This window comes from Pseudomonas fluorescens, from assembly GCF_018614655.1.
GTDB classification, from domain to species: Bacteria; Pseudomonadota; Gammaproteobacteria; order Pseudomonadales; family Pseudomonadaceae; genus Aquipseudomonas; species Aquipseudomonas fluorescens_BX.
This window is the reverse complement of the sequence record NZ_JAGGOG010000016.1, coordinates 363,785-419,622: the sequence shown is the minus strand read 5'-3', so window position 1 is coordinate 419,622 and position 55,838 is coordinate 363,785. Positions and strand designations below refer to the sequence as shown.

At 59.2% G+C, this 55,838-nt stretch carries 56 protein-coding genes (1 of these 56 cut by a window edge); 32 read left to right on the top strand and 24 right to left on the bottom strand.

Features of this window, described 5'->3' with window-relative positions; translation table 11 throughout:
* Positions 1-2,423 carry the 3' portion of an RNA polymerase-associated protein RapA gene (gene rapA / locus J7E41_RS17905; RefSeq protein ID WP_214994752.1) on the top strand. The gene continues 424 nt to the left of window position 1, outside the view, so only the last 2,423 of its 2,847 coding nucleotides appear in the window; the start codon falls outside the window, past its left edge; its stop codon occupies positions 2,421-2,423.
* Positions 2,424-2,653: 230 nt separating this feature from the next.
* Here rapA and J7E41_RS17900 read toward each other — a convergent pair whose 3' ends face one another.
* Positions 2,654-4,000, bottom strand: coding sequence for a spinster family MFS transporter (locus tag J7E41_RS17900; protein ID WP_251029544.1), 1,347 nt, complete (start codon positions 3,998-4,000; stop codon positions 2,654-2,656).
* 250 nt (positions 4,001-4,250) lie between these two features.
* Here J7E41_RS17900 and J7E41_RS17895 point away from each other — a divergent pair, with 250 nt between their 5' ends.
* A complete protein-coding gene (locus tag J7E41_RS17895) occupies positions 4,251-4,619 on the top strand; it encodes a YkgJ family cysteine cluster protein (protein ID WP_179449293.1) in 369 nt (122 codons plus the stop codon).
* A gap of 143 nt (positions 4,620-4,762) precedes the next feature.
* Entirely contained in the window at positions 4,763-7,027 is a 2,265-nt protein-coding gene (locus J7E41_RS17890) for a putative bifunctional diguanylate cyclase/phosphodiesterase (protein ID WP_214994748.1), read from the top strand.
* Between the two features lie 269 nt (positions 7,028-7,296).
* On the opposite strand, the gene J7E41_RS17885 is transcribed toward J7E41_RS17890, so the two are convergent.
* A complete protein-coding gene (locus tag J7E41_RS17885) occupies positions 7,297-7,620 on the bottom strand; it encodes a DUF2288 domain-containing protein (protein WP_214994746.1) in 324 nt (107 codons plus the stop codon).
* 340 nt (positions 7,621-7,960) lie between these two features.
* Here J7E41_RS17885 and J7E41_RS17880 point away from each other — a divergent pair, with 340 nt between their 5' ends.
* The 9 genes from J7E41_RS17880 to J7E41_RS17840 all read left to right on the top strand — a co-directional run bounded on the left by J7E41_RS17880 (position 7,961) and on the right by J7E41_RS17840 (position 15,612).
* On the top strand, positions 7,961-9,088 hold the full coding sequence (locus J7E41_RS17880) for a branched-chain amino acid ABC transporter substrate-binding protein (protein WP_214994744.1): 1,128 nt from the start codon (positions 7,961-7,963) through the stop codon (positions 9,086-9,088).
* Between the two features lie 227 nt (positions 9,089-9,315).
* Positions 9,316-10,239, top strand: a complete 924-nt coding sequence (gene livH, locus J7E41_RS17875) for a high-affinity branched-chain amino acid ABC transporter permease LivH (protein ID WP_214994742.1) — start codon at positions 9,316-9,318, stop codon at positions 10,237-10,239.
* Positions 10,236-11,489, top strand: a complete 1,254-nt coding sequence (locus tag J7E41_RS17870) for a high-affinity branched-chain amino acid ABC transporter permease LivM (protein WP_214994741.1) — start codon at positions 10,236-10,238, stop codon at positions 11,487-11,489. The genes livH and J7E41_RS17870 overlap by 4 nt, the downstream gene beginning before the upstream one ends.
* A complete protein-coding gene (gene livG / locus J7E41_RS17865; RefSeq protein ID WP_214994740.1) occupies positions 11,486-12,253 on the top strand; it encodes a high-affinity branched-chain amino acid ABC transporter ATP-binding protein LivG in 768 nt (255 codons plus the stop codon). Before J7E41_RS17870 ends, livG begins: the two co-directional genes overlap by 4 nt.
* Positions 12,254-12,955, top strand: a complete 702-nt coding sequence (locus tag J7E41_RS17860; protein WP_155581561.1) for an ABC transporter ATP-binding protein — start codon at positions 12,254-12,256, stop codon at positions 12,953-12,955.
* Between the two features lie 194 nt (positions 12,956-13,149).
* On the top strand, positions 13,150-13,455 hold the full coding sequence (locus tag J7E41_RS17855) for a BufA1 family periplasmic bufferin-type metallophore (RefSeq protein ID WP_214994739.1): 306 nt from the start codon (positions 13,150-13,152) through the stop codon (positions 13,453-13,455).
* A gap of 23 nt (positions 13,456-13,478) precedes the next feature.
* Complete coding sequence (gene bufB / locus J7E41_RS17850) at positions 13,479-14,357, top strand: MNIO family bufferin maturase (protein ID WP_214994738.1); 879 nt, start codon at positions 13,479-13,481, stop codon at positions 14,355-14,357.
* A complete protein-coding gene (locus tag J7E41_RS17845) occupies positions 14,354-15,130 on the top strand; it encodes an HvfC/BufC N-terminal domain-containing protein (protein ID WP_214994737.1) in 777 nt (258 codons plus the stop codon). The genes bufB and J7E41_RS17845 overlap by 4 nt, the downstream gene beginning before the upstream one ends.
* Positions 15,127-15,612, top strand: coding sequence for a DoxX family protein (locus tag J7E41_RS17840; protein WP_214994736.1), 486 nt, complete (start codon positions 15,127-15,129; stop codon positions 15,610-15,612). Before J7E41_RS17845 ends, J7E41_RS17840 begins: the two co-directional genes overlap by 4 nt.
* On the opposite strand, the gene J7E41_RS17835 is transcribed toward J7E41_RS17840, so the two are convergent.
* Positions 15,609-16,517 carry a LysR family transcriptional regulator gene (locus tag J7E41_RS17835; RefSeq protein ID WP_214994734.1) on the bottom strand — a complete coding sequence of 303 codons (909 nt, stop codon included), beginning with the start codon at positions 16,515-16,517 and terminating at the stop codon, positions 15,609-15,611. The genes J7E41_RS17840 and J7E41_RS17835 overlap by 4 nt on opposite strands.
* A 105-nt stretch (positions 16,518-16,622) precedes the next feature.
* Here J7E41_RS17835 and J7E41_RS17830 point away from each other — a divergent pair, with 105 nt between their 5' ends.
* The 3 genes from J7E41_RS17830 to J7E41_RS17820 all read left to right on the top strand — a co-directional run bounded on the left by J7E41_RS17830 (position 16,623) and on the right by J7E41_RS17820 (position 19,674).
* Positions 16,623-17,222 carry a short chain dehydrogenase gene (locus tag J7E41_RS17830; RefSeq protein ID WP_214994732.1) on the top strand — a complete coding sequence of 200 codons (600 nt, stop codon included), beginning with the start codon at positions 16,623-16,625 and terminating at the stop codon, positions 17,220-17,222.
* A gap of 60 nt (positions 17,223-17,282) precedes the next feature.
* On the top strand, positions 17,283-17,954 hold the full coding sequence (locus J7E41_RS17825; RefSeq protein ID WP_214994730.1) for a COG3650 family protein: 672 nt from the start codon (positions 17,283-17,285) through the stop codon (positions 17,952-17,954).
* A gap of 106 nt (positions 17,955-18,060) precedes the next feature.
* A complete protein-coding gene (locus J7E41_RS17820) occupies positions 18,061-19,674 on the top strand; it encodes an NAD(P)/FAD-dependent oxidoreductase (RefSeq protein ID WP_214994728.1) in 1,614 nt (537 codons plus the stop codon).
* A gap of 42 nt (positions 19,675-19,716) precedes the next feature.
* Here the strand turns inward: J7E41_RS17820 and J7E41_RS17815 are convergent, their stop codons facing one another.
* Positions 19,717-20,811 (bottom strand): PLP-dependent cysteine synthase family protein, encoded by a 1,095-nt coding sequence (locus J7E41_RS17815; RefSeq protein WP_214994726.1) that lies wholly within the window; start codon positions 20,809-20,811, stop codon positions 19,717-19,719.
* 216 nt (positions 20,812-21,027) lie between these two features.
* Here J7E41_RS17815 and nhaA point away from each other — a divergent pair, with 216 nt between their 5' ends.
* The 3 genes from nhaA (at position 21,028) to J7E41_RS17800 (ending at position 23,853) form a co-directional block, all read left to right on the top strand.
* Entirely contained in the window at positions 21,028-22,215 is a 1,188-nt protein-coding gene (gene nhaA / locus J7E41_RS17810) for a Na+/H+ antiporter NhaA (RefSeq protein WP_155581571.1), read from the top strand.
* 172 nt (positions 22,216-22,387) lie between these two features.
* Complete coding sequence (locus tag J7E41_RS17805; protein WP_214994725.1) at positions 22,388-23,587, top strand: S-type pyocin domain-containing protein; 1,200 nt, start codon at positions 22,388-22,390, stop codon at positions 23,585-23,587.
* Positions 23,588-23,601: 14 nt separating this feature from the next.
* Positions 23,602-23,853, top strand: coding sequence for a pyocin S6 family toxin immunity protein (locus tag J7E41_RS17800; protein WP_214994723.1), 252 nt, complete (start codon positions 23,602-23,604; stop codon positions 23,851-23,853).
* Between the two features lie 69 nt (positions 23,854-23,922).
* Here J7E41_RS17800 and J7E41_RS17795 read toward each other — a convergent pair whose 3' ends face one another.
* The 6 genes from J7E41_RS17795 to dinG all read right to left on the bottom strand — a co-directional run bounded on the left by J7E41_RS17795 (position 23,923) and on the right by dinG (position 32,457).
* Entirely contained in the window at positions 23,923-24,387 is a 465-nt protein-coding gene (locus J7E41_RS17795) for a glycine zipper 2TM domain-containing protein (RefSeq protein ID WP_133099368.1), read from the bottom strand.
* 253 nt (positions 24,388-24,640) lie between these two features.
* Positions 24,641-25,288, bottom strand: a complete 648-nt coding sequence (pdxH, locus tag J7E41_RS17790; protein WP_214994721.1) for a pyridoxamine 5'-phosphate oxidase — start codon at positions 25,286-25,288, stop codon at positions 24,641-24,643.
* Between the two features lie 27 nt (positions 25,289-25,315).
* The gene (locus J7E41_RS17785) at positions 25,316-26,467 is read right to left on the bottom strand and encodes an OmpA family protein (protein WP_214994720.1); all 1,152 of its coding nucleotides are present in this window, start codon (positions 26,465-26,467) and stop codon (positions 25,316-25,318) included.
* A gap of 154 nt (positions 26,468-26,621) precedes the next feature.
* Positions 26,622-27,767 (bottom strand): serine hydrolase domain-containing protein, encoded by a 1,146-nt coding sequence (locus J7E41_RS17780; RefSeq protein ID WP_214994778.1) that lies wholly within the window; start codon positions 27,765-27,767, stop codon positions 26,622-26,624.
* 83 nt (positions 27,768-27,850) lie between these two features.
* Positions 27,851-30,214, bottom strand: a complete 2,364-nt coding sequence (locus J7E41_RS17775; protein WP_214994719.1) for a beta-galactosidase — start codon at positions 30,212-30,214, stop codon at positions 27,851-27,853.
* A gap of 98 nt (positions 30,215-30,312) precedes the next feature.
* The gene (gene dinG, locus J7E41_RS17770) at positions 30,313-32,457 is read right to left on the bottom strand and encodes an ATP-dependent DNA helicase DinG (RefSeq protein WP_155581579.1); all 2,145 of its coding nucleotides are present in this window, start codon (positions 32,455-32,457) and stop codon (positions 30,313-30,315) included.
* A 99-nt stretch (positions 32,458-32,556) separates the two neighbouring features.
* On the opposite strand from dinG, the gene J7E41_RS17765 reads away from it, so the two are divergent.
* On the top strand, positions 32,557-33,021 hold the full coding sequence (locus J7E41_RS17765; protein ID WP_214994718.1) for a CopD family protein: 465 nt from the start codon (positions 32,557-32,559) through the stop codon (positions 33,019-33,021).
* Between the two features lie 120 nt (positions 33,022-33,141).
* Here J7E41_RS17765 and J7E41_RS17760 read toward each other — a convergent pair whose 3' ends face one another.
* From J7E41_RS17760 to J7E41_RS17750, 3 genes are all read right to left on the bottom strand, one after another.
* Positions 33,142-33,900 carry a collagen-like protein gene (locus J7E41_RS17760; RefSeq protein WP_214994717.1) on the bottom strand — a complete coding sequence of 253 codons (759 nt, stop codon included), beginning with the start codon at positions 33,898-33,900 and terminating at the stop codon, positions 33,142-33,144.
* Positions 33,893-34,186 (bottom strand): DUF1145 domain-containing protein, encoded by a 294-nt coding sequence (locus J7E41_RS17755; protein WP_214994716.1) that lies wholly within the window; start codon positions 34,184-34,186, stop codon positions 33,893-33,895. Before J7E41_RS17755 ends, J7E41_RS17760 begins: the two co-directional genes overlap by 8 nt.
* 139 nt (positions 34,187-34,325) lie before the next feature.
* Complete coding sequence (locus J7E41_RS17750; RefSeq protein WP_214994715.1) at positions 34,326-35,018, bottom strand: OmpA family protein; 693 nt, start codon at positions 35,016-35,018, stop codon at positions 34,326-34,328.
* A 191-nt stretch (positions 35,019-35,209) separates the two neighbouring features.
* Here J7E41_RS17750 and J7E41_RS17745 point away from each other — a divergent pair, with 191 nt between their 5' ends.
* The 4 genes from J7E41_RS17745 to J7E41_RS17730 all read left to right on the top strand — a co-directional run bounded on the left by J7E41_RS17745 (position 35,210) and on the right by J7E41_RS17730 (position 37,015).
* Entirely contained in the window at positions 35,210-35,707 is a 498-nt protein-coding gene (locus J7E41_RS17745) for a DUF6231 family protein (protein ID WP_214994713.1), read from the top strand.
* Positions 35,708-35,711: 4 nt separating this feature from the next.
* Positions 35,712-36,182 carry a YchJ family protein gene (locus tag J7E41_RS17740; protein WP_214994712.1) on the top strand — a complete coding sequence of 157 codons (471 nt, stop codon included), beginning with the start codon at positions 35,712-35,714 and terminating at the stop codon, positions 36,180-36,182.
* 129 nt (positions 36,183-36,311) lie between these two features.
* The gene (locus J7E41_RS17735; RefSeq protein WP_214994710.1) at positions 36,312-36,812 is read left to right on the top strand and encodes an LEA type 2 family protein; all 501 of its coding nucleotides are present in this window, start codon (positions 36,312-36,314) and stop codon (positions 36,810-36,812) included.
* On the top strand, positions 36,809-37,015 hold the full coding sequence (locus J7E41_RS17730; RefSeq protein ID WP_214994708.1) for an SEC-C metal-binding domain-containing protein: 207 nt from the start codon (positions 36,809-36,811) through the stop codon (positions 37,013-37,015). Before J7E41_RS17735 ends, J7E41_RS17730 begins: the two co-directional genes overlap by 4 nt.
* 72 nt (positions 37,016-37,087) lie before the next feature.
* Here J7E41_RS17730 and J7E41_RS17725 read toward each other — a convergent pair whose 3' ends face one another.
* Entirely contained in the window at positions 37,088-37,639 is a 552-nt protein-coding gene (locus tag J7E41_RS17725; protein WP_214994706.1) for a cysteine hydrolase family protein, read from the bottom strand.
* 135 nt (positions 37,640-37,774) lie between these two features.
* Between J7E41_RS17725 and J7E41_RS17720 the strand changes: the two genes are divergently transcribed.
* The 7 genes from J7E41_RS17720 (at position 37,775) to J7E41_RS17690 (ending at position 45,939) form a co-directional block, all read left to right on the top strand.
* A complete protein-coding gene (locus J7E41_RS17720; protein WP_214994704.1) occupies positions 37,775-38,419 on the top strand; it encodes a glutathione binding-like protein in 645 nt (214 codons plus the stop codon).
* Positions 38,420-38,626: 207 nt separating this feature from the next.
* Positions 38,627-41,068: a penicillin acylase family protein gene (locus tag J7E41_RS17715; RefSeq protein WP_214994702.1), complete on the top strand. Its 2,442-nt coding sequence runs from the start codon at positions 38,627-38,629 to the stop codon at positions 41,066-41,068.
* Between the two features lie 693 nt (positions 41,069-41,761).
* Positions 41,762-42,541, top strand: coding sequence for a transporter substrate-binding domain-containing protein (locus J7E41_RS17710; protein ID WP_214994700.1), 780 nt, complete (start codon positions 41,762-41,764; stop codon positions 42,539-42,541).
* Between the two features lie 56 nt (positions 42,542-42,597).
* Positions 42,598-43,326 (top strand): ABC transporter permease, encoded by a 729-nt coding sequence (locus J7E41_RS17705; RefSeq protein WP_214994698.1) that lies wholly within the window; start codon positions 42,598-42,600, stop codon positions 43,324-43,326.
* Positions 43,323-44,033 carry an ABC transporter permease gene (locus J7E41_RS17700; RefSeq protein WP_155581592.1) on the top strand — a complete coding sequence of 237 codons (711 nt, stop codon included), beginning with the start codon at positions 43,323-43,325 and terminating at the stop codon, positions 44,031-44,033. The genes J7E41_RS17705 and J7E41_RS17700 overlap by 4 nt, the downstream gene beginning before the upstream one ends.
* A gap of 9 nt (positions 44,034-44,042) precedes the next feature.
* Positions 44,043-45,161, top strand: a complete 1,119-nt coding sequence (locus J7E41_RS17695) for a succinylglutamate desuccinylase/aspartoacylase family protein (RefSeq protein ID WP_214994696.1) — start codon at positions 44,043-44,045, stop codon at positions 45,159-45,161.
* 13 nt (positions 45,162-45,174) lie between these two features.
* Positions 45,175-45,939 carry an ABC transporter ATP-binding protein gene (locus J7E41_RS17690; RefSeq protein WP_214994694.1) on the top strand — a complete coding sequence of 255 codons (765 nt, stop codon included), beginning with the start codon at positions 45,175-45,177 and terminating at the stop codon, positions 45,937-45,939.
* A 56-nt stretch (positions 45,940-45,995) separates the two neighbouring features.
* Here J7E41_RS17690 and J7E41_RS17685 read toward each other — a convergent pair whose 3' ends face one another.
* Both J7E41_RS17685 and dcd read right to left on the bottom strand, forming a co-directional pair.
* Positions 45,996-46,196: a hypothetical protein gene (locus J7E41_RS17685; protein WP_214994692.1), complete on the bottom strand. Its 201-nt coding sequence runs from the start codon at positions 46,194-46,196 to the stop codon at positions 45,996-45,998.
* Positions 46,197-46,304: 108 nt separating this feature from the next.
* Positions 46,305-46,871, bottom strand: a complete 567-nt coding sequence (gene dcd / locus J7E41_RS17680; RefSeq protein WP_093412595.1) for a dCTP deaminase — start codon at positions 46,869-46,871, stop codon at positions 46,305-46,307.
* A 375-nt stretch (positions 46,872-47,246) separates the two neighbouring features.
* Here dcd and J7E41_RS17675 point away from each other — a divergent pair, with 375 nt between their 5' ends.
* A complete protein-coding gene (locus J7E41_RS17675; RefSeq protein WP_002554837.1) occupies positions 47,247-47,456 on the top strand; it encodes a cold-shock protein in 210 nt (69 codons plus the stop codon).
* Positions 47,457-47,683: 227 nt separating this feature from the next.
* Here J7E41_RS17675 and rpoS read toward each other — a convergent pair whose 3' ends face one another.
* The 8 genes from rpoS to J7E41_RS17635 form a co-directional block, all read right to left on the bottom strand.
* Complete coding sequence (gene rpoS / locus J7E41_RS17670; RefSeq protein WP_214994690.1) at positions 47,684-48,691, bottom strand: RNA polymerase sigma factor RpoS; 1,008 nt, start codon at positions 48,689-48,691, stop codon at positions 47,684-47,686.
* 105 nt (positions 48,692-48,796) lie between these two features.
* Positions 48,797-49,633 carry a peptidoglycan DD-metalloendopeptidase family protein gene (locus tag J7E41_RS17665; protein WP_214994688.1) on the bottom strand — a complete coding sequence of 279 codons (837 nt, stop codon included), beginning with the start codon at positions 49,631-49,633 and terminating at the stop codon, positions 48,797-48,799.
* A 211-nt stretch (positions 49,634-49,844) separates the two neighbouring features.
* A complete protein-coding gene (locus tag J7E41_RS17660) occupies positions 49,845-50,480 on the bottom strand; it encodes a protein-L-isoaspartate(D-aspartate) O-methyltransferase (RefSeq protein ID WP_010176736.1) in 636 nt (211 codons plus the stop codon).
* Positions 50,481-50,521: 41 nt separating this feature from the next.
* Positions 50,522-51,271 (bottom strand): 5'/3'-nucleotidase SurE, encoded by a 750-nt coding sequence (gene surE, locus J7E41_RS17655; protein WP_214994687.1) that lies wholly within the window; start codon positions 51,269-51,271, stop codon positions 50,522-50,524.
* The gene (gene truD / locus J7E41_RS17650) at positions 51,259-52,317 is read right to left on the bottom strand and encodes a tRNA pseudouridine(13) synthase TruD (protein ID WP_214994685.1); all 1,059 of its coding nucleotides are present in this window, start codon (positions 52,315-52,317) and stop codon (positions 51,259-51,261) included. The genes surE and truD overlap by 13 nt, the downstream gene beginning before the upstream one ends.
* A complete protein-coding gene (ispF, locus tag J7E41_RS17645) occupies positions 52,314-52,787 on the bottom strand; it encodes a 2-C-methyl-D-erythritol 2,4-cyclodiphosphate synthase (protein ID WP_214994683.1) in 474 nt (157 codons plus the stop codon). The genes truD and ispF overlap by 4 nt, the downstream gene beginning before the upstream one ends.
* A 54-nt stretch (positions 52,788-52,841) precedes the next feature.
* Entirely contained in the window at positions 52,842-53,687 is an 846-nt protein-coding gene (fghA, locus tag J7E41_RS17640) for an S-formylglutathione hydrolase (protein WP_214994681.1), read from the bottom strand.
* Positions 53,688-53,695: 8 nt separating this feature from the next.
* Entirely contained in the window at positions 53,696-54,808 is a 1,113-nt protein-coding gene (locus J7E41_RS17635) for an S-(hydroxymethyl)glutathione dehydrogenase/class III alcohol dehydrogenase (RefSeq protein ID WP_214994680.1), read from the bottom strand.
* A gap of 108 nt (positions 54,809-54,916) precedes the next feature.
* On the opposite strand from J7E41_RS17635, the gene J7E41_RS17630 reads away from it, so the two are divergent.
* Positions 54,917-55,813 (top strand): LysR substrate-binding domain-containing protein, encoded by an 897-nt coding sequence (locus tag J7E41_RS17630; protein ID WP_214994678.1) that lies wholly within the window; start codon positions 54,917-54,919, stop codon positions 55,811-55,813.
* The last annotated feature ends 25 nt before the right edge of the window (positions 55,814-55,838 follow it).

Below are 55,838 nucleotides of genomic sequence, written 5' to 3'. Positions count from 1 at the left end.
CCTCGCTCTGGGGCCTGGGCGGCGTGCGTGCGCAACCTATCGCGCACCAACTGCACATTGCCCGTGAAGTCGCCGACCGTATCGCACCACGGGTTTTGCTCGCAGATGAGGTGGGCCTGGGCAAGACCATCGAAGCCGGCCTGGTAATCCATCGCCAGTTGCTGTCGGGTCGTGCCAGCCGCGTGCTGATCCTGGTCCCGGAAAACCTGCAACACCAATGGCTGGTGGAAATGCGCCGCCGCTTCAACCTGCAGGTTGCGCTGTTCGACGAAGAACGCTTTATCGAAAGCGATGCCGCCAACCCCTTCGAAGACACTCAGCTCGCGCTGGTGGCCCTGGAATGGCTGGTGGACGACGAGAAAGCCCAGGACGCGCTGTTCGCAGCCGGCTGGGACTTGCTGGTGGTCGACGAAGCCCACCATCTGGTGTGGCATGAAGAGAAAGCCAGCCCTGAATACTCGCTGGTCGAACAACTGGCCGAAGTGATTCCAGGCGTACTGCTGCTCACCGCGACCCCGGAGCAACTGGGCCAGGACAGTCACTTTGCGCGTCTGCGCCTGCTGGACCCGAACCGTTTCCACGACCTGCACGCCTTCCGTGCCGAGAGCGAAAACTATCGCCCGGTGGCCGAGGCCGTCCAGGAGTTGCTGGACAAGGGCCGTCTGTCCCCGGCCGCCCACAAGACCATTCAGGGTTTCCTCGGCAACGAAGGCGAAGCCCTGCTGGCCGCCGTCAACGATGGCGATGCGCAAGCCAGTGCCCGCCTGGTCCGCGAACTGCTGGACCGCCATGGCACTGGCCGCGTGCTGTTCCGCAACACCCGCGCCGCCGTGCAAGGTTTCCCGGAGCGCAAGCTGCACGCCTACCCGCTGCCGTGCCCGGACGAGTACCTCGAACTGCCGCTGGGTGAACACGCCGAGCTGTACCCGGAAGTCAGCTTCCAGTCGCAGCCCGACGTCGACGAAGAACAACGCTGGTGGCGCTTCGACCCTCGGGTCGAGTGGCTGATCGACCAGCTGAAAATGCTCAAGCGCACCAAGGTCCTGGTGATCTGCGCCCACGCCGAAACCGCGATGGACCTGGAAGACGCCCTGCGCGTGCGCTCCGGTATCCCGGCCACAGTGTTCCACGAAGGCATGAACATCCTCGAGCGGGACCGCGCTGCTGCGTACTTCGCCGATGAAGAGTTCGGCGCCCAAGTGCTGATCTGCTCTGAAATCGGCAGTGAAGGTCGCAACTTCCAGTTCTCCCATCACCTGGTGCTGTTCGACCTGCCGTCCCACCCGGACCTGCTGGAACAGCGGATCGGCCGTCTGGACCGGATCGGCCAGAAACATGTGATCGAACTGCACGTGCCCTACCTGGAAACCAGCCCTCAAGAGCGGCTGTTCCAGTGGTACCACGAAGCGCTGAACGCCTTCCTCAACACCTGCCCGACCGGCAACGCCCTGCAGCATCAGTTCGGTCCACGCCTGCTGCCGCTGCTGGAAAACGCCGATGACGGCGAGTGGCAAGCGCTGATCGATGAAGCCCGCGCCGAGCGCGAGCGTCTGGAAGCCGAACTGCACACCGGTCGCGATCGTCTGCTGGAGCTCAACTCCGGCGGCGCTGGCGAAGGTGACGCGCTGGTCGAGGACATCCTTGAGCAAGACGATCAGTTCGCCCTGCCGATCTACATGGAAACCCTGTTCGACGCCTTCGGCATCGACAGCGAAGACCATTCGGAAAACGCGCTGATCCTCAAGCCCAGCGAAAAAATGCTCGATGCCAGCTTCCCGCTCGGCGACGACGAAGGCGTGACCATCACCTACGACCGCAACCAGGCGCTGTCTCGCGAAGACATGCAGTTCATCACCTGGGAACACCCGATGGTTCAGGGCGGCATGGATTTGGTGCTGTCCGGCTCCATGGGCAACACCGCCGTGGCGCTGATCAAGAACAAGGCGCTCAAGCCCGGTACCGTGTTGCTGGAACTGCTCTACGTCAGCGAAGTGGTTGCCCCGCGCTCGCTGCAACTGGGCCGCTACTTGCCACCGGCCGCGCTGCGCTGCCTGCTGGATGCCAACGGTAATGACTTGTCCGGTCGAGTGTCGTTCGAAACTTTGAACGACCAACTGGAAAGCGTGCCACGGGCCAGCGCCAACAAGTTTGTCCAGGCACAGCGCGACCAGCTGACGCCACGGATCAACGCCGGTGAAGAGAAAATCTTCCCGCGCCACGCTGAACGTGTGGCCGAGGCACAGCGTCGTTTGGCCGCTGATACCGACGAAGAACTGGCGCGACTGACTGCCCTGCAAGCGGTCAACCCGACCGTACGTGACAGCGAACTGGTTGCCCTGCGCCAGCAACGCGAGCAAGGCCTGGCCATGCTCGACAAAGCGGCGTTGCGACTGGAAGCGATTCGGGTACTCGTGGCGGGTTGATTACCGCTCTGCCCTGCTGAATAAAAAGGCCCGCACAATGCGGGCCTTTTTTATTCCTGTAGCCGCTGGCGCAGCCTGCGATCGGCTGCGCAGCAGTCGCCAGGATCTTGAAACCACTGAAGGTCCTGCGGCCCTTATTGCAGCCTCGTGCCTCGGCAGCGGCTACAACGGGCCAAATGTATGACCTGACAGGGCTCTTGCCTGGTGACGCGCAAGAAGGTATCTACAGTTCAGGCGGTGACTGCGGTCGCCGGCACCTCTTCCGCCACCAACCCGTCCTTCATCCGCTTGGCATCCTTCACAAAACACCGCGACGCCTGGAACAGAAACAGCATGGTCAAAAACAACGCCACCGGGATCAAGTACATGGCGTCATGCAGCCCCACGGCTTTAAACGCCTCAGTCATCTGTTCAACGCCCGCCGCGTACATCGCCGAATGAGCAAAATGATCGGACAAAGCACCCACTACCACCGGCCCCAAACCGCCGCCCAACAAATACAACCCGGCAAAATACAGCGCCATGGCTGTGGCTCGAAGGCGCGGCTCCACCACATCCTGAATCGCGGTGTAAACGCAGGTATAGAAGTTGTAGGCAAACAACCATCCAACACTGAACAGCGCCACAAACACACCGATATCGATCCGCCCGGCATGCAACGCCCACGCAGTGGTAACAGTCGAAATGATCAGGCTGAACGCAGCGAACAACAGCCGACCATTGGCAATTCGTTGATGGATCTTGTCAGCAATCCATCCCCCCAGCGTCAGGCCTACCAGCCCCGTCACGCCGACAATGACCCCGGTCGCGACAGCCGCGTCCTGCAACGGCATCAGAAAGTAGCGCTGTAGCATCGGCACCAGAAATGAATTGCAGGCGTACGTCGCAAAGTTGAAGCACAGCCCGGCCAGCACCAGCCAGAGAAAAGTTGGAATGGCCAACACGCGGCGAACCGGACGGTCCACACGCTCCTGGGAAACCTGCACGGTTTCCGCCGCTCCGCGCTTGGGTTCTTTGATAAAAAACATGAACACCGCAAGGATCAACCCCGGCACGGCGGCAATAAAGAACGGCGCGCGCCAGCTGTCGAACGCCTTGACCATCGCGCCGATGGTGAAGAACGCCAGCAACAGGCCCAAGGGCAGGCCCAGCATGAAAATGCCCATGGCCCTGGCCCTGCGGTGAGCCGGGAACAGGTCACCAATCAACGAATTGGCCGCTGGCGCATAGCTGGCTTCACCGATACCGATGCCCATGCGTACCAGCAGGAAGGTCCAGAAACTGCCCACCAAACCATTGACCGCCGTCAGCCCGCTCCATGCCGCCAGGCCCCAGCCCATCAGCTTGCTGCGCGAACCGGTATCGGCCATGCGCCCCAGGGGCAGGCCGGCAATGGCATAGACGATGGTAAAGGCGGTACCGATGATGCCCAGTTGGAAGTCGCTGAGGTGCCACTCCATACGGATCGGTTCGATAATGATCGCGGGGATGGTGCGATCGAAAAAATTGAACAGGTTGGCCAGGAACAACAGGAACAGAATGCGCCAGGCATTCGCCGCTTGGGTCGAGTTCTGCATGGGTCCGTCTCTTTTATTGTTATAGAGCTGCGATGCCCGACGCATCCTGCCCGGAACCTGCAATCTAGTCAGCCACGACCCGGTTGTCTGTAATGATTCGTAAAGCTGATAGGGCGTAATTTCATTCCCGCAGACAAGGCTTCGGCCCACAGAAATATAAGCGCTTGCCCCCCTTCCCAAGGCGCGCAACACGATTAGAATGGCGAGCCTTCCGTTCCCCCCTCCCTTGCCTTTCTTATTGAAGACGCCCATGTCCGAAGCCAGCCCGTGTCTGAGTTGCGGTGCCTGCTGTTCACACTTTCGCGTGTCTTTCTTTTGGGGCGAATGCGCCTCATCGGGTGGAACGGTGCCCGATGACCTGGTGGTACAGATCAACCCCAGCCGGGTGGCAATGATCGGTACCGACAGCAAACCCGCGCGTTGCTGCAGCCTCGAGGGAGAAGTGGGGAAAAGCACGAGTTGCTCGATCTATCAGCAGCGCTCCAGTGTCTGCCGGGAGTTCGAGTCGTCCTGGAGCCAGGGCGAAGCGAATGTCGATTGTGATGCGGCTCGAGCAGCGTTCGGATTGCCACCGCTTCTGGAGCCAATCTACGCGTTCGAGCTGCCCATCAGCGCTTAGCATCAAACGTTATCGTCGGCATGCCAAAATAATTGCAATCAAAATGCCATTACGCCTTGCGATTCGCCTGACGCTTCTATACTGGACGTCATAGGTCATAGCCGCTGGCAGTGACACAAGATGACTCTGTAACGGGACATGCTATGGAATGGCTTGGTTTGCATTTTTTTACCGACCTTCCAGAGAACGGGCATTTATTACTCAACTGCAGTCATAACCCCTTTCTGGTGCTACTGGCGTATCTGGTCGCCTGTGCGGCGAGTTTTGGCACCCTCAACATGGCCGAACGGGTCGGGCATGTCGACAACCCCACAGCACAGCGCCGTTGGCGCTGGCTCGGTGCGGCTTGTCTGGCAGGCGGCATCTGGTCCACCCATTTCATCAGCATGCTGGCCTTCCAGACGCCCGTTGCCATTCACTACGAATTGACCATGACGTTCGCCTCGTTGCTGATCGCCCTGATCGCGTCGTTGTTCGCCATGCAAACCCTCAGTCATGCGCAACTGCATTGGCACCAATACCTGCTGGCCTCGATATGGATGGGACTGGGCATAGCGCTGATGCACTACGTCGGTATGGGCGCCATGCGTTCCGAGGCGGTGCCGTACTTCGAGACTGGGTTGCTCGTGCTGTCCATTGTGATTGCGATGGGCGCCAGCCTGGCGGCGCTCTTGCTATCGCGCTATTTGCGCAACGGCAGTGGCATGTTCCATCAGTTACTCAAATACGCCGCCTGCCTGGTGCTCGGTGCTGGCATTCTCACCATGCACTTTACCGGCATGGCGGCGATGAAGCTGATGCTCCCCAGCGGTGTGGCCCCCTCGGTGCCTCTGGACAACAACCCCATGCAACTGGGGCTGATGATGGCAGTGATCACCCTGCTGGTGATCGGCAGCAGCATCAGCGCCGCCTTGGCGGACAAAAAGCTGCAACACAAAGAAACTGACCTGCGGCGGGTCAACGCGTTGCTCAGCGAGCTGGACCAGGCCCGGGCTTCCCTGCAACAAGTGGCTCATTACGACGCCTTGACCACCCTGCTCAATCGTCGTGGTTTCAATCAGATCTTCGCCGAGAAACTCGCTGAAAAGACGCAGAGCAAAGGCATGCTCGCGGTGATCTTCCTCGACATCGATCACTTCAAACGCATCAACGACAGCCTCGGCCATGACGCAGGCGACCAACTGCTCACCGTCCTCGCCAACCAAATCAAAGGTTCAGTGCGCAGCCACGATGACGTGGTCGCCCGTTTTGGTGGTGACGAGTTCTGCATCCTGATCAGCATTCACCATCGCGACGAAGCACGGCATCTGGCTCAGCGCATCATGCAGAAAATGAAAGACCCCATCGAACTGGCGGGCCGGCGCATGGTGATGACCACCAGCATCGGTATCAGCCTGTTCCCCGAGGATGGCAGTACCAGCGAGGAACTGCTGAAAACCGCTGACCTTGCGCTCTACCAGTCCAAGGGTGCCGGTCGAAACAGCCTGAATTTCTTCAGTTCCAACCTGAAAACCCGGGCCTTTCTTGAACTGCAACTGGAAGAAGAACTGCGCAGTGCCCTGCGGGACAGGAACGAGTTAGTGCTGTACTACCAGCCCATTCTTGATCTGCAAAAAGGCAAGATCACCCGGCTCGAAGCCCTGGTGCGCTGGCAACATCCGCAACACGGGCTGCTGACGCCTGATCGGTTTATCAGCATTGCCGAGCACAACGGGTTGATTGGTGAACTGGACAACTGGGTACTCCGCCAGGCTTGTGCCGACTTGAGCCTGCTGTCCGAGCGAGGCTACCCCGAACTGACCATGGCCGTGAACTGCTCGGCGCTCAACCTGGCCCGGGATGAACTGGCCGATGAAATCGAAAGCGCCCTGCGCAGTAGCGGGATCGCCGCGCACCGCCTGGAGCTGGAGGTAACCGAGAACGCATTGATGGGCAATATCAGCAGTACTCTGGTGCTGCTGCGGCAAATCCGTGCCTTGGGCGTCTCGCTGTCCATCGACGACTTTGGTACCGGTTATTCATCCCTTGCCTATTTAAAGCGCCTGCCGCTGAACACCCTGAAAATCGATCGTTCGTTCATCCAGGACATTCCCAAATCCACCGCCGACATCGAGATTGTCCAGGCGATCATCGGCATGGCTCACACGCTGCACCTGCAGGTGATCACCGAAGGTGTCGAAACCGTGCAACAACTGGAGATATTACAGAAACATGGCTGCGACTTCGTCCAGGGTTACCTGCTCAGCGCTGCAGTGCCGGTCAGCGACATCACTGCGGTTATCGCGGGCCTGGATCAGCGCAACCTGCTCAACCCGTTAAGCCTGGCGGGAGGTAAAGATGTAACGCTGGCGAAAGACCCGGCGCTCGGACGGACAGATCCGACCTCAGTGGTAAGGCCAATACGCTGATCGCCGACGATTTGCTCAACGAGTTCGAAAACCCGGCGAAGATCCTCGACGGTGCGGCGATTCGACTGGCTCGCGAAAGCGGTCCGTCAGCCACCCGATATCCAGATCCTTGCCACACCCGGAAACAATTCCCACAGCCCTCGGCCACGGCGGGAACTGTTCCCATGACGCGCACGTCACCCTGGGCTGTGACCTTTCTTCACGGGCAAGATGCCATCACGGTGAAAGCGGTTACTCCGCTACACACTTGCAGCCGGAAAATTCACGCACTATTTTCGTGCAGGCTTTTCTTGCGCTGCCCTTTCCTGGATCAGAATCCACGGCGAAACCACCACCGCCCACAATGGAGGATCACGCTCAACCAGGTCCAGCGCCCGCGTTGCAGACACCTCGCCAAAGATCTCTGAAGCCAGCCAGCCCGCGACTTTCTCCCGATTATCTTCAGCCATCGCCTCGGCGGCCTCGATCAAATCCAGGCTGGCGTCGACCCACAATAGGGCACCCTTGGCAAAGAACGGCTCAAGCTCCTTCCAGGAGATTTCGGCGGTCTCGCCGAGCAGCTTGGCATAGAGGGTGCTAGGTTCTTGCGTCATGGGAGTTCACCTGAGGAAAAAAATCGGCGCAATCATACCGTCGAGCCTCTAGTAGAAAAACCCAGTTGCAAATGAGGTCCCGAGAGAAAGTGCCAGGAAAGCCAAGGATTGCCCGAAACTCTGGTATGACCCGCCGCAATTCTGTCTTTTTCTTTCATTTAAGCGACACGCCCGGGTTTTGCCCCCAGCAGCTAGCTTTTCAAGCGATCAACCGGCGCTCTACACTGTACCGGTACAGTTGCCAGGCCGCTGCCGGGGGATATCCGAGATATCTGATCCGGTTCTGTAGCCCACAAGGCCGCTAGAACTATAAAAAATACAACAGTAAGAGTGGAGCACTATGAATAAGGCTACTAAGCAGATTTCCAAACTGTTTGCCGCTATGGTTCTGGCCGGGGTTGCCAGCCATTCGTTCGCAGCTGACACCATCAAGATCGGCATCGCCGGCCCTAAAACCGGCCCGGTAACCCAGTACGGCGACATGCAGTTCATGGGGGCCAAGCAGGCCATCGCCGACATCAACGCCAAGGGCGGCGTCGATGGAAAAATGCTCGAAGCCAAGGAGTACGACGACGCTTGCGATCCTAAACAAGCAGTAGCCGTAGCCAACAAAGTGGTGAACGACGGCGTCAAGTTCGTGGTCGGTCACCTCTGCTCCAGCTCCACTCAGCCAGCGTCCGACATTTACGAAGACGAAGGCGTCATCATGATTACCCCCGCGGCCACCAGCCCGGAAATCACCTCCCGTGGCTACAAGCTGATCTTCCGCACCATCGGCCTGGACAGCGCCCAGGGCCCGGCAGCCGGCAACTACATTGCCGACCACGTGAAGCCTAAAATCGTCGCCGTACTGCACGACAAACAGCAATACGGTGAGGGCATCGCCACCGCCGTGAAGCAGACCCTGGAGAAGAAAGGCGTGAAAGTCGCGGTCTTCGAAGGCCTGAACGCCGGCGACAAAGACTTCTCCTCGATCATCCAGAAGCTCAAGCAAGCCAATGTCGACTTCGTCTACTACGGCGGCTATCACCCAGAGCTGGGCCTGATCCTGCGCCAATCCAAGGAAAAAGGCCTGAACGCCAAGTTCATGGGTCCGGAAGGCGTCGGCAACGACTCCATCTCGCAAATCGCCCAGGGTGCTTCCGAAGGCCTGCTGGTGACTCTGCCGAAATCCTTCGACACCGACCCTGCCAACAAGGCAATCGTGGAAGAGTTCGCCAAGAAAAAGCAGGACCCAACCGGTCCGTTCGTGTTTCCGGCCTACTCGGCTATTGAAGTGATCGCCGGTGGCATCGCTGCCGCGAAAAGCGAAGACACCGCCAAGGTGGCTGCTGCCATCCACGCCGGTACCTTCAAGACCCCAACCGGCGACCTGAGCTTCGACGCCAAGGGCGACCTGAAGGACTTCAAATTCGTCGTCTACGAATGGCACTTCGGCAAACCAAAAACCGAAGTTTCTCCTCAGTAAGCCAGGCATTACTGGCCAGAAAGCCCACTGTGCAAACAGTGGGCTTTGTTTTACGAGGTTTATGGGCCATGCACCCGCGATCCGGGCGCTGGCTCACCTGAAAATCTTAAAACCGTCACCAGCGGTTCGCTGGCAAACGCTTTGTGCAACCTGATCACAGAACAGGGCACCGAGCCGGAAATTGACTCCACCAGTGAAATGCGTATCGGGTTTTTAGGAGCGCTGTAATGCCTGAGATCTATCATTTTTTCCAACAGCTGGTTAATGGGCTGACCATTGGCAGCACCTATGCCTTGATAGCCATTGGCTACACAATGGTTTACGGCATCATTGGAATGATTAACTTCGCCCATGGCGAGGTATACATGATTGGTTCCTACGTGGCCTTCATCGCCCTTGCCGGGCTGGCCATGATGGGTATCCACTCTCTGCCGCTGTTGATGACCGCCGCGTTCATCGCGTCGATCGTCGTGACCAGTGCCTATGGCTACAGTATCGAACGCGTCGCTTACCGACCCTTGCGCGGCAGCAACCGTTTGATCCCGCTGATCTCTGCGATCGGCATGTCGATTTTCCTGCAGAACACTGTATTGCTGTCCCAGGACTCCAAGGACAAATCCATTCCCAACCTGATCCCGGGGAGCATCTCCTTTGGTCCGGGCGGCGCGGAAGAAGTCCTGATTTCCTACATGCAGATCCTGGTCTTCGTCGTCACCCTGGTGGCCATGCTGGGCCTGACCCTGTTCATCTCCCGCTCTCGTCTGGGGCGTGCCTGTCGCGCCTGCGCCGAAGACATCAAGATGGCCAACCTGCTGGGGATCAACACCAACAACATCATCGCCCTGACCTTCGTCATCGGTGCCGCACTGGCGGCCGTCGCTGCCGTGTTGCTGAGCATGCAGTATGGCGTGATCAACCCCAACGCCGGTTTCCTGGTGGGCCTGAAGGCCTTTACCGCGGCGGTATTGGGCGGCATCGGCAGCATTCCGGGCGCCATGCTCGGTGGGCTGGTGCTGGGGGTGGCCGAAGCCTTTGGCGCCGATGTGTTCGGTGACCAGTACAAGGACGTGGTGGCATTCGGTCTTTTGGTTCTGGTGCTGTTGTTCCGGCCGACCGGCATTCTGGGCCGTCCGGAGGTTGAGAAAGTATGAGTAAATATCTTAAACAGGCGCTGTTCAGCGCCTTGCTGGTGTGGGCCGTGGCCTTCCCGGTACTCGGGCTGAAGTTGAGCATTGTCGGGATCAACCTTGAAGTGCATGGCACCGGCCCCCTGACCTTGTCCGTTATTGGCCTGTGCTCGGTGCTGATGTTCCTGCGGGTGTTGTTCAGCCAGCAGGTCGGTACCTTGTTCAAGTCCAACCGTGGCCCGCTGGTCTCGCCCAAGGTCGGCCAGTTCCTGACCCTGCCGCGCACCCAGCGCTGGATCATCATCGGCCTGATCGTGGCCGCGCTGGTCTGGCCGTTCTTTGGCTCCCGAGGCGCCGTCGACATCGCGACCCTGATCCTGATCTACGTGCTGCTCGGCCTGGGCCTGAACATCGTGGTCGGTCTCGCAGGGTTGTTGGACCTGGGTTATGTGGGCTTCTACGCCGTGGGTGCCTACACCTACGCGTTGCTGTCGCATTACTTCGGCTGGAGCTTCTGGATCTGCCTGCCACTCGCCGGCCTGATGGCGGCCACCTTCGGCTTCCTGCTGGGTTTCCCGGTGTTGCGCTTGCGGGGGGATTACCTGGCGATCGTGACCCTGGGCTTCGGTGAAATCATCCGCCTGTTCCTGCGTAACCTCACGGATCTCACGGGCGGCCCTAACGGCATCAGCAGCATTCCCAAGCCGACGTTTTTCGGGCTGTCGTTTGACCGCACCGCAGCCGAGGGGATGCAGACGTTCCATGAGTACTTCGGGATGGATTACAACCCGGTGAGCAAGGTGGTGTTCCTGTACCTGGTGGCCCTGTTGCTGGCCCTGGCGGCACTGTTCGTGATCAACCGTTTGTTGCGCATGCCTATCGGGCGTGCCTGGGAAGCGCTGCGTGAAGACGAAATCGCCTGCCGCGCCTTGGGTCTGAACCCTACCATCATCAAACTCTCGGCCTTCACCCTCGGCGCCGCGTTCGCCGGTTTTGCCGGCAGCTTCTTTGCCGCGCGCCAGGGCTTGGTGACACCGGAGTCATTCACCTTCATCGAATCGGCGATCATCCTCGCCATCGTGGTACTGGGTGGCATGGGCTCGCAGCTGGGCGTGATCCTGGCGGCGATCGTGATGATCCTGCTGCCGGAAATGATGCGTGAGTTCAGTGAATACCGCATGTTGATGTTCGGCGCCATGATGGTGCTGATGATGATCTGGCGTCCTCAAGGCCTGCTGCCCATGCAACGTCCACACATGGAGCTGCGCAAATGAGCCGCGAGATCCTGAAAGTCGAAAACTTGAGCATGCGCTTCGGCGGCTTGCTGGCGGTCAACGGCGTGGCCCTGACCGTAAAAGAAAAACAGGTTGTAGCCCTTATCGGCCCCAACGGCGCCGGCAAGACCACGGTGTTCAACTGCCTGACCGGCTTCTACAAACCCAGCGGTGGCAGCATCCTGTTGGACGGCCAGCCGATCCAGGGCCTGGCCGGCCATCAAATCGCCCGCAAGGGTGTGGTGCGTACCTTCCAGAACGTGCGGTTGTTCAAGGACATGACAGCGGTCGAGAACCTGTTGATCGCCCAGCATCGTCACCTGAACACCAACTTCTTTGCAGGCCTGTTCAAGACGCCTTCGTTTCGCAAAAGCGAGCGCGAGGCTATGGAATATGCCGAGTACTGGCTGGACAAGGTCAACCTCACCGAGTTTGCCAACCGCCCTGCCGGGACCCTGGCCTACGGTCAGCAACGTCGGCTGGAAATCGCCCGCTGCATGATGACCCGCCCACGGATCCTCATGCTCGACGAACCAGCCGCCGGGCTGAACCCTCGCGAAACCGAGGACCTCAAGGCGCTGATCGGTGTGCTGCGCGAAGAAAACAACGCCACCGTGTTGCTGATCGAGCACGACATGAAACTGGTCATGAGCATTTCCGACCATATCGTGGTGATCAACCAGGGCACGCCACTGGCCGACGGGACACCGGAACAGATCCGCGACAATCCGGAAGTGATCAAAGCCTATTTGGGGGAAGCGTAAATGCTGCAATTCGAAAACGTTTCCACCTTCTACGGCAAGATCCAGGCGTTGCACGACGTTAACGTCGAAGTGCGCCAGGGCGAGATCGTTACGCTGATCGGCGCCAACGGTGCCGGCAAGTCCACCCTGCTGATGACCCTATGCGGTTCGCCCCAGGCTTACAGCGGCAGCATCCGTTACCTGGGTGAAGAACTGGTGGGCCAACACTCCTCGGACATCATGCGCAAGAGCATCGCGGTGGTGCCGGAAGGCCGTCGCGTGTTTGCTCGCCTGACCGTGGAAGAAAACCTCGCCATGGGCGGTTTCTTCACCGATAAGGGTGACTATCAGGAACAGATGGATAAGGTGTTGCACCTGTTCCCGCGACTCAAGGAGCGCTTCAACCAACGTGGCGGCACCATGTCCGGAGGGGAGCAGCAAATGCTCGCCATCGGTCGGGCATTGATGAGCAAGCCCAAGCTGCTGCTGTTGGACGAGCCGTCCCTGGGGCTGGCGCCGATCATCATCCAGCAGATCTTCGACATCATCGAGCAACTGCGCAAGGACGGGGTCACGGTGTTCCTGGTGGAACAGAACGCCAACCAGGCGTTGAAAATCGCCGACCGGGCTTACGTGCTGGAAAACGGTCGGGTGGTGATGCAGGGCAGCGGCGAACAACTCCTGACCGATCCAAAGGTGCGTGAGGCCTACCTGGGCGGCTAAGCGTTCTGGAATAATAAGTGAGATTGTGTGGGAGCGGGCTTGCTCGCTCCCACATTTGTTTTGCGTGCCCCCTTCAGTTTTGCAATATCTGAGTTTTTTCTTGATGGGCCTGTAACGGTTCCCCTCCCCCTTTCTCTAGTGGTGTAAGCAAGCACAAACGCTTCCTTACTCAACCTCACTGCTGGAGAAACATCATGACCACCACCACTCGCTCCCTGTCCGCTGCCACCCTCGCCCTGGCCCTGGGTACCGCCCTGAGCTTGTCTGCCCTGACCACCACCGCCCACGCTGCCGATGACATGCAGAAATGCTTCGGCATTGCCGAAGCCGGCAAGAACGATTGCGCTGCGGGCGCCGGTACTTCCTGCGCGGGCACCTCGAAAACCAAGGATCAGGCCAATGCCTGGAAACTGGTCCCGGCCGGCACCTGCCTCAAGACTCCAAGCACCACCTCGCCGACGGGTTTCGGCCAGGAAGCTACCTTCACCGCCAAGTCCTGAAACAGCCCTTCGCCTGAGTACTGATGATGACGCTTTCATCCCCGCACTTCGCCTCCCAGACTCAGGCGCCCGGCCTTCCCCGCCGGGCAGGGTTGGGGCTCAAGAACGAGCACTTCAACGAAGTGCTCGAAACCCTGCCCGATGTTGGTTTCTTTGAAGTCCATGCCGAAAACTACATGGTGGCCGGTGGTCCTTTTCATCACTACCTGAGCTTGATTCGCGAGCAGTACCCGCTGTCGCTACACGGTGTCGGCCTGTCCATCGGCGGCGAAGGTCCGCTGAACCGCGAACACCTGGCACGCCTGACGATGCTGATCGAACGTTATCAACCCCACTCTTTTTCCGAACACCTGGCCTGGTCAAGCCATGGCCCGGTGTTTCTCAACGACTTGCTACCCCTGGCCTATGACCACGAAACCCTGAACCGTGTGTGCGAGCACATCGACCAAGTGCAAACCACCCTCAAGCGGCCAATGCTGCTGGAAAACCCGTCGACTTATCTGCAATTCCAATCCTCGACCCTGGACGAAACGCTCTTCATCAGCGAAGTCATCCGGCGCACCGGCTGCGGTATGTTGCTGGACGTCAACAACGTGTACGTCTCCTGCATCAACCACCAGCGTGATCCCATAAGCTACATCGACGCCTTGCCACTTCACGCGGTGGGTGAGATTCATCTGGCAGGTTTTGCCGAAGACACCGACAGCCTTGGTGAACGCCTGTTGATCGATGACCATGGCGCGCCCATCGACAACGCCGTATGGCACCTGTACCAGCACGTGCTGGAGCGAACCGGACCTGTGGCCACACTGATCGAGCGGGATAATCGGGTGCCTGCTTTCAGCGTGCTGCATGCCGAAGCACGCCAGGCCGATCGGTATCTGATGGAGGTGCTCTCATGAACCGTCAGGATGAGTTTGCCAATGCGCTGCTGACACTCGACGGGCCCTGTCCCCAAGGCCTGTTCAGCAGCAACGGCGCTGACCCGGCCAGTCGTTTTGCGGTCTATCGCAACAACGTTCACAGCTCATTGATCAATGCCCTGGCCACCGGTTATCCGGTGACCTTGCAACTGGTGGGCGAAGCGTTTTTCCGGGCCATGGCGGGGCTCTACGTCCAGGCGTTCCCGCCAGACAGCCCGCTGATCAATGAGTACGGCAATGATTTCGCCGACTTTATCCAGGGCTTTGCCCCCGCCAACAGCGTGCCGTATCTGGCCGATGTAGCGCGACTGGAACGTCTGCGGGTGAAGGCTTATCACGCGACTGACGCGTTCTCCCTGGATCAGCAGGCCGTTATCACTGCCTTGCAACAACAATCCACCCTGGGCGAGTTGCGCCTGCAACTGCATCCCAGCGTCGCGACCCTGAACTCGGTCTATGCCGTGGTGGGGTTGTGGGCGGCGCACCAGACGGGAGAGTCCCTGGCCACGCTCAATCCCCTGCACGCCCAAAGCGCCCTGGTTCTGCGCGCCGGCCTTGAGGTCAAGGTGTTCGCCATCGACAGCGGTTCAGTGGCCTTTATCAACAGCCTCAACAACGACTGGCCAATGGAAATGTCATTGGCCTACGCCCTGGACGCGGCCGCCGAATTCGACCTGCACCAATGCCTGGCTCTGCTGATCGGCCACGGCGCCATCACTCATTTACACACCGAACAAAAGGTATCGCCATGAACACTGCCCCGCCGTGCCTGATCCAACGGGTCATCCAGCTTTTCGAAAAAATCCCCTACAGCCTGATCGCCTTCGTCGCACGCTTTTCGATTGCGGCCGTGTTCTGGAAGTCTGGCCAAACCAAGGTTGAGGGTTTTGCCGTGGACCTGATCAACGGCACCTTTGAACTGGGAGTGCCACGCCTGGCCAACTCCACCCTGCCCCTGTTTCGCAGCGAATATCACGTACCGTTGCTATCGCCGGAAGTGGCGGCCCATCTGGCCGCCTTCGCCGAGCACTTTTTCCCGATCCTGATCCTGGTGGGCTTCGCCACCCGTTTCTCGGCATTGGCATTGCTGGGCATGGCACTGACCATTCAACTGTTCGTCTACCCGGACGCCTACCCCACCCACGGCACCTGGATTGCCCTGCTACTGCTATTGATGGCCAAGGGGCCGGGTCGCCTGTCCATTGATCACTTGATTGCCCGGCGCAACCGTTAAAGCCGATCCAGCGCTTCACCGCTGCGCTTGAACCAGTGCACCAGATAATCCGCCAGCACTTGGGTCCGGCGCGGCAGCCCTCCTTGATAAGAGTGGACCAGGTACATCGGCATACTCCGGGTCTGATAGTCACGCAGGAGCCAGCGTAAACGGCCATCAGCCAATTCCGCCTGCAAGACGTAGGACGGCAGACGCGCGATACCGGCGCCCACCAAGGCAGCCTTTTTCAGCAGGTTGTAGTGATTCGAGGCAAACGTCCCGGAAACCCGAACCCGCAACAGTTCGTGCTGCTGGTGATACAGCCACTCTTCGCGACCGCTGTAATGGCTGTTGAGCAAGCAGCGATGCCCCGCCAACTCCGCGGGCGTCGCTGGCTCACCGTACTGCTCCAGGTAGGCCGGACTCGCACATGTCATCTCGTGCCAGGCCAACAGAGGCTTGGCCACCAACCGCTCGTCATCCGCAGCCCCTGCGCGCACCGCCAGATCAAAGCCATCCCGAGCCAGGTCTCGATAACCATTGTTGAGCTCCAGCTCAATCTGCACCTGCGGGTACTGTCTTGAAAACTCCAGTAACAGGCCATCGAAGAAGGTTTCACCCAAGGAAACCGGAACGGTCATACGCACCGGCCCAGCCAGGTCATCCTTGAGTCGGGCCAATGCCTGACGGGCCAGCTCGACCTGGACTACCAACGCCTGGGCCTGAGGCAACAAGGCCGCTCCTGCCGCAGTCAGGCTGAGCCTGCGGGTGGTGCGGTGCAGTAACACTACGGAAAACTGGGCCTCCAACTGGCTGATGCGCTTGGACAGTTGCCCCTTGCTGCACCCCAGTTGCTCGGCCGCCAGGGTAAAGCTACCCGCTTCGATCAACACGGCAAAGGCCGCGAGGTCATCCATTTCGCTCATGGATTGTTTCCATTTGAAAACCAAAGTTTGCCTATTAGCACGTTTATCCAGCGAAAAAACCACTCTAGACTGAAATCTCACCTACCTCTCTGGAGAAACCGCACGATGAAAATCCTATTGATTGGCGCCAGCGGCACCGTGGGTTCTGCGGTCAAGGCCGAACTGTCCCAGCGCCACGAGGTCATCGCCATCGGGCGCAAGAGCGGCGACTTCCAGGTCGACATCAGCGACAGCGCTTCGATTCGCCGCTTGTTCGAGCAAACCGGCAAGTTCGACGCCCTGATCTGCGCGGCCGGCAGCGTTAACTTCGTGCCCTTGGCCGACATGCGCGAAACCGACTTCGACCTGAGCCTGCAAGACAAGCTGATGGGCCAGGTCAACTTGCTGCTGATCGGCCGCGAATTCGCCAACGATGGCGCATCATTCACATTCACCAGCGGCATCCTCAACCGTGACCCGATTCGCACCGGTGCCTCGGCCGCGCTGGTCAACGGTGCCATCGACGCCTTCGTGAAAGCGGCGGCGATTGAGCTGCCACGGGGCCTGCGCATCAACTCGGTGAGCCCGACCGTACTGCTGGAGGCCATGGGCAGCTACGCGCCCTACTTCCGTGGTTTCAAGCCGGTTCCGGGAGCGGAGGTGGGACTGGCCTACGCGAAAAGCGTGGAAGGCCTGCAAACCGGGCAAACCTATATCGTTGGGTAACGGGCTTGTGATGCACCACCAGCCTGCGTAACGTGGCGGCACTTATCAGGAGACCCGATAATGCGTGCCGCCCGTTCCCTAGTGCTGATTGCCCTGCTCCCCCTGTTCTCCGCCTGCCAGATGTTCGAAAGCGAGCCAGCCAAGCCGTCCCTCGCAAGCCTGACCCGTATGCAGGGTGAGCTGACAGCCGTCGGCGAAAAACTGCTGTTCCAACCCTGCCATGACCAGCGCAACTATGTGGTCAACGACACCGGCGGTACCAGCATCCTGCAGGAAGCCGCCTCCCTCGCGGGCCAGCAAGGCGCTCTGTTTGCCGACTTGCGCGGCAAATTTTCCGGTGTCGCCAGCGGGACCCAAGGCCAAGTCGACCTGCAACAGCTCTACCGTGTCGAACGTTCGACCTCAGCCTGCGATGACCCCGACTTCAAGCGCATGATCCTGCGGGCCAACGGCCACAAGCCGGCCTGGGCATTGAATGTCACCGCCAAGGGCATGGTCCTGGAACGTGAAGGCCAACAACCACTGGCAGTGCCTTATGTGGAAGAGCAGTCAGGCGATGGCCGCTTCAACCTCATGACCGAAGCCAACAACCAGCACATCGAACTGTGGGTTGCCCCGCAACGGTGTGTCGACAGCGTCAGCGGCAGCCTGCAACACATGAGCGCAGAGCTTCGGGTCAATGGTCAGGTACAGCGTGGTTGCGCGGCGTTCGGCGGTTCCCGGGACGATTGATTCAGTCCGGGGCTGTTTTAACATGACCGCAAACCGCTATTGGGGCTTATAATCGCCGGTTTGCAAAACCGCCGGCCGCAACCAACGCCGCATACCGGATCCTGTCATGTTACGAATCACCGAACTCAAGCTGCCCATCGACCATCCCGAAGAAGACCTGCGGCCTGCCATCGTGCAACGCCTGGGCATCGCCAGTGATGACCTGCTCGATTTCACCCTGTTCAAACGCAGCTACGACGCCCGCAAGAAATCGTCGGAGCTGTGCTTCATCTACACCGTCGACCTGAACGTCAAAGGCGAAGCGGCCCTGCTGCTCAAGTTCGCCGATGATCGCAACATCAACCCGGCACCGGACGTCAGCTACAAAGTGGTCGGCCACGCGCCGGAAGGCCTGACTGAGCGTCCAATCGTGGTCGGATTTGGTCCTTGCGGGATTTTCGCAGGGCTTCTGCTGGCACAGATGGGCTTCAAGCCGATCATCCTCGAACGTGGCAAGGAAGTGCGCCAGCGCACCAAGGACACCTGGGGCCTGTGGCGCAAAAGCGTGCTTAACCCGGAATCCAACGTGCAGTTCGGTGAAGGTGGCGCCGGGACCTTCTCCGACGGCAAGCTGTACAGCCAGATCAAGGATCCGAAGTTTCACGGGCGTAAAGTCCTGCACGAGTTCGTCAACGCCGGAGCCCCGGAAGAGATCCTTTACGTCAGCAAGCCGCACATCGGTACGTTCCGGCTGACGGGCGTGGTGGAAACCATGCGTCAGCAGATCATCGCCCTCGGTGGTGAAGTGCGCTTTGAACAACGTGTGACTGACGTGCTGATCGAAGACGGCCAACTGAATGGCGTGGTGGTCGATGGCGGCGAGCAGATTCTGTCCAAGCACGTGATCCTGGCCCTCGGCCACAGCGCTCGCGACACCTTCCGTATGCTGCATGGCCGTGGTGTGTACATGGAAGCCAAGCCGTTCTCGGTGGGTTTCCGGATCGAGCACCCGCAGTCGCTGATCGACGCCGCACGCCTGGGCAAATACGCCGGGCACCCCAAACTCGGCGCCGCCGATTACAAACTGGTGCACCACGCCAAGAACGGACGTTCGGTCTACAGCTTCTGCATGTGCCCGGGCGGTACGGTGGTAGCGGCGACTTCCGAGCCAAACCGTGTCGTGACCAACGGCATGAGCCAATACTCGCGCAACGAACGCAACGCCAACTCCGGGATCGTGGTAGGCATCACCCCGGAAGTGGACTATCCGGGTGGCCCGCTGGCCGGGATCGAGTTACAGGAGCGCCTGGAGTCCCACGCGTTCATCCTCGGTGGCAGCAACTACGAGGCCCCGGCGCAGTTGGTGGGTGACTTCATCGCCGGCAAGCCCTCCACCGCCATCGGGACTGTCGAACCGTCCTACAAGCCTGGGGTCGCCTTGGGTGACCTGGCCCTGGCCTTGCCGGACTTCGCCATCGAAGCCATCCGCGAAGCCTTGCCCGCGTTCGAGAAGCAGATCAAAGGTTACTCGTTGCACGACGCGGTATTGACCGGGATCGAGACCCGCACTTCATCGCCGCTGCGGATTACGCGCAACGAAACGATGCAGAGTTTGAATGTGAAGGGCCTGTTTCCAGCCGGTGAAGGGGCTGGTTATGCCGGTGGGATTCTGTCAGCGGGCGTCGATGGGATTCGGATTGCCGAGGCTGTGGCACGGGACATGTTGGGCATCGAGGCCTGATACCGCGTTTGCAGGAGCTGGCTTGCCAGCTCCTGCAAAGGTTCAGATATTCGCGCGCAACACGCTGTCCGGCAGCGCTTCTCCTCGCTCCACACTGGCCGCAACAGCCGCCATCAAGCCGTCCAGTTCATACCCCTGCGCCGCCAGCCATACCGGATCGTAATAGGTAGTGGCATAGCGCTCACCGCCATCGCACAAGATCGCCACGATCGACCCACTCTCCCCCGCCAACTTCATCTGCTGCGCCGCCATCAAGGCACCCACCAGGTTGGTCCCGCTGGAACCGCCCACTCGCCGCCCCAGGCGTTGAGCCAGGTAATGCATGGCTGCCAGCGATAACGCGTCCGGCACCTTGACCATGGCATCAATCACCTTGGGCAGGAACGACGCCTCAACCCGTGGCCGGCCAATGCCTTCGATCCGCGAACCGCAGTCCAGGCGCAGCGTGGCGTCCCCGGTCAAGTAATAGTCAAAGAACACCGAGCGCTCGGCATCCGCACACAGCACACGGGTGCAATGCTGGCGATAACGCACATACCGCCCCAGGGTTGCCGTTGTGCCCCCGGTACCCGGGCTGGAAATCAGCCAGCTCGGCTCCGGATACCGTTCAAAGCGCAGCTGCTGGAAGATCGACTCGGCAATATTGTTGTTTGCCCGCCAGTCGGTGGCGCGTTCGGCGTAGGTGAACTGGTCCATGAAGTGACCACCGCTTTCCCGGGCCAGGCGTTCGGACTCGGCGTAAATCTGCGTCGGATCCTGTACCAGATGGCTCTTGCCACCGTAAAAGGCGATCTGGGCAATCTTTTCCTGGGACGTGGTTGCCGGCATCACCGCAATAAACGGCAGGCCCAGCAGACGCGCGAAGTACGCCTCGGAAATCGCCGTGGAACCGCTGGATGCCTCGATCACCGGCGCGCCGGGTTTGAGCCAACCATTACACAACGCATAGAGAAATAACGAACGGGCCAACCGATGTTTGAGGCTGCCAGTGGGGTGACTCGACTCATCCTTGAAGTACAATTCGATACCCGGTAAACCCGGCAACGGCAAGGGGATCAGGTGAGTGTCGGCGCTGCGCTGGAAGTCCGCTTCAATAATGCGAATGGCTTCGCGGGCCCAAGGTCGGTTGTCGCTCATGGTTGGCTTCTCTAAGGTTTTCAATCTCGATCTTAGGATGTTTCCTACACTTCACACAGATACAGTCCAGACTCAATTGGACACACAATTGCTGGACTCTGGCGCAATACCCACTCTACCCTCTTCTTATAACAAAAAAGAATATAACTTTTGTTTTAACAACTAACGGTACGGGTTAGGGTACCCACCTATTGAACCTTGATTGGAGAGCATCCCTTGCCTCTGCGTAGCACTGTCACCCGTTTCTTCCAGCTGGAAGCCGCCAGCGGTCTGTTATTGATCGCCGCCGCCGCGCTGGCCCTGATCATCAATAATTCGCCGTTGTCGCACCTCTATGCCGGTTTCCTTGATGTGCCAGTAGTAGCACAGATTGGCGCACTGAAAATCGCCAAGCCAGCGCTGTTGTGGATCAACGATGGCCTGATGGCCCTGTTTTTCCTGCTGATCGGCCTGGAGGTCAAGCGCGAGTTGCTCGACGGCCACCTGTCCAAGCCTTCGCAGATTGTACTGCCGGGCGCAGCCGCTATCGGTGGCATGGTCGTTCCGGCGCTGATCTACTGGGCGCTGAACAAGGACAACCCGGCGGCGCTCGGTGGCTGGGCGATCCCCATGGCCACCGATATCGCCTTCGCCCTGGGCGTTCTTGCCCTGCTGGGCAAGCGGGTACCGGTGTCGCTGAAACTGTTTCTGATGACCCTGGCCATCATTGACGACCTCGGTGCAATTATCGTCATCGCGATTTTCTATTCCAGTGACCTGTCCGGGGCCTCCTTGGCTGGCGCGGGGGCCTGCCTGATCGCCTTGATTGCGATGAATCGGCTGGGGGTAGTCAAACTCGGCCCCTATATGATCATCGGCCTGATCCTGTGGGTGTGTGTACTCAAGAGCGGCGTTCACGCCACGCTGGCGGGTGTCACCCTGGCGTTCTGCATTCCGTTGCGCACCAAAAATGCTGAACCCTCGCCGCTGCTGAACCTGGAGCACGCCCTGCACCCCTGGGTAGCCTATGGCATCCTGCCGTTGTTCGCCTTCGCCAACGCCGGTGTGTCGCTGGCCGGGGTCAACCTGGAAAGCTTCACCCACCATGTGCCGATGGGCATTGCTGCCGGCTTGCTGGTGGGCAAGACCGTCGGTGTCTTCGGCCTGACCTGGCTCGCCGTGAAAGCCGGCCTCGCGGCCCTGCCCAGCGGCGCCAACTGGGGCCAGGTGCTGGGGGTCGCGATCCTGTGTGGCATCGGCTTCACCATGAGCCTGTTTGTCGGCTCTCTGGCGTTCATACCGGGCAGCAGTGAATACGCCGGCATGGACCGCATGGGGATTCTTACCGGTTCCATCCTGGCGGCGCTGATTGGTTATGCGGTGACCGCAATGGCGAGTCGCAAGCAAGCAGTGGTTCAGCCTTAACCTCTGCCGCGGTTCCGGTGTGGGCGCACTTGCGTTCACACCGGAGTACTTACCCTTTTCAGCCAGTTCACCACCTCCTCGCAGAACCCTCCTACATCCCTCTCCCTGCGCTTCCAATAACGTCGTGCTCCCGGCATTGAGCCGGGCTTCGTTATGACGCCAGGAGGGCGCGATGGCAAACAACAAGGATGTACCCCAAGTCTGGCGATCCTACGGAACCGGAGCCGGAGGCTATCGACGCCTTGAGCACATGAACGCGCGCGAACTGGCGGACAGTGAGGCCCGGCAAAACGCATATGACGCCATGCTTGCCCGCCAGGAGGCTTACGAGACTCGCACCAAGGTTGAACGACAACCCACCCTGCCACCCATTGTGGGTTGCGTATTCGCCAAGTCCTGCAACTTGCCGAGCGCGATCATCAACTACAGCAACCCCTCTGGTTTCATACCCTCAGACCGTTTGGCGGACTACGGCGAGCATGTCCTGCTTGGCGGCCGCGAGACGGATGACGCAGGGCTACTGCACCTCAAGAAAATAAGTGGCAGCGCACTGCCAGTCGGTCTGGGAACACTCGCCCTGAGCGGTTCCAGCATCACCTCCGCTGCCGGAGCTGCCGCAGGTGCTGTCGCGACCGGGTTGATGGTGGGCCTGGCAGCGCTGATCTGGCCTTCAAACCTCGGTGACGGTGCTCTTTATAGCGATGAACAACTTCGCGCCCTGCCCCGGGCCCGCACACGGGTTCGCCTGCATATCGAGCAACAGGCCAGCGGCAGCCTCAAAGGCTACGCGTTCTACACCGGGAAAAACCCCGACTGGGAAATGGTCGATGTCGTGCAGTTTGGCCTGCGTGGCTCGCAATACGTGGCCGACCTGGGCGACGGGGTCGAACTGATCTGGACACCCGCGCTTGATCCTGCTGACACCCTCGGCATACCGGCGCTGGAGTCTGCGCCGCAGTCTCCCCATATCTGGGTGTATCCGCCGACTGAGGCTGCCGCCAACATCATCGTCGACCCAATCTACCCGCCGGAGTACCGGGATTTCATTCTGGTGTTTCCGGCGGACTCCGGGGTTAGACCGCTGTACGTGGTGGTAAGTGTTCGACCGGGAGATCATAAGTACTACGGCGCCCCCGCAACACTCCCAGTCTTCCCTGATGCATTACCCGTCAAATCTAAAACCTCTGTTCGGGGTGGAGGCAAAAGAAGGGCAAGGTGGGTTGATAAAAAAGGGAGAATTTACGAATGGGACTACGAAAGTAACGCAGTAGAAAAGTTCGACAGGTTTGCGGTTCACCTTGGCGAGTTCAACCATATAACCGGTGAACAAACCAAAGAAGCAAAGCCGGGAAGAACCACCACACGTCAATAATGAGAGCAACCCCCATGGTGTACCTATCAATTACTGGTTTTTACCCTGACGAGAAAAAAGACGATTCGCTGCAATTCAAATTTGATATTGAAGGGGACCAGCTTAACCAAGCCGCAGCACAACTCACAGAATCAAAACCCCTTGAGGAACTGGAGCCAGGAGAGTTGGAGCTTACAAAACATCAGGTCTCACAGTTAGCGACTCTGCTCAATATCAGCCTTCGCGGCGATCTGGAATACTTCATCGGAACACGCGCACGAGAATGAAAAACCGCACCAACAAAAAACCCCAACCCGTCACCCGGTTGGGGTTTTCTTTTCCCGCTGCATTGACCCTTAACGAGTAACGCGGCTGGTCCCATCAACGGTCATGATGCGAACACGATCACCGATGCGGAAGATTTCATTTTCCTGAACGGCTTGAACGTAGGCGCGCATGCTGCCGTCGTCTTCGCGAACAGTGATTTCAACGCCTTGGGTGCGGGTCAGGCCTTCTTCGGTGGCCGAACCCAGCAGGCCGCCGGCTACGGCGCCGATGACTGCGGTGACGATGCTGCCACGACCGCCGCCGATGGCGCTGCCGCCAACACCACCGATGACCGCGCCAGCAGCGCCGCCAATTGGGGTCTTGGTGCCTTCGATTTTCACCGGACGCAGGGATTCGATGGTGCCCATGCGCACGGTCTGTACACGACGCGCTTCGTCACGGGAATAGGAGTCGCCCGTCAGACTCGAGGCGCAGCCACCCAGCAGCAACGACATGGTGGTAAAGCAGGCAACCAGTAAAACAGACTTACGCATAGCATCAACTCCAAAGGACAAGTATTCATTAAACTCCGCAGCTTGACGCCTGTCACGGCATGCCCGGCATAAAATTGCTTTCATTCAGCCCTAGTACAGACTAGCAGTACCACAAAACTCGACGAACGGTAGCACGTTGCACCGCCCGAAGGGTGAGGAAGGTCAAGTTGGGGGATTTACCACGAGGGCTGCAGGACGCAGCGCATGATTACGAAGTCCCGTAGCCATTGCGGCCACGGGCGATCAACAAGTATTACGGTGCCAACCGCTCACGGGTCCAGTCGGCACCCTGCAAGCGGTAGTTCAGCCGGTCATGCAGACGGCTTGCACGGCCCTGCCAAAACTCGATGCGCTCCGGCAGCAGGCGATAACCGCCCCAATGTTCGGGACAGTCAGGCTGGGTGTCACTGAAACGCTGCTCGGTGGCCTTGAGCAAGTCTTGCAACTCCTCGCGGTCCTTGATTATCCGGCTCTGGGGGGAAGCCCAAGCGCCCAGGCGGCTGCCCAGAGGGCGGACCTGATAGTAAGCGTCCGATTCCTGCGGCGTAACCTTGACTACCCGCCCCTCGATCCGCACTTGGCGCTCCAGGGTTGGCCAGAAGAAGGTCATGGCAGCAAAGGGCCGAGCGGCGAGTTGTTCGCCCTTGGCACTCTGATAATTGGTGAAGAAGGTAAAGCCCTGTGCATCCAGCCCCTTGAGCAGCAGGATCCGGCAGTGCGGGCGACCGTCCTGGTCGACCGTGGCCAGGGTCATGGCATTGGCCTCCACCGGTGGCTGCTCGGTTTTCACCGCATCGCTGAACCACTGGTGGAACAAGGCAAACGGTTCGTCCGGGGCCTGCGCCTCGCTCAAACCGTCCCGTGTGTAGTCACGGCGCATATCGGCCAGTGCCTGGGTCATGCGGCTTTATCCTTCTTGCTCAGCGGATCAGTTTTTTGCCTGGTCGTTCGACGCCGCTGGCGCAGCAGCTTTGGCCGGTGCTGGCTTTTTCGCGGCTGCTTTGGCTGGGGCTTTTTTAGCCGCAGTCTTGGCGGCAGGCTTGGCAGCAGCTTTCTTGGCCGGGGCCTTTTTCGCAGAGGTAGCTTTTTTCGCCGCTGGAGCAACAGGTGCCGGAACGTCCTGCACAGCCACCATTTCAGCCTTCGGCGGGTTCGCCGAGTTGTACTTGCTGAGCAAGGCCAACATGGTGGTGCGCTGGGTGAACATGATCTCCATACGACGGTTCAAGGCGCGGCCCTGGGTGCTGTCGTTGGCGGCACGTGGCATCAGGTCACCCATGCCACGCAGCATCAGACGATCCTGTTTCAAGCCGCTGAGGCTGAAAATCGAAGCAATGGATTGCGCACGCTCTTTGGTCAGGGCCTGGCTCTGAGGGCCGGTACCCGTGCCATCAACGTGGCCCAGAACCAAAACAGCGGTCTTCGGATCGCTTTCAACCGCCTTGGCTACGCGGGTGAAAGGACCGAGGGTTACCGGCAGCAACATGGCTGGACGCTTCGGGTTGTAGGAACCATCAACCGGGGCAATCACCACCAGCACGTTGTCGCGACGTTCAAGTACCAGGTTGGTGCCCTTGATGGCCGTGCGCAAACGCGGCTCATAGTCGTCCAGCCAGGCCTGGGTGATTTTCGGGTCCGGCATCGGGACGTTGGTCACGTCTACCTTGGACAACGGCTTTGGCTTGCTTTCGAACGGCCACCACCAGTGAGGCTCGGCATCGGTCTTGGCAACCGGTGCAGCAGTCGATGCAGGCGTTGCAGCAGCGAGATCGGCTTTCAGGTCAGCTTTGGCATCGGCAGCCTTTTCATCGGCGCTTTTGGCGGAGAAAGGCCACCAGCTATAGCCGGTATCTGCCTTGGCAACCGACGCAGCGTCGGGTTTTACAGGCGCATCAGCCTTGGCTGTAACGCTGGGTTTGGCATCCGGCTTAGCACCGGCTACGGCTGAGTCGTCCTTGGAAGCTGTCTTGTCGGAACCGAATGACCACCAAGGCCCACCTTCCGCATCATTCTGCGGAGTTTGTGCGCAACCGGTAATAGTGAGGCAGAGCGCCAATGCCAAGGACTTGTTCGATAACATGAGATTTCCACAAAATGAGAAAAAACCAAGGGTCTAGATGACCCGTTAAACAGACGCTTCTAGAACATTAAAGTTACAGCATTTCGTCCGGCGTCTTTTTGAGCAACGCTTTATAGACGCCTTTGTAACAAAAAATCACGCAACAGCAAGCTATTTACAGACAACCGGCCAATATTCTTACTAACTTTTGCGCTCTCGGGTCCATCAATACATAAGGTCCCAGGGTATTAGTCACAAAACCGAAGGCTACATCATATTCCGGATCCGCAAAGCCCACTGAGCCGCCCGCCCCCGGATGCCCGAAAGCCCGCGGGCCAAGGCCGAAAGTTGCATTCGGCACCTGGGATTGATCCAACATGCAGCCCAGGCCAAATCGTGTTTGAGTCAATAAGGTTTTATCCGGGCCAATACTGTGTTCGCGGGTCAACTCTTCGAGCATATCCGCCTCCAGCAAACTACCGTCCAGTAACCCGCTATAAAAGCCCGCCAGGCTACGGGCATTACCGTGACCATTTGCCGCCGGCTGCTGCATGCGCCGCCATTCAGGTTTATTAGTGCTGGTGAGAATAGACGGTGGATTGGTAAATGCACGCGTAGTCATGGCCATGGGTTCGCGCATTGTTACTTGCAATAAACGCTGCGCCGCCTCATCACCCATATTGCCCTTGCCCCGGGCAATATGCGCGACTCTGTAAAATTCTTCATCGGCCAACCCGACATGAAAGTCCAGGCCCAGTGGCCGTGCAACCCTGGCCACGATGGACTCTCCCGGCCCGCGACCATCGGCCCGGCGCAACAGCTCTCCCACCAGCCAGCCGTAGGTAATCGCGGCATAACCATGGCCTTCGCCCAACTTCCACCACGGGGCTTCAGCAGCCAGTGCATCAACCATCATTTGCCAGTCGTACAGGGCTTCGGCAGGGAGCGTCTCACGCAGCGCCGGCAACCCGGCCTGATGGCAGAGCAGATGGCGCAGGGTGATGGATTCCTTGCCCGCCGCGGCGAATTCCGGCCAATACCTGGCCACTGGCGCGTCGAGTTGCAACTTGCCCTCGGCCACCAGTTGCAGGGCGGTGACGGCGGTAAAGGTCTTGGTGCAGGAGAACAGGTTGGCAATGGTGTCGCTGTGCCAGGCCTCACTGCCATCCTTGTCCGCAGTACCCGCCCAAAGATCAACGACAGTCTCACCGCCGATCTGGATACACAACGCGGCGCCACGCTCCTGAGGGTCATCGAACAGCGCGGCAAAGGCTTCACGCACCGCTTCGAACTTAAGCTCGTAATGACCCTGAATCTGCACCGAAGCCCCCTGGAAAAAGTACCGCATAAAGTGGTCGACATTGTTCCAGCGATTGGGGGATTTGGAAACCCGTTACCGATGAATCAATGACCATTTCCCGAATGCCCGCCAGCATGACCAGCCCCCTGCCCGGCGCCTTTACCTTCATGGCCGGGCTTGCCGCCGTCACCGGCGTGGGCTGCATTGGCCGCCTTGGCTTTTTGGGCTTCCTTGCCCAACTGATCGACCGCTGCCAGGTTGCTTTTGCGCACGCTGTCGACAAAGCCCTGGAACGGCACATCGGTGATGCCCACCAAACCAAAGTGACCGTTTTCACCGTCCAACAGCCGGCCGGTGACAGGCTGGTCAAGGTACTGAAACCAGTGCACGCCAACAATCGACGGCTCGGCCATCGCCTGCTTGAGGAAATTGGCATACGCCGGGCCACGGTCTTCTTCCCGGGCCAGTTGGGTCACGCCGCCCCAGAACGGGCCACGATCGTTCGAGCCGAAGTTGACTTCGGTGATCAGCACGGGTTTGTCCAGCGCGCGCAAGGCTGCAAAGTCATAACCGTCCTGGGGTTTGAGGGTGTACATATTGAAGCTCAGCACATCGCAATACTGCGCACAGGACGCTACGGCTTCCGGTGTGCTCACGGCATAGCGGCCACCCAGCAACAGCTGATTGGGTGCATGCCATTTCAGCGCGTCGGAGATGGTCTTGAAATAAGCATCGGCGAAGGTCTTCTGGAAGTATTTGAAGTCCGCTTCGATTTCCGGGTGTTCAGGACTTGGCATCGGCGGCACAAAACCCGGGTCTTCCATCAGTTCCCAGGCCGGCAGGTCAATGCCCCAGGCCCGCGACAAGCCTGCCTGGTTGCGATACTTGTCCCGCAGTTGCTTGAGAAAGGCCCGCTTGGCCGGTACGTCGGTGGTCATGCGCAAGGTGCCATAGGCCAGGGCGTAACGAGATTTCGCGTCGTCTCCCGGACCGGCCCAGGCCAGTTCGTTATCGGCAAAAAAGCCGATCAACCACGGATCATCACGATGGTCACGGGCAGCAATCGCCACCGCACGCTCGGTAGCCATCGCAAAGCGCGGATCGAAGGGATCAGGCATTCCGCCCCACCAATCGGTACCGGTGCTGATGCTGGCGTAATCGCCGACGATCGACAACGGCAAGGTGTACGGCACACGGTCAGCGGTTGCCAGCTCAGGAGCACTCCAGTTGCCGACGGTGTTGAATCCCCAGGCTTGCAGGCGGTCCAGAGTGTGGCTGACCCAACGTTTCTGGTCGAAACTTTCTGACGTGCAAGGCACAGCCGGCTCGGCTTTCGCGTCATCAGCCTTGTGTACATCGGGCACGCAGGGCTGGCCGTAGGTGCGCTGCAGGTTGGCGCCATAGAAGTCGTACCAACGGCCGGTGTTGAAGCCACGCCCTTGATCGGCGCCGTTGCCGCTACGGTTGTCGCCACTGCCGTAATACTTGTCGAACGGCTCACCAGCCTTGGGCAGTGCGGCAAACATCCATTCGCGCCCTGCCACATACGTCTGGTTGTTATCCGGGGCGACGGTGTTGACCCCCAGGGAATAGAACGGATGACCTTGCGGAGTCACCAGGTACCAGCGACCTTCGCGCTTCTCAGTGCGAAAAAAGCCGCTGGCGTCGAAGGCCGGGCCTTTGTTCCAACCGCCAAACTTGTCCAGGGACGAACGGTCACGCTCAGCGAGCCAGCCCTTGAGTTGTTGCTGTTCCTTGGTCGCAGCGGCTTTCAACTGCTCATCGCTGCTGACTTTCTCAGGCCACTTGCCACGATTGGACTGCCCGTAGGCATCGACCAAGTCGCTGTAGACGGCCTTGAGCACCGGCTCGCTGTCCTGCACCCCGAAGCGTTCCAACAGAATGCTTTGGGCCACGTTGGGCTGGATCATCGATAGCGTCACCGACACTATCTGGCTGCGGTCGACTTCCCCTGCACTGCTGGCCAACAACACACGCTGGCCCTCCACCGTCATCGGCATCAGCGGACCCGCCTTCATACCCTGACTCAGGGGAGAGTTGGCTTGCAGCGGGATCAGCAGGGTCTGCGCCGGGCCGGCCGGTAAGTCGATGCGGCTGACCAGGGTCTTGCCGTCATTGCTCTGGACCTTGACGTACAGGGTCAGCGCCCAATCCATCGCACTCTGGATACGCAAGCTCATCGCGCTGGACTGGGACCAATCCCAGGCGCCCGTCTGCGGGCTGAGTACCAGGCTCGGCTCTGCCGCCGGGTTGAACGTGATACGGCGCAACACTTCACCTTCCGGGGTTTGTTCGGCGTTGTATTGCGGCAGGCTGGCGTCCTGGGTCGCCACTTTGACCACGTCGGCGGGCCGGACAAAGTTGAACAGCGTTTGCTGTCCGGCAGGCGCCGCCAGCAACGGCGCGGCGAACAATAAGGCAAAAAGAGCGGGCAGCGTGCGAATCATACGAACAAGGTTCTCCCAAACGGCCGATGAATGGCCTGATGACATAAATCAATAACGGTGAGATAGACCACGAAGTGGGCGATTTCGCCCACGATGGCTCAAGATATTTCGCGGCGGAACGGCGGCAACGCGTTAAGGATAGCTTTGCCGTAACGTTGGGTGACCAAGCGGCGGTCAAGCAAGGTGATGGTGCCGCGATCCTGTTCGGTACGCAGCAGGCGACCACAGGCCTGGACCAGTTTCAAGGACGCGTCCGGCACCGAGATTTCCATGAACGGGTTACCGCCCCGGGCTTCGATCCACTCGGCCAATGCCGCTTCAACGGGATCATCCGGCACCGAGAACGGGATCTTGGCGATCACCACGTGTTCGCAGTAGGCACCGGGCAAGTCCACGCCCTCGGCGAAACTCGCCAGGCCGAACAATACGCTGGAGTCACCGCCATCAACCCGCGCCTTGTGCTTGTTCAGGGTTTCCTGTTTCGACAGGTTACCCTGGATAAACACCTGTTTACGCCAGTCGCGGTCCAGGCCGTCGAATACGTCCTGCATCTGCTTGCGGGACGAGAACAGCACCAGGGTACCTTTGGAACCTTCCACCAAAGACGGCAGGTCACGGATGATCGCCGCCGTGTGGGCCGGCGCATCCCGTGGGTCGGCCTTGAGGTCGGGTACCCGCAGCACGCCGGCATCGGCGTGATGGAACGGACTCGGCACCACTGCAGTGACGGCCGTTTTTGGCAGGCCGGCGCGCATACGAAATCGATCGAAGGTGCCCAGGGCCGTCAGCGTTGCCGAGGTAACCAAGGCACCATAGGCCACGTTCCACAGGTTGCGCCGCAGCATTTCCGCCGCGAGGATCGGGCTGGCGTTGACCTCGATATCGAACAGCGCACCGCTTTCCGACAGCGTCAGCCAGCGGGCCATGGGCGGGTTGTCTTCCGGGTCTTCGGCGGTGAACGCTGTCCACAGCTCCCAGTTGCCCTGGGAGCGGGACAACAGGCTGCCAAACAGCGGGTACCACTCTTCGGCCTGGTTGCTGGCGATGCCGATGTTAACCTCGCCATCCATGCCTTCCTTGAGCAGATCAGTCAGGCGGGTGAACAGGTCGGTCAGGCGGGAGAAGCCCTTCTTCAACTCAATGCCCATTTCCCGCATATGCTCGGGAATCATCCCGCCGACAAAACGGTGGCGCGGGCGCTCGCGGCCTTCCACATCTTCGCCGGGCTTGAAGTCCGCTACCTGCTCACAGGCGCTGAACATGAACTGTTGTTGGGTCTTGATCTCTCGCGCCAGCTCCGGAACCTGCTCGATGAACTTACCGAGATCGCCGGGCAATGGGTGCTGGGCCAGCAACTTGGTGAGGTTCTTGGCGGTGGTTTCCAGCCAGTCGGCAGTGGAACGCAGCCGAGTGTAGTGGGCGAAGTGGCCGATGGCCTTGTCCGGCAGGTGGTGACCTTCGTCGAACACGTAGAGCGTGTCACGCGGGTCCGGCAGCACGGCGCCGCCGCCCAGGGCCAGGTCGGCGAGGACCATGTCATGGTTGGTGACGATAACGTCGACCTTGCCCATGCCTTCCCGGGCCTTGTAGAAGGCGCACTGGCCGAAATTGGGGCAGTGGCGGTTGGTGCATTGGCTATGGTCGGTGGTCAGGCGAGCCCAGTCGGAATCTTCCAGCGCATTGGGCCAGCTGTCGCGGTCGCCGTCCCACTTATTACCGGCCAGCTTCTCGATCATGCTGGTAAACAGCTTCTGACTGGCCTCATCGACCTCGATCTTGAAGCCTTCTTCTTCGAACAACGACGCAGTGGCAGTTTGCGCATGGCCTTCCTGCAACAGCACGTCGAGCTTGGACAGGCACATATACCGGCCACGGCCCTTGGCCAGGGCGAAGGTAAAGTTCAGGCCGCTGTTGCGCATCAAGTCCGGCAGGTCTTTGTAGACGATCTGTTCCTGCAGGGCCACGGTAGCCGTGGCAATCACCAGGCGCTTGCCTGCGGCCTTGGCGGTGGGGATCGCGGCCAGGCTGTAGGCCACGGTTTTCCCGGTACCGGTGCCGGCTTCGACAGCCACCACCGCAGGGTCGCCACTGCGCCGGCCTTCGTCGTCGGTGTCGATATCTCCGAGGACCTTGGCGACTTCAGCGATCATCAGGCGCTGGCCGTACCGCGGTTTCAAGCTCTTGGCTTCGAGAAAACGCGTGTAGGCGCCCTGGATCGTGGTTTTGAGTTCAGTGCTGATCATGGATAGTCGGGCGCAAAAAACGCTGGATAAATTTTCAGTGGTTCGGATCGGCCGCTATCATACCCCGCTAATTAATCCCGCGCAGAACGGAGTACCCCAATGACCGTCTTTAGCCTCGCTTACACCCTGCATGTACTGGCCGCCCTGATCTGGGTCGGCGGTATGTTTTTCGCCTGGATGATCCTGCGCCCGGCCGCCATGGCCGCGCTTGAGGGCCCTGCACGGCTGAAACTGTGGGTGAATGTGTTTCAACGTTTTTTCGTGTGGGTCTGGGTGGCGGTGCTGGTATTGCCGATCAGCGGTGTCGGCCTGCTGCAATTGCGCTTCAACGGGTTTGAGACCGCGCCGCGTTATGTGCAGATCATGATGGGCTTGTATGTGGTGATGACGGCGCTGTTTATCCGCATCCAGGCGCTGAAGCTGCCGGAACTGCGCACGGCGGTGGCGGCTGAGGATTGGCCGGCAGGTGCTGCTGCCCTGGGGCAAATTCGCAAGTTGGTGGGGATCAATCTGATTGTCGGGTTGGTGCTGGTGGCCGTGGCGTCGGCACGGCCGATGTTCTGAAGCGCCCCATACACCGCCTTCGCGAGCAAGCCCGCTCCCACATTTCGACCGCATTCCTTCAGGATGTACACGGTCAAGTGTGGGAGCGGGCCTGCTCGCGAAGGCGTCAGATCATTCGATTCAGAGGCGCTGAACGGTCACAGAACCCGCAGGCCCCGCCACACCCGGCTGCCCTTCAAGCCCCGGCCGGCCTTTCTCGCCGCCATCGGCGCGATACACCAGGCAACCCTTGGACTGCCCACCCTTTCCAGGCTTGCCCGCGGTACCCGCCAAACCACCGGCGCCACCATCCACCCAAACCTTGATCTGCTCGCTCGGATAATCCTGAGGCAATTCGACCCGTACCTGCGCGCCCGCAGCACCTGCCAACCCGTCACCTCCGTTGTCACCATTGGCACCGCGCCCGGCCGAGCCCCAGGTACAACCCGGGTCTTCACCATTGGCACCGTCAAGGCCGGAATAACCTTGGGCTCCGGCGCCACCCCGGGCGTCCACCGACAGTTCATCGGCGCTCAAGGATTGGATACGCAAGGTCAGGTCACGTCCCGGCTTGGCCGGTTTCTCATGGGTCCCGGGGGCGCCGCGAGAGGTGATCTGGCTGCCATGCTCCAGTTGCGCGTGGCGCACCTGCAGTTGCAGGCCGGTGCTGCTGGGCACGATGGCGATCCGGGCTTCGCGGCCCAGGTGCAATTCGTCGACATTGACCTGGGTGACCGTGGAAGGAATCAGCAAAGTGCCGTAATCAGCCACGTCCAGCCGCTCCAGCTGCAACACACTGCTGCTGTTGGGCAGGCGCATCAACGAGTTGGTCTCGACGCTGACGCTCTGGGCAATGGCTACAGGGCTAACCAGCAGGGCCAATAGAAAAACCTTACGCATGATTGGCCTCCTCATTTACATCAGCAACGGGTACGGGCGCCGGAAGGCTCTGCAAATGGAACATACCCACCAGCAAAATCTGCAAACGGTCACGCCAGGGATGGGCACGGTTTTTCACGCTGCCGTTGAATAACAGCAACTCCAACAGATGGGTCACAAGCAAAAGACTGCCGGCCAGGTTGACCAACAGATGAAACGGATTGATCAACGGTTTGAACAAGTTGATCACCACTACAACCCAGAACAACAACGTCAGGAACTTCCCCAACCCCCAAAACACCTTCATCCCGCACGCTCCCCTTGCACATTATTCTTTGGGCGCACAGTAACGACTTCTACAGGCGATTTGCCAGTGAAGGATAAAAAAACTTGAGGGCGAGTGGACCAGCAAAGCCCCTGTGGAGCCCACAGGGGCGATGGATCTGTCAGCGGTTGATCTGAACCTCAACCCGACGATTGAGGGCGCGGCCTTCTGCAGTTTTGTTGTCTGCCACCGGATGGCTTTCACCCGCCCCGGTTACCGAGACGAAGCTGCTGTGGGGTACGCCGGAACTGACCAGATAATCGGTCACCGAATGGGCGCGTTTTTCCGAGAGTTTTTGGTTGTAGGCGTCTTTGCCGACGCTGTCGGTATGGCCGCTGACGCGCAGTTGCGCGCTCGGGGCTTCTTTTTTCAGACGAGTGGCGATGATGTCGAGTTTGGTTTTATCCGCCGCCGTGAGCTTGGCCGAGTCGAACTGGAAGTGAACATCGCGAATCACGATGGTTTCTTCCGTGACCACCACCACTTCCTCGACCACCGCTACAGGTGCCGGTGGGCAGCCATTGGCATCAACCTGCACGCCTTTGGGGGTGCCCGGGCACTTGTCGCGGCTGTCTGGCACGCCATCGCCGTCTTCGTCACCGTCGCCATGGACCCAGCACCAGGCGCCGGCCATACCGCCAATCAACAGCGCGCCACCGCCCGCCCATGACGAACTTTCGGTCGCGCCGAGGGCGGCGCCGGTCACCCCGCCAAGGGCAGCGCAGGTGGGCCAGTCGGTTTTCTGCAAGCCTGCGCAACCTGTCAATACTCCGGTTAGCAGAACCAAGGGTAGAGCTGTCCGCATGATGCTCATTTGATTTCTCCTGAGGGGATCGGCCGGGAGCCGATGGCTGGAGTAAAGACCGCTCTTTTCATCTGCGCCAGCGTGTCACACCCCAGTATTCATTGGCCGAGAACGCTGTTCGCAGACTTTATCCAGCGCCCCGCTCTAGGCCCGCACGCTCAGGCAGGCTAGTCTCTACGGTCCAGATGTGAGGATTTTCGATGACCGCCGGTATTTCTTCCCGTACACCTCAGCAAGCGCTCGCTGCCTTGCTCGATCTGCATGCCCCAAAACGCCTGCTGCTATTGGGTGCGAGTCAGTTCGGGGCCCTTGATGCGTTCAAAGAGGCACATCCCGATACCGTCGTGTCGTTCGCCAAGCCAGGACCTTTGCCTGAAACATTGGCCGCCCAGCGCTTTGATCTGGCGCTGGTGGTCGATTGCCTGGAACACCTGTCAAAACCTGCGGGTCTGACGCTGTTGGGTGGCATTCGTAACCTCAATGCCAGCCGCATCGCGGTACTGGTGGACCTCGGCGCGTGCGACTGGAAGGAAACCGACTTTTTCTCCCTGGCCCTGCAAGCCAGCGAGCGTTTTCAGCGTGATGATCAAGTATTGACGCTGTTTACCTACGATCTGCTTGACTATAAACAGGTGCCGGACTGGCTGAACGCCCGCTTCTGGGCCAACCCGGAAAACTTCGGAAAGTATTGGTGGTAACCCGATGAGTACATCCATTTGCCCATGCGGCAGTGGCAACCTGCTGGATGCCTGCTGCGGCCATTATCACGCCGGCCACCCCGCACCTTGCGCCAGCGCGCTGATGCGTTCGCGCTACAGCGCTTACGTGCTGGGCTTGGTGGACTATCTGGTGGCCACGACACTGCCGGCGCAACAGTCCGGCCTGGACCGCGAAGCCATCAGCGCCTGGAGCGCCCAAAGCACCTGGCTGGGTCTTGAGGTGGAAAGCTCGGAGGTGTTCGGTGGGCAACCCGAGCACGCCTTCGTCACCTTTACCGCCCGCTGGCATGACAGCACCGGCGAACACAGCCACAGGGAACAGTCATCCTTCGTACAGAATGATGGGCGTTGGTACTTCATCGATCCGACGGTAGAAGCAAAGGCTGGGCGTAACGATGCTTGCCTGTGCGGCAGTGGGCAAAAATTCAAGAAGTGCTGCTCAAGCTACCTGTAGAGCACTTGTTTCGGCGGGTGTTTCTATGAACCGCCTGAAAGCACCGATGTGTGTCAGTCTATCCATGTCACCGTTAACGACCATCGCGAGCAAGAATCAGGCACCCTCGCTCCCAGAAGGAGTAATGGCATGGTTTATCAGGCACCGATATTCAGGACGTTCAGCCTTCTGCTGGCGATCACCTTCGGGCTTGGCGGCTGCGCGTCCTGGTTCGCCGATGACGCGCCCGAGCCTCAGGTGCAGTTGGTCAAGGTCGAGTTGGTCCGGGCCAAATTACTCGAGCAGAAGTTCAAGCTGTACTTTCGCGTCGATAACCGCGATGACTCCGACCTGACGGTTCGCGGCCTGATCTACAAAATCACTCTGGACGACCTGTTGCTGACCGAAGGCGAGTCCAACGAATGGCTCACCGTACCGCCCCGCGGCCACAAGTTTTTCAAGGTATCGGTAAGGACCAACCTGTGGCCGCAAGTCCGCGAACTGGTTGTCATGCTGAAAAATCCGAGCCAGCCCATCCCCTATCGCCTTGAAGGCGAGTTGAAAACCGGATTATTCATCGGTAACGACGTGCACGTGCTGCGTAATGGCGAGATAATCCCCGGTGATTTTATTCCGGAGCGACATCGATGACTCAGCAACCCCATGTCCATGGTCCTGACTGCAACCACGATCACGATCACGATCACCATGATCACGACCACGGCCATGTCCACGGCCCAAACTGCGGCCACGCTCACCAGGAGCCGGTGCGCAACACATTGAAGGACGTGGGCCGCAACGATCCATGCCCGTGCGGCAGTGCGAAAAAATTCAAGAAGTGCCACGGGGCGTGATGCTTCGCCGGCGAGGGAATGTACTCCCTCGCCACCCCACTGCGGGGCTTGTGTTCAAAGCAAGAAATTGCACTAAGCCAATAGTTGCCCGGAAGAGATAACCGTCGCGTACTCGCCGTGCAGGTTCCCCAGGGACATGGCATGCACCGCTTCAGCGGAGCGCAGTTCGCCAAAGAAATCCGCCTTGTCAAAGGTGTAGCAAGCGTCCTCAATCACCCAGGCCTCAAATCCCAGGTTGCCGGCAGTTCGGGCAGTGGACTCCACCGAGTTGTTAGTCGCCACCCCCACCAACACCAGTTGCCCGATATTGGCATCGCGTAAACCCGTCTCCAGCGTCGTACCACAAAACGCATCCGGTACCCGCTTCTGAATCAACCACTCCCCCGCCTGTGGAAAAAACGCCTCCTGAAACTCCACACCTGACTGCTCAGGCCAGAACACCGACTCCGGTGAATGGGACAAATGCTGCACATGGATCACCGGCCAATCATTGCGTCGCCAATGGGCCAACAGCGCGAGCATCCGCTCCTCGGCGTGCGGGTTATTACGCCGCCCAAGCTTGGGATGATGAATACCTTTTTGCTGGTCAATCAGAATCAGCGCTGCACCGGGTCGGATTTCCATATCGATAGATCCAAATGTTTCATTGAATTTTCGATACTTGAACATCACCTATTCCTACAGGCAAGTCATCGGGAGTAAAACAGCCCACACCTCTGTTTGCTATCCGCTCAAGCGTTACCACTCTTGGAGAGCTTCATGATCGACCTGTACTACTGGACCACCCCCAACGGCCACAAGATTTCGTTGTTTCTGGAAGAAGCCGGTCTGCCTTACGAGGTGCATCCCATCAACATTGGCCAGGGCGATCAGTTCAAACCTGACTTCCTGAAAATCGCGCCTAACAATCGTATCCCGGCCATCGTCGATCAGAACCCGACCGACGGCGGCGCTCCGATTTCGCTCTTTGAATCCGGCGCGATCCTGCTGTACCTGGCGGAAAAAACCGGCCAGTTCCTGCCCAAAGACCTGCGTACTCGCCAGGAAGTCCTGCAATGGCTGTTCTGGCAAATGGGTGGACTGGGACCAATGGCAGGGCAGAATCACCACTTCAGCCAGTTCGCTCCGGAAAAAATCCCCTACGCGATCAAGCGGTACATCGATGAAACCGCCCGCTTATATGGCGTGCTGGATCGGCGCCTGGCAGACCGCACGTTTGTAGCAGGTGAGGACTACAGCATCGCTGACATGGCGATTTACCCGTGGATTGTTTCCCACAAGTGGCAGAGTCAAAAGCTGGAAGACTTCCCACATCTGCAGCGTTGGTTCAACCACATCAAAGAACGGCCGGCGACGGTACGGGCTTATGAACTGGTGGCAAAAGTGAATCCGCCGAAGTCCTGATGCTTTGTAGCCGCTGCCGAGGTACGAGGCTGCGATGCGTGTCCGCAGGACCGCCCTCGAGGGTCGCTTCGCTACCCATCGCAGCCTCGTACCTCGGCAGCGGCTACAAGATCAAACTACAAATAAGCACCGCCTCCCGCTTGCGTCGTTTCGCCGCGCTCACTAACGTAGCGCCTTTACTGACGCTACCCCCGCAGGAGCTTTGCCATGGCCTCGCCAGCCCTCTCACATTTTCTTCCCCGGTTCGGCGTTACCGCGGCAGTGGTCAGCGCCTTGGGCCTGGCCGGTTGTCAGTCACTGAACACCCAGGACACCCTGCCCCCGGTATCCGGCGTGCAGCCGCTCAAGGGTCTGGCACAAAACGTGTCCGTGCGTCGCAACAGCCAAGGCATGCCGCTGATCGAAAGCAGTACCTTCCATGACGCGCTGTTCACCCTCGGTTACGTGCACGCCAGCGACCGCATCAACCAGATGGTCACCCTGCGGCTACTGGCCCAGGGCCGCATGGCGGAGATGTCCGGACCGGAGGCGCTGGATGTCGACCGCTTCATGCGGGCGGTCAACCTGAAAAAAAGCGCCGGCGAGCTCTACAACGCCTCGTCGCCGCGCCTCAAGCGCTTCTTTGAAGTCTATGCACGTGGGGTCAACGCTTACCTGTTCCGCTACCGCGACAAGCTGCCGCCGGACCTGGCCCAGACGGGTTACAAACCGGAATACTGGAAGCCGGAAGATTCGGCGCTGTTGTTCTGCCTGCTGAGTTTCAGCGAGTCGACCAACCTGCAGGAAGAACTGTCATCGCTGGTACTGGCGCAAAAAGTCGGCGCCGACAAACTCGCCTGGCTGATCCCAAGCACCCCGGACGAGCCACTGCCCCAGGGCGAGACCGAGAAACTCAAGGGTGTAAACCTGAGCCAGATTGCCGGCATGGCCGCGCTGGACACGGTCGCCCAGCAAGTGAGTGCCCTCAACAGCCTGGGAGTGACTACGTCCAGTAACTGGGCCATCTCTCCACAACGCAGCCGCGTCGGCAAAAGCCTGCTGGCCAATGACCTGTCAGCCAAACCTCAAGCCCCATCGCCGTGGAACTACGTGCAGATTCGCGCCCCGAAATATCAGGCCGCGGGTGTCTCGATTGCCGGCCTGCCGATGTTGTTTTCCGGTTTCAACGGCAAAGTGGCCTGGAGCATGAGCGCCGTCAAAGGCGACACCCAGGACCTGTTCCTGGAAAAGGTCAAACGCCAGGGCAGCGCGCTGTACTACGAGAACAACGGAAAATGGCTGCCGGCGGTGGTACGTAACGAAACCTTTATCGCCAAAGGTCAGCGGCCAATTCGTGAGGTGGTGTACGAAACCCGCCATGGCGCCCTGCTCAACAGCAGCCAATCCCTGAACACTGGCTACGGGGTGGCCCTGCAAACGGCAGACTTCAAGGACGACAAGAGCCTGGATGCGTTCTTCGACCTGTCCCGAGCGCAAAACGCCGGCAAGGCCTCGGACGCGACCCGAGAGATCCGCGCCATTGCCCTGAACATGATCTTCGCCGACGCCAGCAATATTGGTTGGCAAGTCACCGGCCGCTTCCCTAACCGCCGCGAGGGTGAGGGCCTGCTGCCATCGCCAGGATGGGATGCGCGCTTTGATTGGGACGGTTATGCCGACGCGATGCTGCACCCTTATGATCAGGACCCGGCCCAGGGCTGGCTAGGCACCGCCAACCAACGCACCGCCCCACGTGGCTACGGCATGCAGTTGTCCAACTCCTGGGACGCCCCGGAGCGCAGCGAGCGCCTGGCGCAACTGGCCGGTGCCGGCAAGCACGACACCCGCAGCATGATCGCCATGCAGTACGACCAGACCACCACGTTTGCTGCCAAGCTTAAGGTGATGTTCAAGGCTCCAGGCATGGCCCAGCCGCTGAAACAGGCCATCGACGCCCTGCCCGCCGCCGAACGGGCCAAGGCTCAGGAAGCCTTCAATCGCCTGATGGCGTTCGATGGACGTCTGGTACCTACCTCCAGCGATGCGGCGATTTACGAACTGTTCCTGCAGGAAAGTACCAAGCAGATTTTCCTCGACGAGTTGGGCCCGGAAAACAGCGCCACCTGGAACGCCTTTGTCGCCAACGCCAGCCTGTCGTACGCGGCTCAGGCCGATCACTTGCTGGGGCGCGAAGACAGCCCGTTCTGGGATGACGCACGCACGCCGCAAAAAGAAGACAAACCGGCAATCCTCGCCCCCAGCCTCGCCGCCGCGATGACCGCAGGCGACAGTCAATTGGGCGCAGATCACAAGGCCTGGCAGTGGGGCAAGCTCCACAGCACCAACTGGAAAAACGCCAACGGCCAGACCGTGCGCGGACCACTGGCAGCGGGTGGCGATCACAACACGCTCAACAGCTCCCCGTACAACTGGGGCCAAAGTTTCGACACTGTCCAAGTGCCGGCCCTGCGGATGATTGTCGATTTCGGCCAGGTGGAACCGATGATGGGTCAAAACGGCATTGGCCAATCCGGCAACCCCGCCAGCCCGAACTATGCGAACGGCATCGACCCGTGGCTCAAGGCGCAATACCTGAGCTTCCCGATGCAGCCGCAGAACTTTGACAAGGTATATGGGAAGACACGGTTGACCCTGGTACCCGGAAAGTAGAACGGTTGTAGCCGCTGCCGAGGTACAAGGCTGCGATAAGGGCCGCAGGACCTTCGGCAGTTTCAAGAGACTGGCGACTGCTGCGCAGCCGATCGCAGGCTGCGCCAGCGGCTACAGAGGGCGGTGTTTATCTCGCGGTATTTATCTGTAGCCGCTGCCGAGGCACGAGGCTGCGATAAGGGCCGCAGGACCTTCGGCGGTTTCAAGAGGCTGACGACTGCTGCGCAGCCGATCGCAGGCTGCGCCAGCGGCTACAGAGGGCGGTGTTTATCTCGCGGTATTTATCTGTAGCCGCTGCCGAGGCACGAGGCTGCGATAAGGGCCGCAGGACCTTCGGCAGTTTCAAGAGGCTGACGACTGCTGCGCAGCCGATCGCAGGCTGCGCCAGCGGCTACAGAGGGCGGTGTTTATCTGAGCCGCCGAGGCAGAAAGCCAAGTCTTCGACGTTGTGTAGGCGCATCGCGGGCAAGCCCGCTTCCCACATTTTTATCTCCACTCGCCCCAAGAGGGCGCAATCAACAATCGATGCCCGATTCCGGGCATTTCTTACGCACTTCCCTCCCAGATCCCACCTTTTAAAACGACCATTCGGAACTATGGTGCAGAAATTGCTACTTGGGTTACATCTGACACCGTTCAGTAACAGTCCTAAACGCGCCACAAGCGCTTATCTTGGTTTCCAGGGAATACATAATGAAAAAAGCATTGCTGACCCTTTCTGCACTGGCTCTGTGCATGGCCGCAGGTTCTGCGTTGGCCAAGGAATACAAGGAATTGCGTTTTGGTGTCGATCCGTCCTACGCGCCGTTTGAATCCAAAGCCGCTGACGGCAGCCTGGTGGGCTTCGATATTGACCTGGGCAATGCCATCTGCGCCGAGCTGAAAGTCAAATGCAAATGGGTCGAAAGTGACTTCGACGGCATGATTCCAGGCCTCAACGCCAACAAGTTCGATGGCGTGATTTCCTCCATGACCGTCACCGCAGCCCGTGAAAAGGCGATCGATTTCTCCAACGAGCTGTTCTCCGGTCCGACCTCCCTAGTGTTCAAGAAAGGTGCTGGCTACTCGACACCTGAATCCCTCAAGGGCAAATCCGTCGGCTACGAACAAGGCACCATCCAGGAAGCCTACGCCAAGGCCGTATTGGACAAAGCCGGTGTAACCACCAAAGCCTACGCCAACCAGGACCAGGTTTATGCCGACCTGACGTCGGGTCGTCTGGACGCTTCGGTGCAGGACATGCTGCAAGCCGAACTGGGTTTTTTGAAGTCGCCAGCGGGTGTTGGCTATGAAGTCAGCGCGGCCATCGACGATCCTCTGCTGCCGTCGAAAACTGCGGTCGGTATCAAAAAAGGTAACAAAGACCTGAAGGCTTTGTTAGATAAAGGTATCAAAGCGTTACACGATGATGGCACCTACGCCACCATTCAGAAGAAACACTTCGGTGACCTGAACCTGTACAGCGGTAAATAACACCCTGGCGCCCATCTTCCGGATGGGCGCTTTTTTATCGCCATAGGTCCTGATTTATGTTCGAAGATCTTTTGCAAACCCTGGGACTGAGCGCCTTCAGTCTGAAGGGATTCGGCCCTCTGTTGCTGCAAGGCACCTGGATGACCGTCAAGCTGTCAGTCGCTTCCCTGGCCGTCAGCGTGTTACTGGGCCTGCTCGGCGCCACCGCCAAATTGTCGCCCCTGCCATTCCTGCGCATTCCCGCCCAGCTCTACACCACGCTGATCCGTGGCGTACCGGACCTGGTGCTGATGCTGCTGATTTTCTACAGCCTGCAAATCTGGCTGACCGGCTTTACCGACTTCATGGAATGGGACTACATCGAGATCGACCCATTCAGCGCCGGAGTCATCACCTTGGGTTTTATCTACGGCGCCTACTTCACCGAAACCTTTCGTGGCGCAATCCTCGCCGTGCCCCGTGGCCAACTGGAGGCCGCTACCGCCTATGGCCTTAAGCGCGGGCAGCGTTTTCGCTACGTGACCTTTCCGCAAATGATGCGCTTCGCCCTGCCGGGCATCGGCAATAACTGGATGGTGATGCTCAAGGCCACTGCGCTGGTGTCAATCATCGGCCTGGCGGACTTGGTGAAGGCTGCCCAGGACGCCGGCAAGAGCACCTATCAACTGTTCTATTTCCTGGTGCTAGCCGCCTTGATCTACCTGCTGATCACCAGTGCTTCCAACTTCGTTTTACGCAGGCTTGAACGCCGCTACTCCACGGGCGTACGGGAGGCCGTACGATGATCGAACTTCTCCAGCAATACTGGCGCCCCTTCCTCTATAGCGACGGCCAGCACATCACCGGCCTGGCCATGACCATGTGGTTGCTCAGCGCCTCGATCTTCATCGGGTTTCTGGTGTCGATTCCCTTGTCTATCGCCAGGGTTTCGCGCAATCGCTGGGTGCGCTGGCCAGTACAGTTCTATACCTACCTGTTTCGCGGCACGCCGCTGTATATCCAACTGCTGATTTGTTACACCGGGATCTACAGCATTGCGGCGGTTCGGGCACAACCGGTGCTGGATGCGTTTTTTCGCGATGCGATGAACTGCACCATCCTGGCCTTCGCCCTCAACACGTGCGCCTACACGACCGAGATATTTGCCGGGGCGATCCGCAGCATGGCCCACGGTGAAGTCGAAGCGGCCAAGGCCTACGGCCTGAGCGGCTGGAAGTTGTATGCCTATGTGATCATGCCGTCGGCGCTGCGTCGTTCATTGCCGTACTACAGTAATGAAGTGATCCTGATGCTGCACTCGACCACGGTGGCCTTTACCGCAACGATCCCGGATATTCTGAAAGTCGCCCGGGACGCCAACTCGGCCACCTATATGACCTTTCAATCATTCGGTATCGCTGCGCTGATCTACTTGACCGTGACCTTTGCCCTGGTCGGTCTGTTTCGTCTGGCGGAGCGCCGCTGGCTGGCCTTTCTCGGGCCCAGCCACTAAGGAGCTTCCATGCGTCATCAGCTTCATCCATTACTGGCACCGGTGCCAGGCACCGAGCGGCAGATTCACAGTTTTCACTTTGGTCCCGAGCAGGCCGAAGGCAAGGTCTACATCCAGTCCTCGCTGCACGCCGACGAACTGCCCGGCATGCTGGTGGCCTGGCACCTGAAAGCTCGCCTGGCCGAACTGGCCACCGCCGGACGCCTGCGCAGTGAGATCGTGCTGGTGCCGATCGCCAACCCGGCGGGCCTGGAACAGGTATTGATGGATATCCCGCTGGGCCGCTACGAACTGGAAAGCGGGCAGAACTTCAATCGGCTGTTTATCGACCTCAGTGAAGAGGTCGGCAATCAGGTCGAAGACTTGCTGGGGGACGATCCGCAGCACAACGTTGAGCTGATCCGCGACGCGCTGGCCCTGGCGCTGGCTGCGCAAACACCCGCCACCCAGCTGCAATCCCAGCGCCTGGTCCTACAACGCCTGGCGTGTGATGCCGACATGGTGCTGGACCTGCATTGCGACTTCGAAGCCGTGGCCCACTTGTACACCACACCTGAAGCGTGGCCGCAGGTCGAGCCATTGGCCCGCTATATCGGCGCCGAAGCCAGTCTGCTGGCCACCGATTCCGGTGGCCAGTCCTTCGATGAGTGTTTCACGCTGGTGTGGTGGCAATTGCAGCAGCGTTTCGGCGATCGTTTCGCCATTCCCATGGGCAGCTTTTCCGTGACCGTCGAGCTGCGTGGCCAGGGCGACGTCAACCATGGCCTGGCGAGCCTCGATTGCCAGGCGATCATCGATTACCTGATGCTCTTCGGGGCGATTACCGGTGAGCCTGCGCCTCTGCCGGAATTGTCCTACCCCGCCACACCGCTGGCGGGCGTCGAACCGGTCGCCACGCCCGTAGGCGGCTTGCTGGTGTTCAGCGCGCTGCCGGGGGAGTACGTGGAAGCCGGACAGTTGATCGCCGAAATCATTGACCCCATTCATGACCGCGTAACGCCGGTGCATTGCCGCAATGCCGGCCTGCTTTACGCCCGCTCACTGCGTCGCATGGCTACTGCGGGGATGGTCATCGCCCATGTCGCAGGCCCTGAGGCCTATCGCAGCGGTTATCTACTTTCGCCTTGAGGATGCACGCCCCATGTACAAATTGACCGTTGAAGGCCTGCATAAATGCTATGGCGACAATGAAGTGCTCAAAGGTGTTTCGCTCAAGGCCAAGACGGGGGACGTGATCAGTCTGATCGGCGCCAGCGGCTCAGGCAAAAGCACCTTTTTGCGCTGCATCAACTTTCTCGAACAACCCGATGACGGCGCCATGACCCTGGACGGTCAGCAAATCCGCATGGTCAGCGACCGCCACGGCATGCGTGTGGCTGATGAGGCTGAGCTACAGCGCATCCGCACACGGTTGGCGATGGTGTTCCAGCACTTCAACCTGTGGAGCCACATGAGCGTGCTGGAAAACATCACCATGGCGCCACGCCGGGTGCTGGGCTGCAGCAAGAAAGACGCCGAGGACCGCGCCCGTCGCTATCTGGACAAGGTGGGGTTACCAGCAAGGGTGGCGGATCAGTACCCGGCATTCCTTTCGGGCGGCCAGCAACAGCGGGTGGCGATTGCCCGGGCGCTGGCGATGGAGCCGGAGGTGATGCTGTTCGATGAGCCCACCTCGGCCCTTGACCCGGAATTGGTAGGCGAAGTGCTGAAAGTGATTCAGGGCCTGGCGGAGGAAGGCCGGACCATGATCATGGTCACCCACGAAATGAGCTTCGCCCGCAAAGTGTCGAGCCAGGTGCTGTTCTTGCACAAGGGGCTGGTGGAAGAGCAAGGCACGCCGGAGGACGTACTGGGAAATCCCAGGAGCGAGCGCCTCCAGCAGTTCCTCAGCGGCAATTTGAAGTAATGCTCACTTCCTGACGTCCCACCGCTCATCAGGCTCCCAGAAGCGTTCTGAGTGACTCAGGCGACAGGGGCCGGTGGCGGCTCGTCTGGCAGGGTTGGCTCGCCGGGTTCGTTGGGCTGGGGATAATCTTCGTCAGGCTGGCCGGGAATGCCGCCGTCGCTGACGGACGGGTGCGCCATTAAGGACCACGCCATGACGCCAATCTGGTTGGGTTCAAGGCGGGCGAGTTCGGCGCTGATTCGCGGATCGAGCTTCATAGGGGGACTCCTCAAGCGTGGTCCGGAGCGTTTTGCACGATCCGGAGCAGTACACTCAATAGAGTGCCTGCCCGCTGACAAATTCCCTTAGCGTGTAAGACGTTTCGATCAGGTGCGTGGCAGGGTGACGCCGCGCTGCCCCTGATACTTGCCGCCGCGGTCCTTATAGGACACTTCACACTCTTCGTCGGATTCGAAGAACAACATCTGTGCCACGCCTTCGTTGGCGTAGATCTTCGCCGGCAAGGTGGTGGTGTTGGAGAATTCCAGGGTCACGTGGCCTTCCCACTCGGGTTCCAGAGGCGTCACGTTGACGATAATACCGCAGCGCGCGTAGGTACTTTTACCCAGGCAGATGGTCAGGACATTACGCGGAATACGGAAGAACTCGACGGTACGTGCCAGCGCGAAGGAGTTCGGCGGAATGATGCACACGTCACTCTTGACGTCGACGAAGCTTTTTTCGTCGAAGTTTTTCGGATCAACAGTGGCCGAGTTGATGTTGGTGAAAACCTTGAATTCATCGGCGCAACGTACGTCGTAACCGTAGCTGGAAACCCCGAACGAAATCAGCCGCTCGGTGCCTTCGCCGCGCATCTGGCGCTCTACGAAGGGCTCGATCATGCCGTGCTCTTGCGCCATGCGGCGAATCCACTTGTCCGATTTGATGCTCATGGCGGGTGTCCTGAATAGCGAGGTGGAAAAATTCTGTTGGCCATCTTACCGGGGCCGGCCCTGCGGTTCAAAGGGCCGCCGGTTTTTCTTGCCGGCTGTCAGGCCACAGCCCGCGGGCCGAGGCTTGAATTGAAGCGGCCAAAACCCTCACAGACCACCGCCAGTCACGAAAATAGAGAAACCTTCGGAAATATCATTGGCACGTCCCTGAAAAAGGGTTAAGGTGGCGCCACTGTGCTGCTTGTGTCACTGAGAATCTCTACACGATGTTGAATTTCGATCCAACCATCTCCAAGAATTTTTCCTGCTCTTTGCACTCAGTCTCGGCCAGGGCTTTTCCTGAGTCGCAGTTAACTTTGTCCAAGGAGATACACCATGTCTAATCGCCAAACTGGTACCGTTAAGTGGTTCAACGATGAAAAAGGCTTCGGCTTCATCACTCCACAATCCGGTGACGACCTGTTCGTTCACTTCAAAGCTATCCAATCCGACGGCTTCAAAAGCCTGAAAGAAGGCCAACAGGTTTCTTTCATCGCTACCCGCGGTCAGAAAGGCATGCAAGCTGAAGAAGTTCAAGTTATCTAACTTGTACTGATCCAGTCAAAAAGCCCCGCCCTTAAAAGCGGGGCTTTTTTACGCCTGGCGTTTGGGGACATCCAAATCCCAGGCATAAAAAATGTGGGACTTGCTTATGTGGGAGCCGGACTTGCCCGCGATACTGGCACCTCGGTCTGTCAGTTACACCGAGGTGATGCTATCGCGGGCAAGCCCGGCTCCCACACAAGCCCGCTCCCACATTTTGTCTTGCGTCTTTATTGAAACAACGACTCACTCGACAAGCCATTCTTCTCCAGGATCTCCCGCAAGCGCTTGAGACCCTCCACCTGGATCTGCCGCACCCGCTCACGGGTCAGGCCAATCTCCAGGCCTACATCCTCCAGAGTGCTGCTTTCATGGCCACGCAGCCCGAAGCGGCGTATCACCACCTCACGTTGCTTGTCTGTCAGCTCTGACAACCACTGGTCGATACTTTGTGACAGGTCATCGTCCTGCAACAGCTCACAAGGGTCTGTAGGACGATCATCGGTCAGGGTGTCCAGCAGGGTTTTATCCGAATCCGGGCCCAGCGAGACGTCGACCGAAGAGACCCGCTCATTCAGGCCGAGCATGCGCTTGACCTCCCCTACCGGTTTTTCCAGCAGGTTGGCGATTTCTTCAGGCGAAGGTTCATGATCGAGTTTTTGTGTCAGCTCACGCGCCGCCCGCAGGTAGACGTTGAGCTCCTTGACCACATGGATTGGCAACCGGATGGTGCGGGTCTGATTCATGATCGCCCGCTCGATGGTCTGACGAATCCACCAGGTGGCGTAGGTCGAAAAGCGGAACCCCCGCTCCGGGTCGAACTTCTCCACAGCTCGGATCAAGCCGAGGTTACCCTCCTCGATCAAGTCGAGCAGGGACAGCCCACGATTGACATAGCGTCGGGCAATTTTCACCACCAATCGCAGGTTGCTTTCAATCATGCGCTTACGCCCAGCCGGATCGCCCTTTTGCGACAAGCGTGCAAAATGGACTTCTTCTTCGGGGGTAAGTAACGGGGAAAAGCCGATTTCATTGAGATACAACTGAGTCGCATCAAGCGCCCGCGTGTAATCAATGTATTTGTGCTGTTTTAACGCGGTGGAGTTCTTGGATTTGGTGCGAACTGAAGGTGTAGCAGATCCCTCATCATTCGACATCGAATCCGTAGCGATACCGGTCTCCATAAGGAGAACCTCATCGTCGATGTCAAACTCCGGCGCTTCTTTACTGAGAGCCATTGTTATAGTCCTTTGGTGAGTTCGACCTCAAGCTCAAGCGGCGCCTTTATCCTTGGCAACGCTGGAGCCTGTTCCTTCTACGTGAGGGAACAGGCTGGCAACACATCAACGCCGGGGAAGGAATTGCAGTGGATCAACAGGTTTACCTTGGCGGCGAATCTCAAAGTGAAGTTTCACCCGGTCTGTACCAGTTGACCCCATTTCGGCAATTGTCTGTCCGACTTTGACCTGCTGCCCCTCCCGAACCAACAGCCTACGGTTATGACCGTAAGCACTGACGTAGGTATCGCTGTGTTTGATGATGACCAGTTCACCGTAGCCCCGTAAACCACTCCCGGCGTATACCACTGTCCCATCAGACGCAGCTAAAACAGGCTGTCCCAAATCCCCGGCGATATCAATGCCTTTATTCAAACTACCGTTTGAAGAGAATTTTCCAATAAGAATGCCATTTGAAGGCCATCCCCAACCGGTTGGTGCAGGCCCGGCAGGAGGCAGTGGTGCAGGTGCCGGTTTACTCGCAACCGTAGGCGCAGCGCTGCCTGCAGGCCGAGTGATGATGGTGGTTCTGCTCGAAGATGACGCTGAAGAACCGGAATATTTGACGACGGCCGTCGGTGTTGAGCCGGTGCGCCCATCAAAACGAATAGTCTGACCCGGATGTATCGTATAGGGCACAGGAATGTTGTTACGCGCGGCCAATGCCTTGTAATCCCAACCATAACGGAAGGCAATCGAGAACATCGTATCGCCCTTGCGCACTACATATTGCCCGGTGGTGACCGTCGGCTTTTGTGGCACCGCATTATTGCGATCAACAACCCGCGCACCGCCACTTGGGGTGCTGGAACAAGCCGTCAACAAGGAACCCAAGACAAGGCCAATCACCAGTCGCTGAATGCTTGTTTTACTCATACGCTGCGCAATGACCGTGAGACTCACCCGCCGCTCCCTTTTTGGTGGCTGAAACTGAATGCCTGTATCAGGCTTGAAATATGTCGCAAGTATAACGGGCAGTAGAGCTTTTACCGAAAACACAGCCTTAAAGAAAAATTCATCATGTTTAACACCCGCTACCCATCATGTTTACTTAATAGACTTCGCTGTAAGACACATACCCAGCAATAGAATTCAGTGCCCTACACACAAATCATCAGGCCAGTGGGCCATTAAGTAGTGGGACAAAGCGTACGGCACCCAATACATGCCGAGAAAAACCTTCTTCCTCGCGAATGATCAACATCAATTGTTGCACTTCGCCTGACCCGACAGGAATCACCAGACGCCCACCTGGTGCCAGTTGATCCAGCAGTGCCTGGGGGACATCCGTGGCAACGGCCGTCACGATGATGCCGTTGTATGGCGCCAATGCCGGCCAACCCTCCCAGCCATCGCCCCAGCGGAACACCACGTTACGCAGGTTCAACTCCACCAGACGCTCCTTGGCCCGGTCCTGCAATACCTTGATTCGCTCGACGGAAAACACCCGCTCCACCAACTGCGAGAGCACGGCAGTCTGGTAGCCGGAACCCGTGCCGATCTCCAGCACCTTGTCCAGAGGCCCCGCCGCCAGCAGTAACTCGCTCATCCGCGCCACCATGTAAGGCTGGGAGATGGTCTGGTTGTGGCCAATCGGCAATGCCGTGTCTTCATAGGCGCGATGCGCCAGGGCTTCATCGACAAACAGGTGCCGTGGAGTACGCCGAATGACTTCCAGCACCTGGGCGTTGGACAAGCCTTCTTCGTAAAGCCGCTGAATCAAACGCTCGCGGGTACGTTGGGAGGTCATCCCGATGCCCCGGCGCAGCAGGTCGTCTTGTTCACGAGCCATCAGCGCAGCCCCTCCAGCCAGCCATCGAGACTACTGAAGGCATCACTGAAGGTGCGATCAAGTTGCAACGGAGTAATCGAAACATAACCTTGCATCACCGCATGAAAGTCAGTGCCCGGCCCGCCGTCTTCGGCATCGCCTGCTGCAGCAATCCAATACCCTTCCTTGCCACGGGGATCGACCACCTTCAGCGGCGCTGCCGCACGGGCACGGTGGCCCAGGCGCGTCAGCTGAATCCCACGAATGTGATCCAGGGGCAAGTTGGGAATATTGACGTTGAGCACCGTACGCGGTGGCAAGTCCAGGGATTCATGGGCCTCCACCAGCTTGCGGGCGAAATAGGCCGCCGTCGGCAGGTTGTCCAACTGACGGGAGGCAAACGAAAAGGCAAACGAAGTTCGGCCCAGGAATCGCCCCTCAAGGGCTGCTGCGACCGTACCGGAGTACAACACGTCATCCCCCAGGTTGGCGCCCAGGTTGATACCGGACACCACGAGATCCGGCTCCTGGTCCAGCAGGCTGTTAATGGCCAGGTGCACGCAGTCGGTGGGGGTGCCGTTCAGGCTGATAAAGCCGTTGGCCAAAGTCTGCGGGTGCAACGGACGGTCGAGCGTCAGCGAACTGCTGGCGCCACTTTTGTCCTGGTCAGGGGCAACCACCACGCACTCGGCGTAATCCGCCAGCGCAGCATGAAGCGCGGCGAGGCCGGGGGCGGTGACCCCGTCGTCGTTAGATATCAGAATACGCATGGGCTGTCCGTCTGCCCCACCGGCACCAGATCTACAAGCTCGCGCACCAATACAGTGGCGAAGCATCCGGCCGGCAGGACGAATTCCAATTGCAGAGTGTCCAGCGAGGGATAATGCCACGTCAGCCCGCCGATGGGCAGTCGCAGAATGCGACGTTCCTGGCTCATGCCGGCATTGACCAGCCAATCCCGCAGATCCGCCTCGCTGGCCGCGACCGCCTGTTCCAGAGCCTGGGTGGCGCCTGAGGCAGGAGAATCGCCCTCGCCCCACTGCGGGCCTGTAGGGTGTAAATCCAGAATAGCCAGGCGTGGGTCGCTGCATTCAGCCTCCCCCGCCGGGAAAAAACTGCGGCTGTCGGTGAATGCCAGCAAATCGCCGACCTGGGCGCGTTGCCATGAACCGTCAGCGACTCGCGCCGCCAGCACTTTGTTGAACAGGAAACTACGGGCGGTGGACAGCAGGCGCGAACGCACATTGCGCTGCTCCGGCAAGGCCTTGCGGGCCGCCCACTCCCGAGCATCGACGACGTTGCCGCCGTTATGGCCGAAACGCTGGGCGCCAAAATAATTGGGAATGCCCTGCTTGGCGATCAGTTGCAGGCGGGCATCGATGGCCGCGCTGTCGCCCGCAAACTGAGTCAGTCGCAGGGTGAAACCGTTGGCCGAATGCGCACCGCGCTGCAGCTTGCGCTTGTGGCGGGCGATCTTGAGGATCTTCAAAGTGTCGTTTTCTGCGGCGCTCAGGTCAGGATCGGCCTTGCCCGGTAGCTGCACGCTGAACCACTGGCGGGTCAGCGCTTGACGATCCTTGAGCCCGGCATAGCTGACCGTGCGTAACGGTACGCCGGCGGCCTTGGCGATACGCCGCGCCGCTTCTTCAGTGTTCAGGCCACGCTTTTCCACCCACAGCCACAGGTGTTCACCCTCGCCGGTCAGCGGGATATCCAGCACTTCATCCACCTGGAAATCTTCGGCAGTGGCTTTCAGTACTGCGCTGCCCAAGGCATCACCATAGGCACGCGGGCCCAGCAGTTGCAGATCATTCATGCGCGCAGCAACAAGGCAACGGAGTGCACGGCAATGCCCTCTTCGCGACCGGTAAACCCGAGCTTTTCGGTGGTGGTAGCTTTTACGTTCACTTGATCCAACTCAACTTGAAGATCCGCGGCAATCAGCGTGCGCATCGATTCGATATGCGGGGCCATTTTCGGCGCCTGGGCCACGATGGTGCTGTCAACATTACCGACCTTCCAGCCCTTGGCATGGATCAGCCCGACCACGTGGCGCAGCAGGACACGACTGTCCACCCCCTTGAAGGTCGGGTCGGTGTCCGGAAAGTGCTTGCCGATATCCCCCAACGCCGCTGCGCCGAGCAAGGCATCGCTCAAGGCATGCAAGACAACGTCGCCGTCGGAATGAGCCAGCAACCCGTGGTGGTGGGCGATTTGCACGCCGCCCAAGGTAATGAAGTCGCCTTCGGCGAAACGGTGAACATCATAGCCGTGGCCAATACGCATAAAAAAACGCCCCGATTTAATTCAGGGCGTGATTCTACCTACTTTTGCCGGACATTAACCGAGCAAAGCGCGTCCATGATGTCGCAAATGGTCTTCGATGAAGCTGGCGATAAAGAAGTAGCTATGGTCATAGCCCGGTTGCAGCCGCAGCTCCAGCGGATGATTGGCCGCCTTCGCCGCCTGCATCAGGGCCTCAGGCTTAAGCTGTACGGCGAGAAAATCGTCACGATCGCCCTGGTCCACCAACAACGGCAGCTTTTGCGTCGCTTCGCTGATCAACACGCACGCGTCCCACTCGCGCCATTTCGAGCGCTCATCGCCCAGGTAACGGGAAAACGCTTTCTGCCCCCACGGGCAATCCATCGGGTTGTTGATCGGCGAGAACGCCGACACCGACAAATAACGCCCGGGGTTGCGCAAGGCGCAGACCAATGCGCCGTGCCCACCCATGGAGTGGCCGCTGATACCGCGCTTGTCTGACGCGGGGAAATGCGCTTCGACCAATGCCGGCAATTCCTGCACAACGTAGTCATGCATCCGATAATGCTTGGCCCAGGGTTCCTGGGTGGCATTCAGATAAAACCCGGCGCCAAGACCGAAATCCCACGCACCGTCAGGGTCACCCGGCACACCCGGCCCGCGCGGGCTGGTGTCCGGCGCAACAATAATCAACCCCAGCTCGGCCGCCATACGCTGGGCACCGGCCTTTTGCATGAAGTTCTCATCGGTGCAGGTCAGCCCCGACAGCCAGTACAACACCGGCAGCTTGCCGCCCTGCTCCGCTTGCGGTGGCAGGTACACGGCGAACGTCATGTCGCAGCCCAGCACATCGGAATGGTGCTTGTAGCGTTTGTGCCAGCCGCCGAAGCTTTTCTGGCAGGACAGGTTTTCCAGACTCATGGCCGACCTCAGAAGTGAATGACCGTACGAATGCTCTTCCCTTCATGCATCAGGTCAAACGCCTTGTTGATATCTTCCAGGCCCATGGTGTGGGTGATGAAGGTATCCAACGGGATTTCGCCGGTCTGGGCCATTTCGACATAGCTTGGCAGTTCGCTGCGACCGCGCACGCCACCGAAGGCCGAACCGCGCCAGACGCGACCGGTCACCAACTGGAACGGACGGGTGGCAATTTCCTGGCCCGCACCGGCAACACCAATGATCACCGACTCACCCCAGCCCTTGTGGCAGCACTCGAGCGCTGCACGCATCAGTTGGACATTGCCGATGCACTCGAAGGAAAAGTCCACGCCACCGTCGGTCAGATCAACAATCACGTCCTGGATCGGGCGGTCGTAGTCTTTCGGGTTGATGCAATCCGTGGCACCCAGTTGCTTGGCTATTTCGAACTTGGCCGGGTTGATGTCGATGGCAATGATGCGGCCAGCCTTGGCCTTCACCGCTCCGATTACCGCTGACAAGCCGATACCGCCCAGGCCGAAGATGGCCACGGTGTCTCCTGGCTTGACCTTGGCGGTATTGATCACCGCACCGATCCCGGTGGTAACGCCACAGCCCAGCAGGCAGACTTTTTCCAGCGGCGCATCTTTAGGAATCTTGGCCACGGAGATTTCCGGCAGTACGGTGTACTCGGAAAAGGTCGAGGTACCCATGTAGTGGAAAATCGGCTGGCCTTTGTAGGAGAGACGCGTAGTGCCGTCCGGCATCAGGCCCTTACCCTGTGTGGCGCGAATGGCCTGGCACAGGTTGGTCTTGCCCGACAGGCAGAATTTGCACTTGCCGCATTCCGGGGTGTACAGCGGGATCACATGGTCGCCAACGGCTACCGAGGTCACGCCTTCACCAATGGCCTCAACAACCGCACCGCCTTCATGGCCGAGGATCGACGGGAAGATGCCTTCCGGATCCGCGCCCGACAGGGTGTAGGCATCGGTATGACACACGCCGGAGGCAACGACCCGCAACAGCACTTCGCCGGCCTTCGGCATAGCGACATCCACTTCAACGATCTCAAGGGGTTTCTTGGCTTCGAAGGCTACGGCAGCGCGGGACTTGATCATCCGGTTTCTCCATGGAGTAAAAAACTGAGGACGGCAGTGTAAAACATGCCTGATTGATTAATAATCCAGCCAAAAGCAAAACTTTATTGCTGTATAGGGATAATCACCATGCAGGAGAACCGCTGGGAAGGCATCGACGAGTTCGTCGCCGTGGCCGAATGCAGTCAATTTACGGCCGCCGCCGAGCGCCTCGGCGTTTCCTCATCCCATATCAGCCGCCAAGTGGCGCGACTGGAAGACCGCCTGCAAACCCGCCTGCTCTATCGCAGCACCCGCCGTGTGACCCTGACCGAGGCAGGCCAGACCTTCCTTCAGCACTGCCAGCGCTTGCAGGATGGTCGTGAGGAGGCCTTGCGAGCAGTGGGCGATCTCACCAGCGAACCCAAAGGGATGCTGCGCATGACGTGTGCGGTGGCCTACGGCGAACGCTTTATCGTACCGCTGGTGACGCGGTTCATGGGGCTGTATCCGCAACTGCGGGTAGACATCGAACTGACCAATCGCCAACTGGATCTGGTCCACGAAGGCCTGGACCTGGCGATTCGCCTGGGACGCCTGCAAGACTCACGGATGGTTGCCAGCCGTCTGGCCCCACGACGCATGTACCTGTGTGCGTCGCCTTCCTACCTTGAGCGTTATGGTCGGCCACATAGCTTGTCGGAATTGAGTCGGCATAACTGCCTGATTGGCAGCTCTGACATTTGGCAACTGGCCCAGGACGGGCGAGAGTTTTCCCAGCGAGTGCAGGGAAATTGGCGCTGCAACAGTGGGCAAGCCGTGCTGGATGCGGCGCTGCAAGGAGTGGGCCTGTGTCAGTTACCGGATTATTACGTGTTGGAACATTTTCACAGTGGGGCGCTGGTGTCGCTGCTGGAAGCGCATCAACCGCCGAATACTGCGGTGTGGGCGCTTTATCCGCAGCAGCGGCATTTGTCGCCCAAGGTTCGCAAGCTGGTGGAGTTTTTGAAGGAAGGTCTGGCCGAACGGCCGGAGTACAGCAGGTGATTGAATCTTTTGTAGCCGCTGCCGA

Bases quoted from the DNA above. Each gene is read 5' to 3' on its own strand.
- J7E41_RS17805 (WP_214994725.1), top strand. From the start codon at position 22,388: ATGGCAAACAACAAGGATGTACCCCAAGTCTGGCGATCCTACGGAACC.
- surE (WP_214994687.1), bottom strand. From the start codon at position 51,271: ATGCGTATTCTGATATCTAACGACGACGGGGTCACCGCCCCCGGCCTC.
- J7E41_RS17855 (WP_214994739.1), top strand. From the start codon at position 13,150: ATGACCACCACCACTCGCTCCCTGTCCGCTGCCACCCTCGCCCTGGCC.
- J7E41_RS17870 (WP_214994741.1), top strand. From the start codon at position 10,236: ATGAGTAAATATCTTAAACAGGCGCTGTTCAGCGCCTTGCTGGTGTGG.
- J7E41_RS17755 (WP_214994716.1), bottom strand. From the start codon at position 34,186: ATGAAGGTGTTTTGGGGGTTGGGGAAGTTCCTGACGTTGTTGTTCTGG.
- J7E41_RS17710 (WP_214994700.1), top strand. From the start codon at position 41,762: ATGAAAAAAGCATTGCTGACCCTTTCTGCACTGGCTCTGTGCATGGCC.
- J7E41_RS17795 (WP_133099368.1), bottom strand. From the start codon at position 24,387: ATGCGTAAGTCTGTTTTACTGGTTGCCTGCTTTACCACCATGTCGTTG.
- J7E41_RS17705 (WP_214994698.1), top strand. From the start codon at position 42,598: ATGTTCGAAGATCTTTTGCAAACCCTGGGACTGAGCGCCTTCAGTCTG.
- J7E41_RS17890 (WP_214994748.1), top strand. From the start codon at position 4,763: ATGGAATGGCTTGGTTTGCATTTTTTTACCGACCTTCCAGAGAACGGG.
- J7E41_RS17685 (WP_214994692.1), bottom strand. From the start codon at position 46,196: ATGAAGCTCGATCCGCGAATCAGCGCCGAACTCGCCCGCCTTGAACCC.
- pdxH (WP_214994721.1), bottom strand. From the start codon at position 25,288: ATGACCCAGGCACTGGCCGATATGCGCCGTGACTACACACGGGACGGT.
- J7E41_RS17830 (WP_214994732.1), top strand. From the start codon at position 16,623: ATGAAAATCCTATTGATTGGCGCCAGCGGCACCGTGGGTTCTGCGGTC.
- J7E41_RS17785 (WP_214994720.1), bottom strand. From the start codon at position 26,467: ATGTTATCGAACAAGTCCTTGGCATTGGCGCTCTGCCTCACTATTACC.
- rpoS (WP_214994690.1), bottom strand. From the start codon at position 48,691: ATGGCTCTCAGTAAAGAAGCGCCGGAGTTTGACATCGACGATGAGGTT.
- J7E41_RS17765 (WP_214994718.1), top strand. From the start codon at position 32,557: ATGACCGTCTTTAGCCTCGCTTACACCCTGCATGTACTGGCCGCCCTG.
- J7E41_RS17730 (WP_214994708.1), top strand. From the start codon at position 36,809: ATGACTCAGCAACCCCATGTCCATGGTCCTGACTGCAACCACGATCAC.
- J7E41_RS17840 (WP_214994736.1), top strand. From the start codon at position 15,127: ATGAACACTGCCCCGCCGTGCCTGATCCAACGGGTCATCCAGCTTTTC.
- J7E41_RS17695 (WP_214994696.1), top strand. From the start codon at position 44,043: ATGCGTCATCAGCTTCATCCATTACTGGCACCGGTGCCAGGCACCGAG.
- dinG (WP_155581579.1), bottom strand. From the start codon at position 32,457: ATGATCAGCACTGAACTCAAAACCACGATCCAGGGCGCCTACACGCGT.
- J7E41_RS17800 (WP_214994723.1), top strand. From the start codon at position 23,602: ATGGTGTACCTATCAATTACTGGTTTTTACCCTGACGAGAAAAAAGAC.
- J7E41_RS17715 (WP_214994702.1), top strand. From the start codon at position 38,627: ATGGCCTCGCCAGCCCTCTCACATTTTCTTCCCCGGTTCGGCGTTACC.
- livG (WP_214994740.1), top strand. From the start codon at position 11,486: ATGAGCCGCGAGATCCTGAAAGTCGAAAACTTGAGCATGCGCTTCGGC.
- J7E41_RS17675 (WP_002554837.1), top strand. From the start codon at position 47,247: ATGTCTAATCGCCAAACTGGTACCGTTAAGTGGTTCAACGATGAAAAA.
- J7E41_RS17725 (WP_214994706.1), bottom strand. From the start codon at position 37,639: ATGGAAATCCGACCCGGTGCAGCGCTGATTCTGATTGACCAGCAAAAA.
- ispF (WP_214994683.1), bottom strand. From the start codon at position 52,787: ATGCGTATTGGCCACGGCTATGATGTTCACCGTTTCGCCGAAGGCGAC.
- J7E41_RS17630 (WP_214994678.1), top strand. From the start codon at position 54,917: ATGCAGGAGAACCGCTGGGAAGGCATCGACGAGTTCGTCGCCGTGGCC.
- J7E41_RS17815 (WP_214994726.1), bottom strand. From the start codon at position 20,811: ATGAGCGACAACCGACCTTGGGCCCGCGAAGCCATTCGCATTATTGAA.
- livH (WP_214994742.1), top strand. From the start codon at position 9,316: ATGCCTGAGATCTATCATTTTTTCCAACAGCTGGTTAATGGGCTGACC.
- J7E41_RS17900 (WP_251029544.1), bottom strand. From the start codon at position 4,000: ATGCAGAACTCGACCCAAGCGGCGAATGCCTGGCGCATTCTGTTCCTG.
- J7E41_RS17835 (WP_214994734.1), bottom strand. From the start codon at position 16,517: ATGAGCGAAATGGATGACCTCGCGGCCTTTGCCGTGTTGATCGAAGCG.
- J7E41_RS17895 (WP_179449293.1), top strand. From the start codon at position 4,251: ATGTCCGAAGCCAGCCCGTGTCTGAGTTGCGGTGCCTGCTGTTCACAC.
- bufB (WP_214994738.1), top strand. From the start codon at position 13,479: ATGATGACGCTTTCATCCCCGCACTTCGCCTCCCAGACTCAGGCGCCC.
- J7E41_RS17740 (WP_214994712.1), top strand. From the start codon at position 35,712: ATGAGTACATCCATTTGCCCATGCGGCAGTGGCAACCTGCTGGATGCC.
- J7E41_RS17745 (WP_214994713.1), top strand. From the start codon at position 35,210: ATGACCGCCGGTATTTCTTCCCGTACACCTCAGCAAGCGCTCGCTGCC.
- J7E41_RS17760 (WP_214994717.1), bottom strand. From the start codon at position 33,900: ATGCGTAAGGTTTTTCTATTGGCCCTGCTGGTTAGCCCTGTAGCCATT.
- truD (WP_214994685.1), bottom strand. From the start codon at position 52,317: ATGAATGATCTGCAACTGCTGGGCCCGCGTGCCTATGGTGATGCCTTG.
- J7E41_RS17885 (WP_214994746.1), bottom strand. From the start codon at position 7,620: ATGACGCAAGAACCTAGCACCCTCTATGCCAAGCTGCTCGGCGAGACC.
- J7E41_RS17635 (WP_214994680.1), bottom strand. From the start codon at position 54,808: ATGATCAAGTCCCGCGCTGCCGTAGCCTTCGAAGCCAAGAAACCCCTT.
- J7E41_RS17720 (WP_214994704.1), top strand. From the start codon at position 37,775: ATGATCGACCTGTACTACTGGACCACCCCCAACGGCCACAAGATTTCG.
- J7E41_RS17880 (WP_214994744.1), top strand. From the start codon at position 7,961: ATGAATAAGGCTACTAAGCAGATTTCCAAACTGTTTGCCGCTATGGTT.
- J7E41_RS17820 (WP_214994728.1), top strand. From the start codon at position 18,061: ATGTTACGAATCACCGAACTCAAGCTGCCCATCGACCATCCCGAAGAA.
- J7E41_RS17700 (WP_155581592.1), top strand. From the start codon at position 43,323: ATGATCGAACTTCTCCAGCAATACTGGCGCCCCTTCCTCTATAGCGAC.
- J7E41_RS17750 (WP_214994715.1), bottom strand. From the start codon at position 35,018: ATGAGCATCATGCGGACAGCTCTACCCTTGGTTCTGCTAACCGGAGTA.
- dcd (WP_093412595.1), bottom strand. From the start codon at position 46,871: ATGAGCATCAAATCGGACAAGTGGATTCGCCGCATGGCGCAAGAGCAC.
- J7E41_RS17735 (WP_214994710.1), top strand. From the start codon at position 36,312: ATGGTTTATCAGGCACCGATATTCAGGACGTTCAGCCTTCTGCTGGCG.
- J7E41_RS17660 (WP_010176736.1), bottom strand. From the start codon at position 50,480: ATGACCTCCCAACGTACCCGCGAGCGTTTGATTCAGCGGCTTTACGAA.
- J7E41_RS17825 (WP_214994730.1), top strand. From the start codon at position 17,283: ATGCGTGCCGCCCGTTCCCTAGTGCTGATTGCCCTGCTCCCCCTGTTC.
- J7E41_RS17775 (WP_214994719.1), bottom strand. From the start codon at position 30,214: ATGATTCGCACGCTGCCCGCTCTTTTTGCCTTATTGTTCGCCGCGCCG.
- J7E41_RS17845 (WP_214994737.1), top strand. From the start codon at position 14,354: ATGAACCGTCAGGATGAGTTTGCCAATGCGCTGCTGACACTCGACGGG.
- J7E41_RS17690 (WP_214994694.1), top strand. From the start codon at position 45,175: ATGTACAAATTGACCGTTGAAGGCCTGCATAAATGCTATGGCGACAAT.
- fghA (WP_214994681.1), bottom strand. From the start codon at position 53,687: ATGAGTCTGGAAAACCTGTCCTGCCAGAAAAGCTTCGGCGGCTGGCAC.
- J7E41_RS17860 (WP_155581561.1), top strand. From the start codon at position 12,254: ATGCTGCAATTCGAAAACGTTTCCACCTTCTACGGCAAGATCCAGGCG.